45 protein-coding genes (2 of these 45 running past the window's edge) are annotated in these 57,671 nt (G+C 33.5%); 6 read left to right on the forward strand and 39 right to left on the reverse strand.

Translation table 11 applies throughout. From position 1 onward, the window contains the following. From ABNT61_RS00605 to murQ, 9 genes are all read right to left on the reverse strand, one after another. On the reverse strand, window positions 1-1,093 hold the 5' portion of the coding sequence (locus ABNT61_RS00605) for a gliding motility-associated C-terminal domain-containing protein (protein WP_348744423.1). Its footprint begins 86 nt before the window's first position; 1,093 of the gene's 1,179 nt are visible here — the first part of the coding sequence; it begins with the start codon at window positions 1,091-1,093; its stop codon lies off the left edge, out of view. Between the two features lie 226 nt (window positions 1,094-1,319). Then, window positions 1,320-2,048, reverse strand: a complete 729-nt coding sequence (locus tag ABNT61_RS00610; protein WP_348744424.1) for a hypothetical protein — start codon at window positions 2,046-2,048, stop codon at window positions 1,320-1,322. A gap of 18 nt (window positions 2,049-2,066) precedes the next feature. Beyond that, entirely contained in the window at window positions 2,067-3,977 is a 1,911-nt protein-coding gene (locus ABNT61_RS00615; protein WP_348744425.1) for a hypothetical protein, read from the reverse strand. 11 nt (window positions 3,978-3,988) lie between these two features. Continuing rightward, complete coding sequence (locus ABNT61_RS00620) at window positions 3,989-4,393, reverse strand: hypothetical protein (protein WP_348744426.1); 405 nt, start codon at window positions 4,391-4,393, stop codon at window positions 3,989-3,991. A gap of 14 nt (window positions 4,394-4,407) precedes the next feature. Further along, window positions 4,408-5,943 carry a PA14 domain-containing protein gene (locus ABNT61_RS00625; RefSeq protein ID WP_348744427.1) on the reverse strand — a complete coding sequence of 512 codons (1,536 nt, stop codon included), beginning with the start codon at window positions 5,941-5,943 and terminating at the stop codon, window positions 4,408-4,410. 54 nt (window positions 5,944-5,997) lie between these two features. Beyond that, window positions 5,998-6,714 (reverse strand): hypothetical protein, encoded by a 717-nt coding sequence (locus tag ABNT61_RS00630; RefSeq protein WP_348744428.1) that lies wholly within the window; start codon window positions 6,712-6,714, stop codon window positions 5,998-6,000. 11 nt (window positions 6,715-6,725) lie between these two features. Continuing rightward, a complete protein-coding gene (locus tag ABNT61_RS00635) occupies window positions 6,726-13,253 on the reverse strand; it encodes a hypothetical protein (RefSeq protein ID WP_348744429.1) in 6,528 nt (2,175 codons plus the stop codon). A gap of 126 nt (window positions 13,254-13,379) precedes the next feature. Next, a complete protein-coding gene (locus ABNT61_RS00640; RefSeq protein WP_348744430.1) occupies window positions 13,380-14,429 on the reverse strand; it encodes a D-alanine--D-alanine ligase in 1,050 nt (349 codons plus the stop codon). A gap of 232 nt (window positions 14,430-14,661) precedes the next feature. Then, a complete protein-coding gene (murQ, locus tag ABNT61_RS00645) occupies window positions 14,662-15,477 on the reverse strand; it encodes an N-acetylmuramic acid 6-phosphate etherase (RefSeq protein WP_348744431.1) in 816 nt (271 codons plus the stop codon). Between the two features lie 88 nt (window positions 15,478-15,565). Between murQ and ABNT61_RS00650 the strand changes: the two genes are divergently transcribed. Next, entirely contained in the window at window positions 15,566-16,396 is an 831-nt protein-coding gene (locus ABNT61_RS00650) for a mechanosensitive ion channel family protein (protein WP_348744432.1), read from the forward strand. Window positions 16,397-16,451: 55 nt separating this feature from the next. On the opposite strand, the gene ABNT61_RS00655 is transcribed toward ABNT61_RS00650, so the two are convergent. Then, window positions 16,452-18,677 (reverse strand): NADP-dependent isocitrate dehydrogenase, encoded by a 2,226-nt coding sequence (locus ABNT61_RS00655; protein WP_348744433.1) that lies wholly within the window; start codon window positions 18,675-18,677, stop codon window positions 16,452-16,454. Between the two features lie 175 nt (window positions 18,678-18,852). Continuing rightward, entirely contained in the window at window positions 18,853-19,200 is a 348-nt protein-coding gene (rplS, locus tag ABNT61_RS00660) for a 50S ribosomal protein L19 (protein ID WP_348711352.1), read from the reverse strand. A gap of 258 nt (window positions 19,201-19,458) precedes the next feature. Between rplS and ABNT61_RS00665 the strand changes: the two genes are divergently transcribed. Next, a complete protein-coding gene (locus ABNT61_RS00665; RefSeq protein WP_348744434.1) occupies window positions 19,459-20,142 on the forward strand; it encodes a phosphatase PAP2 family protein in 684 nt (227 codons plus the stop codon). Further along, on the forward strand, window positions 20,142-21,641 hold the full coding sequence (locus ABNT61_RS00670) for a glycosyltransferase family 39 protein (RefSeq protein ID WP_348744435.1): 1,500 nt from the start codon (window positions 20,142-20,144) through the stop codon (window positions 21,639-21,641). The genes ABNT61_RS00665 and ABNT61_RS00670 overlap by 1 nt, the downstream gene beginning before the upstream one ends. On the opposite strand, the gene ABNT61_RS00675 is transcribed toward ABNT61_RS00670, so the two are convergent. From ABNT61_RS00675 to ABNT61_RS00715, 9 genes are all read right to left on the reverse strand, one after another. Continuing rightward, window positions 21,631-23,109 carry a glycosyltransferase family 39 protein gene (locus tag ABNT61_RS00675; RefSeq protein WP_348744436.1) on the reverse strand — a complete coding sequence of 493 codons (1,479 nt, stop codon included), beginning with the start codon at window positions 23,107-23,109 and terminating at the stop codon, window positions 21,631-21,633. The two genes, ABNT61_RS00670 and ABNT61_RS00675, sit on opposite strands and share 11 nt — an antisense overlap. Next, window positions 23,102-23,779 (reverse strand): tRNA (guanosine(37)-N1)-methyltransferase TrmD, encoded by a 678-nt coding sequence (trmD, locus tag ABNT61_RS00680; protein WP_348711358.1) that lies wholly within the window; start codon window positions 23,777-23,779, stop codon window positions 23,102-23,104. Before trmD ends, ABNT61_RS00675 begins: the two co-directional genes overlap by 8 nt. Before the next feature lie 32 nt (window positions 23,780-23,811). Then, entirely contained in the window at window positions 23,812-25,086 is a 1,275-nt protein-coding gene (locus tag ABNT61_RS00685; RefSeq protein ID WP_348744437.1) for a hypothetical protein, read from the reverse strand. A 10-nt stretch (window positions 25,087-25,096) separates the two neighbouring features. Next, entirely contained in the window at window positions 25,097-25,999 is a 903-nt protein-coding gene (locus ABNT61_RS00690) for a hypothetical protein (protein ID WP_348744438.1), read from the reverse strand. A gap of 319 nt (window positions 26,000-26,318) precedes the next feature. Next, window positions 26,319-26,978, reverse strand: coding sequence for a pyridoxamine 5'-phosphate oxidase family protein (locus ABNT61_RS00695; RefSeq protein ID WP_348744439.1), 660 nt, complete (start codon window positions 26,976-26,978; stop codon window positions 26,319-26,321). Window positions 26,979-26,983: 5 nt separating this feature from the next. Beyond that, the gene (locus ABNT61_RS00700) at window positions 26,984-27,454 is read right to left on the reverse strand and encodes an OsmC family protein (RefSeq protein WP_348726074.1); all 471 of its coding nucleotides are present in this window, start codon (window positions 27,452-27,454) and stop codon (window positions 26,984-26,986) included. Further along, window positions 27,441-27,977: a GNAT family N-acetyltransferase gene (locus ABNT61_RS00705; RefSeq protein ID WP_348744440.1), complete on the reverse strand. Its 537-nt coding sequence runs from the start codon at window positions 27,975-27,977 to the stop codon at window positions 27,441-27,443. The genes ABNT61_RS00700 and ABNT61_RS00705 overlap by 14 nt, the downstream gene beginning before the upstream one ends. A gap of 9 nt (window positions 27,978-27,986) precedes the next feature. Beyond that, entirely contained in the window at window positions 27,987-28,589 is a 603-nt protein-coding gene (locus tag ABNT61_RS00710; protein WP_348744441.1) for a DJ-1/PfpI family protein, read from the reverse strand. A gap of 9 nt (window positions 28,590-28,598) precedes the next feature. Beyond that, window positions 28,599-29,117, reverse strand: coding sequence for a DinB family protein (locus tag ABNT61_RS00715; protein WP_348744442.1), 519 nt, complete (start codon window positions 29,115-29,117; stop codon window positions 28,599-28,601). 81 nt (window positions 29,118-29,198) lie between these two features. Here ABNT61_RS00715 and ABNT61_RS00720 point away from each other — a divergent pair, with 81 nt between their 5' ends. After that, the gene (locus tag ABNT61_RS00720; protein ID WP_348744443.1) at window positions 29,199-30,680 is read left to right on the forward strand and encodes a PLP-dependent aminotransferase family protein; all 1,482 of its coding nucleotides are present in this window, start codon (window positions 29,199-29,201) and stop codon (window positions 30,678-30,680) included. On the opposite strand, the gene ABNT61_RS00725 is transcribed toward ABNT61_RS00720, so the two are convergent. Beyond that, on the reverse strand, window positions 30,649-31,530 hold the full coding sequence (locus ABNT61_RS00725) for an RluA family pseudouridine synthase (RefSeq protein WP_348744444.1): 882 nt from the start codon (window positions 31,528-31,530) through the stop codon (window positions 30,649-30,651). The genes ABNT61_RS00720 and ABNT61_RS00725 overlap by 32 nt on opposite strands. A 169-nt stretch (window positions 31,531-31,699) precedes the next feature. On the opposite strand from ABNT61_RS00725, the gene ABNT61_RS00730 reads away from it, so the two are divergent. Both ABNT61_RS00730 and ABNT61_RS00735 read left to right on the forward strand, forming a co-directional pair. Further along, entirely contained in the window at window positions 31,700-32,746 is a 1,047-nt protein-coding gene (locus ABNT61_RS00730) for a hypothetical protein (protein ID WP_348744445.1), read from the forward strand. A 168-nt stretch (window positions 32,747-32,914) separates the two neighbouring features. Further along, complete coding sequence (locus ABNT61_RS00735) at window positions 32,915-35,167, forward strand: IPT/TIG domain-containing protein (protein WP_348744446.1); 2,253 nt, start codon at window positions 32,915-32,917, stop codon at window positions 35,165-35,167. A 147-nt stretch (window positions 35,168-35,314) separates the two neighbouring features. On the opposite strand, the gene ABNT61_RS00740 is transcribed toward ABNT61_RS00735, so the two are convergent. The 18 genes from ABNT61_RS00740 to ABNT61_RS00825 all read right to left on the reverse strand — a co-directional run. Beyond that, the gene (locus ABNT61_RS00740) at window positions 35,315-35,659 is read right to left on the reverse strand and encodes a 5-carboxymethyl-2-hydroxymuconate Delta-isomerase (protein WP_348744447.1); all 345 of its coding nucleotides are present in this window, start codon (window positions 35,657-35,659) and stop codon (window positions 35,315-35,317) included. Window positions 35,660-35,676: 17 nt separating this feature from the next. After that, window positions 35,677-38,949 carry a PDZ domain-containing protein gene (locus tag ABNT61_RS00745; protein ID WP_348744448.1) on the reverse strand — a complete coding sequence of 1,091 codons (3,273 nt, stop codon included), beginning with the start codon at window positions 38,947-38,949 and terminating at the stop codon, window positions 35,677-35,679. Window positions 38,950-39,074: 125 nt separating this feature from the next. Then, the gene (locus ABNT61_RS00750) at window positions 39,075-39,494 is read right to left on the reverse strand and encodes a VOC family protein (protein WP_348744449.1); all 420 of its coding nucleotides are present in this window, start codon (window positions 39,492-39,494) and stop codon (window positions 39,075-39,077) included. Between the two features lie 106 nt (window positions 39,495-39,600). Next, a complete protein-coding gene (locus tag ABNT61_RS00755; RefSeq protein WP_348744450.1) occupies window positions 39,601-40,164 on the reverse strand; it encodes a TVP38/TMEM64 family protein in 564 nt (187 codons plus the stop codon). 164 nt (window positions 40,165-40,328) lie between these two features. After that, the gene (locus tag ABNT61_RS00760; RefSeq protein ID WP_348711377.1) at window positions 40,329-40,661 is read right to left on the reverse strand and encodes a heavy metal-binding domain-containing protein; all 333 of its coding nucleotides are present in this window, start codon (window positions 40,659-40,661) and stop codon (window positions 40,329-40,331) included. Window positions 40,662-40,760: 99 nt separating this feature from the next. Continuing rightward, window positions 40,761-41,417, reverse strand: a complete 657-nt coding sequence (locus tag ABNT61_RS00765) for an ATP-binding cassette domain-containing protein (protein WP_348744451.1) — start codon at window positions 41,415-41,417, stop codon at window positions 40,761-40,763. 762 nt (window positions 41,418-42,179) lie between these two features. Next, a complete protein-coding gene (gene ggt / locus ABNT61_RS00770) occupies window positions 42,180-43,862 on the reverse strand; it encodes a gamma-glutamyltransferase (RefSeq protein WP_348744452.1) in 1,683 nt (560 codons plus the stop codon). Further along, window positions 43,859-44,395 (reverse strand): ACP phosphodiesterase, encoded by a 537-nt coding sequence (locus ABNT61_RS00775; protein WP_412766926.1) that lies wholly within the window; start codon window positions 44,393-44,395, stop codon window positions 43,859-43,861. Before ABNT61_RS00775 ends, ggt begins: the two co-directional genes overlap by 4 nt. An 88-nt stretch (window positions 44,396-44,483) precedes the next feature. After that, window positions 44,484-46,145 (reverse strand): hypothetical protein, encoded by a 1,662-nt coding sequence (locus tag ABNT61_RS00780; RefSeq protein WP_348744454.1) that lies wholly within the window; start codon window positions 46,143-46,145, stop codon window positions 44,484-44,486. A gap of 11 nt (window positions 46,146-46,156) precedes the next feature. Then, window positions 46,157-47,368 carry a DUF4249 domain-containing protein gene (locus ABNT61_RS00785; protein ID WP_348744455.1) on the reverse strand — a complete coding sequence of 404 codons (1,212 nt, stop codon included), beginning with the start codon at window positions 47,366-47,368 and terminating at the stop codon, window positions 46,157-46,159. Between the two features lie 30 nt (window positions 47,369-47,398). Next, complete coding sequence (locus ABNT61_RS00790; RefSeq protein WP_348744456.1) at window positions 47,399-48,616, reverse strand: DUF4249 domain-containing protein; 1,218 nt, start codon at window positions 48,614-48,616, stop codon at window positions 47,399-47,401. Between the two features lie 24 nt (window positions 48,617-48,640). Then, window positions 48,641-49,888 (reverse strand): DUF4249 domain-containing protein, encoded by a 1,248-nt coding sequence (locus tag ABNT61_RS00795; RefSeq protein ID WP_348744457.1) that lies wholly within the window; start codon window positions 49,886-49,888, stop codon window positions 48,641-48,643. Beyond that, the gene (locus ABNT61_RS00800; protein ID WP_348744458.1) at window positions 49,881-51,098 is read right to left on the reverse strand and encodes a DUF4249 domain-containing protein; all 1,218 of its coding nucleotides are present in this window, start codon (window positions 51,096-51,098) and stop codon (window positions 49,881-49,883) included. Before ABNT61_RS00800 ends, ABNT61_RS00795 begins: the two co-directional genes overlap by 8 nt. 30 nt (window positions 51,099-51,128) lie before the next feature. Then, on the reverse strand, window positions 51,129-52,346 hold the full coding sequence (locus tag ABNT61_RS00805; RefSeq protein WP_348744459.1) for a DUF4249 domain-containing protein: 1,218 nt from the start codon (window positions 52,344-52,346) through the stop codon (window positions 51,129-51,131). A gap of 19 nt (window positions 52,347-52,365) precedes the next feature. Next, window positions 52,366-53,589 carry a DUF4249 domain-containing protein gene (locus ABNT61_RS00810; protein WP_348744460.1) on the reverse strand — a complete coding sequence of 408 codons (1,224 nt, stop codon included), beginning with the start codon at window positions 53,587-53,589 and terminating at the stop codon, window positions 52,366-52,368. Between the two features lie 6 nt (window positions 53,590-53,595). Continuing rightward, window positions 53,596-56,331 carry a TonB-dependent receptor gene (locus ABNT61_RS00815; protein WP_348744461.1) on the reverse strand — a complete coding sequence of 912 codons (2,736 nt, stop codon included), beginning with the start codon at window positions 56,329-56,331 and terminating at the stop codon, window positions 53,596-53,598. A gap of 4 nt (window positions 56,332-56,335) precedes the next feature. Further along, complete coding sequence (locus ABNT61_RS00820; protein WP_348744462.1) at window positions 56,336-57,010, reverse strand: hypothetical protein; 675 nt, start codon at window positions 57,008-57,010, stop codon at window positions 56,336-56,338. 194 nt (window positions 57,011-57,204) lie between these two features. Further along, on the reverse strand, window positions 57,205-57,671 hold the final stretch of the coding sequence (locus ABNT61_RS00825) for an aminoacyl-histidine dipeptidase (protein WP_348744463.1). It continues 997 nt past the right edge of the window; only the last 467 of its 1,464 coding nucleotides appear in the window; the start codon falls outside the window, past its right edge — the gene reads right to left on this strand; the stop codon is at window positions 57,205-57,207.

Here is a 57,671-nt window from a genome sequence, read left to right on the forward strand (position 1 = left end):
GTAATTTATTTTCAGCTTTTATTGTAGCTCTACCATTTGAAAGAGCGGCCCAATTATTATCATAGTTGTCCTTTTTGTAAACTATATTACCCCATCTGTTGAATACGATAAGTTCGTTCTTTTCAAATAATTCTAGTCCTTCAAAAACTAAAGTATCGTTTGAACCATCGTCATTTGGAGAGATTAAATAATTATCGCTACCATCTAATTCAACATCAGAGAATACTGAACCAATAGTGATTACTTCATAATTATCTGGGGTAAATGTTAAAGAAGTAATTCTTCCTTCTGTTAAATCACCTTGAATATCAACACCTCCTAAATTAATCCATTTGTTTTCAGCTTTACTCCATCCTACAACTCTTAAAAATTGTAATAGAGGTGAGATAGTTTCAACATCACTAAAAGAATCCCATGTAAGAGTAACTGTCGTCTCAGCAGAACCATCTAAGTCCCAGAACTCGTAACTACTAATATTTTTAAGTATTACCTCTTTTTCCGTTGTTGTAAAAGGATTTGAGAATGTAGAAGGAGTATTAGGGTTTTGAAAGAAATATGCTCCATTAAAATAAGTCTCACTGTTTTGAGTAGGAGTAATCATAGGTCTTAATCTATCATCATCACCAATTGGGAAAGTAAATTCATTCGTGCTTAAAACTGAAGCATAACCATCAGTGTGTCGATCATCATCTTCTCCAACAAAAAAGTCATGTCTAATAAAATCTAAAGAGACAGCTACATCGTTTCTTGGAGTGATAACTTTACCATTTATAAATTGAAGTTCATTTGTAATTCCTAAAGAAGTGTTTAATTGTAAGTCATTAACAACATCGATTTCTACATTATTAAAGACAGGTCTATTTAATCCAGATACTACTCTAACGTCATTATCACTGTAAAATCCTGTGAAACCTTGGTTATCTTCGAATTGACCGTCGTTAATTAAATCAGTATGAAATCCAACTTGAGCGTTGTCATGTAACTGAACTGAACCAAAATTCTTAAAAGCTGTCTGAGCACTTGTTGAAGAAGATACAAGGATAACTATTAGGTATGCTGAGAAACGCACCAATATTTTAGGGATATGGATCATTTTGTACTTATTATGTTTGAAACTTACAACTTCACTGTTGCTGTAACAAAGCTAAGATTAATTCTAGATTATCAAACTATTAATTCGATGAATAACAATATTTATCGGATTAGTTGTATTTTGTTAATAATAACAGAACTGATAAACCGTTAATCTAAGTTTAATAATAAGACACATAATGTTTTAGAAAGTCACATTGTGTAAGAAAAAAAAAGGTTAAAGGAGGTTATCTATATGCAGTGTAAAAAACAACAAGGCTTTCATTTAATATATCATCATTTCTTCCTGCATTTCCTGTTGTACCCAAGGCGTAGGAAACTCTTATGGTAAAACCACCAGTTTGAGTTCCAGTATTGAAGTCAAATGAATTTAATACTCCTGATAGAATACCTAAATTATTTGCATTTTGATCGTTATATCTTAATCCAAAGCATTGTGCATTTGAAGAATATCTGGAAATAGAGTTAATAGAACTACCACTTCCTCCTACATAAATCGTACCCTGTTCAATTGTTGCACCGTCATTTCTTGCGTATCCTTGAGCTGTACCAAAGGCGTTTTGTAACGTTGCCGTGTTTAAACCTCCAGAACCCGCTGAATTAACTCCAAATCCTTCAACATTTGCATGAGCGACAAAAGTAACTTGGCTTGGTTGAAAAGGTAATCCTGAAATAACTTGATCAAAAGAAGTAGCAGAGCTTCCACCAGGAGCGTTAATAATAAATGAACCTACATAAACACTTGGAGCAGTTCTTAATGCAACCCAATTTGTTCCATCGTAATAATAAAATATTTTTTCATCTGTACTGTAAGCAATAGTTGCCTCAACAGGACCAGTAACAGCAGTAATTTGAGCTGTAGTACCGCTAGGAAATCCAGAGACAGGAGTTCCTGGGAATACTTGAGCATTTATTGATACGCTAATGAATAAAAACAGTAAAATTAAATATTTCATTTTGTGATTTTCTTTTAATTAAATTCCTTTTTTAATAGCAGTAGTTTTGGTTAAAATACGTTTTAATAGATTTAAAATCTCTATTTGTCGTTCTTCTGTAGCTTCTATAGTCGAATTTTGGGTCATATTTGTAATATTTAAAGTAGGATTAGTACCATTTAAGGTTTTTAAAATACCCACATTTTTTTGAAGAATCTTCTTTGCTAGGAAAATAATCTCTTCTTGGTTGATAGAAGTAGAAGGATCTTCTATTGGAGCTTGATAAGCAACAAATTGATATATCCCTTGTGGACCGGAAAAATCTTGAATTGTTGCCCAAGTTGTATACCCATCTCTTGTAACTTCTAATCTAACTTGATTACTAGCAAATGTAGTTACACTATTACTTGTTCCTGTAAAGTTAGTTTCAGTTAAAAAATCGGTATTTGTATTCAAATCTGTAATTGATAGGTTAGCACTTATAATATTAGATATAGAAATGAACTTTAAAAATTGTGTAGCATCTTCTAAACCAACATCTAAATTATTTATATCAGCAATTGAAGATGTCACGTCCGATTCAACTTTAACAAATTTATCACAAGGAGAAAGAACTGCACTTCCTGATAATATCAATTGATAATCATTTATATCGATTATGTTTTCACTTGGAGTTGCAAAGAAGGTACTAATATCTGGTTGTGTAAGGTTATTAATTTTATTGAGTTTCAAAAAATCATAGACTTCACATAAAGTTCTATTAGTCGAAATTGTTAACGTTTTTGCCGCATGATTTATAGTAATTCCAGAATATCCAGCAACCGTTGTGGTATTAGTTTCAGAAATAAATTCATCATCTGTTATAAGAACATTATCGGTTATTGGTTGTGTAAAATCTCTAGTTAAAGAATAGTAATTTTTTAAATAATCAGCAACGACTAGGGTAGAAGTACCTCGATCAAAATTTAGACTAACAGAATTATCAATTTTAAGAATTTCTTGTGTTGGTATTTCACCATTAGCATCAGTATTTAAGTTATAATCAAAAGAATTTGAATCATTGTTATATAATAATACATTGAGGTTATTTAGAGGAGATAAGTTTTCATCAGTTACTAAAACATCATGAGTATAATATTCTTTAACTCTACTCGCAGAACCTGTGTAACCAGTCCAGCCTGCCGGTTTGATCGGATTAACCAAGAAAAAATCCACACTTCTTTGACTGAACCTCCAGTTAGTCGCAGACCAGTCCATATCGAAGGCTTTAAAATCTCCATTAGCACCAGAACCACCTACAATTTGAGTTACACCTCTAAGTTTTAAGTTTCTAATTATTTCGGTATCTCCCGCAGATCTTGCTCCTGGTTCAAAGTTTAAAGCACTGTTCGCATTAATTGTAATATTTTCTAATGTTGTATTTGTTTGAAAGTGTAAAAAATCCGAACCCCCATAACCCGAAAAGGTAACATCTTCAAAATTGAAAGTATAGTTTCCATTATTGAAAAAATCACTACGACCACTGGTGACACCTAAAAGATAAAAGACACGTGTAAAATTTGCGGTGTAAGCAAAGTTATAAGAATGTCCTTTCGCATTACCAGTATAGTGAATGGTTACATCTGTAAAGGTAACAGTAACTCCTGATTGCGGAGCATATCTAAAAATTCCAGGGAAGTGATAAACAGCATTATTATCGGTTAAAGTTCCACCTCCTTGTATTTTTAATTCGGCTGAAAAAGTTATATCTCTATTAACAACGCTACCTGCGGCAGGATTAGCTTGTATAAAAGTTCTTAGTTGATCTCCAGTAGTTGGACCCGTTATAAAGATTGTAGCTCGATTACCACCTGGACTTCCTGTTGATGGGGCAGAGGCGTTAAAGGTAATTTGGCCATAAGCATTAGACATTAATATGATTGAACTAAAGAGAAAAAGTAATCGTTTCATCATATTAATTATTAAGAAAAGGTTAGACCAGTGATTGTTGTTAAATCTGTAGGCTGAGTTCCAGTTCCCATTGAGAAAGTTTCGTCATTAAGATCTGATTTTGAAAAACGAGAGACCATCCAACTTGTTGTATTAATTCTAACAGAGATGTAATAGTAATTTGTGTTTTCAAAGAATAGTTCATTATCAACTACAACTTTGGTGTTATCGCTAAAAAGTTTTACCCAATTTGTTCCATCATAATAATAAAATATTTTTTCATCGGTACTATATGCTATGATACTTTCAACTGTAGTAAGTGCAGTTATTTGTGCAGTTGTGCCTTTGGGATAACCACCAACGGGTTCTCCTGGTAATACTTGACTTGTAACAGAAAAGGAAATGAAAACAACGATAAAGAATATTTGGAATTTCATGAGTAAAGGTGAGTTTATTCTATTGTAAATTGATTAGCGTTTATTGTACTTCCAACGGTATATCCATCAGGATTTGCTCCCCAAGTAAATTCCATGAAATCACCACCTCCGTTTTCATAATACCAAAATTCAATTTTATGTTTACCAGCTCCTAAATTAACAGTTCCAGATCGAGTTGTAGCACCTTGATCAAACCAGTTTTCTAAAACTAAAACTCCGTCAATATAAACTCTTGTACCATCATCGGATCTACCGTTTATAGTAAAATTACCACTGTTTTGAACATTTAGAGTTCCAGTGTACTTTAAAATGTATCCATCGGTATCTGGAGCAATTGAACTTCTAGATGAGTCATTAAGATTTGCACTCACAATTCCCTGTGTTGAAGAAACTCCTAATGTACGAGGGTTGTCTATATTTGGTTGTGAAGTATTACTAATATCCCATGTATAATATTGCAAACCATTATTAGTTGTGGTAGTAGAAGATGTGGTACTATTAATTTGTTGCCAATTTGTACCATCACTTTGAATCCAAATATTAAACTGTCCTATTGAAGTACTAGATGAATTATTCTGATCTTGATAACTAGAAACAGTAATATTACCACCGGAAATATTCTTAATAACATAAATCCTACCGGAACATGTATTTGCAGCAGGTAATGTAATGGTTGCATTTGCTGTTACGAGAATTGTATGATGATCTTCTGTTAAAGTAAGATTACTATTTGTTGAAAGAATAGACTTAGAAACAGATCCTTCTACTTGAAAAGTTGAATTAGCAATATTAAATCCAGATTGAGGATCATCGTAATCAGCATCTACTGGTACTTCACCAGTATTTAAGTTTATACCAAATCTAGTTTTAGCGTCTGCAGTATTATTGCTTCCTTGAACTCGAAATAATTCTTTATGAAACTGTCCTCTTCTATAATCATATCTTTTAAAGATGATTGGTTCAGCTCCGTCATCTCCAATTATAAACTCTAATCTACCATCATTTGAAGGACCACCAGAACCAATTTCAAATAAATCAGTAACACCAGAACTTCCTTTTAACCTAAAACTACCATTAGTGGTAGTGAAGAACATTGGTTTATAAAACGAAGCTCCAGATGCGGCGAATTGTAAAGCTGCTATACTTCCGTTTCCATTTAAATGTAAAAGTGGTTGATCATTATCTGTATAATCAGGAAATCCTTGCACCAAACCTAAAGTTTGTCGTCTTCCAAACTCTAATATAGGTGTGTTGTTCGATCTAATTTGCATTCTTACATCATCAATAGTACCAAGAAAGTTTGTGTTAGTAGTTGATGCATTTCCATTGAGTAACCAATTATTACCACTAGTTGAGACCCAGTTCGTACCATCATAATAATATATGATTTTCTGATCCGTACTGTAAGCCATTGTTCCTTCCGGAGGAGATAGTGCGTTTATTTGCGCGGTGGTTCCACTTGGGAGTCCACTAACAGGTGTCCCAGGAAATACTTGAGCAGAAATATATATAGGTAAAATGAAAATAACTAATAATATAAAACTTCTCATATTGATGTTGTTTATAGGTTGAATTTAATTCATAGTTGTATTAACTACGATATTTTAAAGACCAAGATAAATAAATGTATTTACTACAAGGTATGGTTGGTATCTTTCGAACGATTGATTTGATCCACCACTATTCACAGATACTGTATGATTATGATTTCCTGCCGTACTAGTATTAGTAGTCCCATTATTAGCGAAAAAAGTAACATTGGAATCCACATTATTAAAAACTCTAAAAGTTCGAGTTCGTCTGGGAATAGTATGTCTGTGGTTACCTGCATTATTAGTGTTACCTGTAAAATTAACGTTAGGTAAATTAGCTTGAGTTAGTGTAGTATTAACTTGTCCACCAGTATCACCAATATTTTGTCCTGTATTAGGATGTTTTAAAACTCTGTTAGTTGCATTAGGTAGTGTTCCAGTAAACCCAAGACTATTTGCAGCTGTTTGCGCATTGGCTGGAAGAGAAGTGATGCTTCGCCCATTTAGAATATACCATCCAGAATGATCTCCTGTTTGAGCACCATATTTCACATCTCCAATTGTATTGGAAGAAGTATTAAAAGGTACCCAATTACTTCCGTTATAATAGTAAAATATTTGTTCGTTTGTGCTATAAGCAATTGTAGCTTCAACTGGATTTGCTATAGCATTTATTTGGGCAGTAGTACCACTTGGGTATCCTGAAACCGGTGTTCCAGGAAATACCTGTGATAATAAAACATTACAGAATAATATACAGAGTATAAAAATTATTTTTTTTCCAATCATATTATTGTGTATTATAAATCTTCCACTGTAAAGAACCAATTTCTATCTACTAAATACAGGAATACATTACTTCCATATAGTTGAACTGTAAAAGTAGTATTTGTTTGTGCCGTTACTTGACCAGTCACCATCAATCCTGTACCACTAAATGCTGTAACATGTACAATATAATTTGCATTTCCTCTATCTGGGATTGTTACCGTGTAATTACCTGTACTATTTCTAACTACAGAAGTAACTCCTTGAGATGTAATTAAAGCACCTGTTGTACCATTGACTTTAGCAAATGCTTTTATAAAAGTATCACCATCTGCACCTGCTGGTCCTGTAGGTCCAGTTGCTCCATTAATACCATTTGCCCCTGCTGGTCCTTGTGGTCCAGTTACACCGTCAGTTCCGTCTGCACCAGTTGGTCCTTGTATACCTTGAGGTCCTTGCGGTCCCGTTACACCATCAGTTCCGTCTGCACCAGTTGGTCCTTGAATACCTTGTGGTCCCGTAACACCGTCTGTACCATCTGCACCAGTTGGTCCTTGAATACCTTGTGGTCCCGTAACACCGTCTGTACCATCTGCACCAGTTGGCCCTTGAATACCTTGCGGTCCCGTTACACCGTCAGTTCCGTCTGCACCAGTTGGTCCTTGTATACCTTGAGGTCCTTGTGGTCCAGTCACACCATCAGTTCCGTCTGCACCAGTTGGTCCTTGTATACCTTGAGGTCCTTGCGGTCCCGTAACACCATCCGTTCCGTCTGCACCAGTTGGTCCTTGAGGTCCTTGTGGTCCAGTCACACCATCAGTTCCGTCTGCACCAGTTGGTCCTTGAATACCTTGTGGTCCAGTTACACCGTCAGTTCCGTCTGCACCAGTTGGCCCTTGAATACCTTGCGGTCCAGTTACACCGTCAGTTCCGTCTGCACCAGTTGGTCCTTGTATACCTTGAGGTCCTTGCGGTCCCGTAACACCATCCGTTCCGTCTGCACCAGTTGGTCCTTGAATACCTTGTGGTCCAGTCACACCATCAGTTCCGTCTGCACCAGTTGGTCCTTGAATACCTTGTGGTCCCGTAACACCGTCTGTACCATCTGCACCAGTTGGTCCTTGAATACCTTGCGGTCCAGTTACACCATCAGTTCCGTCTGCACCGGTTGGCCCTTGAATACCTTGTGGTCCAGTCACACCATCCGTTCCGTCTGCACCAGTTGGTCCTTGTATACCTTGTGGTCCTTGCGGTCCCGTAACACCATCCGTTCCGTCTGCACCAGTTGGTCCTTGAATACCTTGCGGTCCCGTTACACCATCAGTTCCGTCTGCACCAGTTGGTCCTTGAATACCTTGTGGTCCAGTCACACCATCAGTTCCGTCTGCACCAGTTGGTCCTTGAATACCTTGTGGTCCAGTTACACCGTCAGTTCCGTCTGCACCAGTTGGTCCTTGAATACCTTGCGGTCCCGTAACACCATCCGTTCCATCTGCACCCGTTGGTCCTTGAATACCTTGAGGTCCTTGCGGTCCCGTAACACCATCAGTTCCGTCTGCACCAGTTGGTCCTTGAATACCTTGTGGTCCAGTCACACCATCAGTTCCGTCTGCACCAGTTGGTCCTTGAATACCTTGTGGTCCAGTTACACCGTCAGTTCCGTCTGCACCAGTTGGTCCTTGAATACCTTGCGGTCCCGTAACACCATCCGTTCCATCTGCACCCGTTGGTCCTTGAATACCTTGAGGTCCTTGCGGTCCCGTAACACCATCAGTTCCGTCTGCACCAGTTGGTCCTTGAATACCTTGTGGTCCAGTTACACCGTCAGTTCCGTCTGCACCAGTTGGTCCTTGTATACCTTGAGGTCCTTGCGGTCCCGTTACACCATCAGTTCCGTCTGCACCAGTTGGTCCTTGAATACCTTGCGGTCCAGTCACACCATCAGTTCCATCTGCACCAGTTGGTCCTTGAATACCTTGCGGTCCCGTAACACCATCAGTTCCGTCTGCACCAGTTGGTCCTTGAATACCTTGCGGTCCCGTAACACCATCAGTTCCGTCTGCACCAGTTGGTCCTTGAATACCTTGTGGTCCAGTCACACCATCAGTTCCGTCTGCACCAGTTGGTCCTTGAATACCTTGTGGTCCAGTCACACCATCAGTTCCGTCTGCACCAGTTGGTCCTTGAATACCTTGAGGTCCTTGTGGTCCAGTTACACCGTCAGTTCCGTCTGCACCAGTTGGTCCTTGAATACCTTGCGGTCCCGTAACACCATCCGTTCCATCTGCACCCGTTGGTCCTTGAATACCTTGAGGTCCTTGCGGTCCCGTAACACCATCAGTTCCGTCTGCACCAGTTGGTCCTTGTATACCTTGGGGTCCTTGCGGTCCAGTCACACCATCAGTTCCATCTGCACCAGTTGGTCCTTGTATACCTTGGGGTCCTTGCGGTCCCGTTACACCATCAGTTCCGTCTGCACCAGTTGGTCCTTGTATACCTTGGGGTCCTTGCGGTCCAGTCACACCATCAGTTCCATCTGCACCAGTTGGTCCTTGAATACCTTGCGGTCCCGTAACACCATCAGTTCCGTCTGCACCAGTTGGTCCTTGAATACCTTGCGGTCCCGTAACACCATCAGTTCCGTCTGCACCAGTTGGTCCTTGAATACCTTGTGGTCCAGTCACACCATCAGTTCCGTCTGCACCAGTTGGTCCTTGAATACCTTGTGGTCCAGTCACACCATCAGTTCCGTCTGCACCAGTTGGTCCTTGAATACCTTGTGGTCCAGTTACACCGTCAGTTCCGTCTGCACCAGTTGGTCCTTGAATACCTTGCGGTCCCGTAACACCATCCGTTCCATCTGCACCCGTTGGTCCTTGAATACCTTGAGGTCCTTGCGGTCCCGTAACACCATCAGTTCCGTCTGCACCAGTTGGTCCTTGTATACCTTGGGGTCCTTGCGGTCCCGTTACACCATCAGTTCCATCTGCACCAGTTGGTCCTTGAATACCTTGCGGTCCCGTAACACCATCCGTTCCATCTGCACCCGTTGGTCCTTGAATACCTTGAGGTCCTTGCGGTCCCGTTACACCATCAGTTCCGTCTGCACCAGTTGGTCCTTGAATACCTTGTGGTCCAGTCACACCATCAGTTCCGTCTGCACCAGTTGGTCCTTGAATACCTTGTGGTCCAGTTACACCGTCAGTTCCGTCTGCACCAGTTGGTCCTTGTATACCTTGAGGTCCTTGCGGTCCCGTTACACCATCAGTTCCGTCTGCACCAGTTGGTCCTTGAATACCTTGCGGTCCCGTAACACCATCAGTTCCATCTGCACCAGTTGGTCCTTGAATACCTTGCGGTCCCGTAACACCATCAGTTCCGTCTGCACCAGTTGGTCCTTGAATACCTTGCGGTCCCGTTACACCATCAGTTCCGTCTGCACCAGTTGGTCCTTGAATACCTTGTGGTCCAGTCACACCATCAGTTCCGTCTGCACCAGTTGGTCCTTGAATACCTTGTGGTCCAGTTACACCGTCAGTTCCGTCTGCACCAGTTGGTCCTTGAATACCTTGCGGTCCCGTAACACCATCCGTTCCATCTGCACCCGTTGGTCCTTGAATACCTTGAGGTCCTTGTGGTCCAGTTACACCGTCAGTTCCGTCTGCACCAGTTGGTCCTTGTATACCTTGAGGTCCTTGCGGTCCCGTTACACCATCAGTTCCGTCTGCACCAGTTGGTCCTTGAATACCTTGCGGTCCCGTAACACCATCAGTTCCATCTGCACCAGTTGGTCCTTGAATACCTTGCGGTCCCGTAACACCATCAGTTCCGTCTGCACCAGTTGGTCCTTGAATACCTTGCGGTCCCGTAACACCATCAGTTCCGTCTGCACCAGTTGGTCCTTGAATACCTTGTGGTCCAGTCACACCATCAGTTCCGTCTGCACCAGTTGGTCCTTGAATACCTTGTGGTCCAGTTACACCGTCAGTTCCGTCTGCACCAGTTGGTCCTTGAATACCTTGCGGTCCCGTAACACCATCCGTTCCATCTGCACCCGTTGGTCCTTGAATACCTTGAGGTCCTTGCGGTCCCGTAACACCATCAGTTCCGTCTGCACCAGTTGGTCCTTGTATACCTTGGGGTCCTTGCGGTCCCGTTACACCATCAGTTCCATCTGCACCAGTTGGTCCTTGAATACCTTGCGGTCCCGTAACACCATCAGTTCCGTCTGCACCAGTTGGTCCTTGTATACCTTGTGGTCCTTGCGGTCCCGTAACACCATCAGTTCCGTCTGCACCAGTTGGTCCTTGAATACCTTGTGGTCCAGTTACACCGTCAGTTCCGTCTGCACCAGTTGGTCCTTGTATACCTTGAGGTCCTTGCGGTCCCGTTACACCATCAGTTCCGTCTGCACCAGTTGGTCCTTGTATACCTTGGGGTCCTTGCGGTCCCGTAACACCATCAGTTCCATCTGCACCAGTTGGTCCTTGAATACCTTGCGGTCCCGTAACACCATCAGTTCCGTCTGCACCAGTTGGTCCTTGAATACCTTGCGGTCCCGTAACACCATCAGTTCCGTCTGCACCAGTTGGTCCTTGAATACCTTGTGGTCCAGTCACACCATCAGTTCCGTCTGCACCAGTTGGTCCTTGAATACCTTGTGGTCCAGTCACACCATCAGTTCCGTCTGCACCAGTTGGTCCTTGAATACCTTGTGGTCCAGTTACACCGTCAGTTCCGTCTGCACCAGTTGGTCCTTGAATACCTTGCGGTCCCGTAACACCATCCGTTCCATCTGCACCCGTTGGTCCTTGAATACCTTGAGGTCCTTGCGGTCCCGTTACACCATCAGTTCCGTCTGCACCAGTTGGTCCTTGAATACCTTGCGGTCCCGTAACACCATCCGTTCCATCTGCACCAGTTGGTCCTTGAATACCTTGCGGTCCCGTAACACCATCAGTTCCGTCTGCACCAGTTGGTCCTTGAATACCTTGCGGTCCCGTAACACCATCCGTTCCGTCTGCACCAGTTGGTCCTTGAATACCTTGCGGTCCCGTAACACCATCAGTTCCGTCTGCACCAGTTGGTCCTTGAATACCTTGTGGTCCCGTAACACCATCAGTTCCGTCTGTACCGGTTGGCCCTTGAATACCTTGTGGTCCAGTCACACCATCAGTTCCATCTGCACCAGTTGGTCCTTGAATACCTTGCGGTCCAGTTACACCATCCGTTCCATCTGCACCAGTTGGTCCTTGAATACCTTGAGGTCCAGTTACACCATCCGTTCCATCTGCACCAGTTGGTCCTTGAATACCTTGCGGTCCAGTTACACCATCAGTTCCGTCTGCACCAGTTGGTCCTTGTATACCTTGTGGTCCTTGCGGTCCAGTTACACCATCAGTTCCGTCTGCACCGGTTGGCCCTTGAATACCTTGTGGTCCAGTCACACCATCAGTTCCGTCTGCACCAGTTGGTCCTTGAATACCTTGAGGTCCCGTAACACCGTCTGTACCATCTGCACCAGTTGGTCCTTGAATACCTTGTGGTCCCGTAACACCGTCTGTACCATCTGCACCAGTTGGTCCTTGAATACCTTGCGGTCCAGTTACACCGTCAGTTCCGTCTGCACCAGTTGGTCCTTGAATACCTTGCGGTCCAGTTACACCATCCGTTCCATCTGCACCAGTTGGTCCTTGAATACCTTGTGGTCCAGTCACACCATCAGTTCCGTCTGCACCAGTTGGTCCTTGAATACCTTGCGGTCCTTGCGGTCCCGTAACACCATCAGTTCCGTCTGCACCGGTTGGCCCTTGAATACCTTGTGGTCCAGTCACACCATCAGTTCCGTCTGCACCAGTTGGTCCTTGTATACCTTGTGGTCCTTGCGGTCCCGTAACACCATCAGTTCCGTCTGCACCAGTTGGTCCTTGAATACCTTGTGGTCCAGTTACACCATCCGTTCCGTCTGCACCAGTTGGTCCTTGAATACCTTGCGGTCCCGTTACACCATCAGTTCCGTCTGCACCGGTAGGTCCTTGTATACCTTGCGGTCCGGTTGCACCAGCAGATCCCGTTGGTCCAGTTGCACCTTGAGCAGCTATATCTGTAAGAGGGACAGATAAAGTTCCATTACTATCTGTTATTTCTAAATTTCCTCCATTTACCCTAAAGGAAAGGTTTACTTCGTTTGTTGGATCAGCATCAGCATCGTTAATTAAAGGGGAAAGATCCACATTATTACCATCAGTTATGGTTAAAATATTTGTAACAGGATCGAAAGAAAGCTCTCTTGCAGGTGAAGTATCACATAGACTGACCCAATTTGTACCATCGTATTGATAGATACATTTTATATCAGTGTTGTAAACAAGCGCACCCTCCAATGGAGTTATTGCGTTCATTTGAACGCTGGTTACTCTTGTTAAAATAAAAACTTTATCAGAACTCTCTAATTCAAGTATAGAGTTAATGTCTATTGTATTAGGATTATCACCCACTTTTACCTGGGAGTAACCGATAAGTCCAATAAAAATTATGAATAGGGTAATTATTTTTCTCATAATCGGGGAAATTTCGCTGATTAAATGTAATAAAAACGTTTTATAGTTGTGACACACGGGCGAAAAAATAGTCACAAAAATTCGATTTAATATTAGTAGTTTAGATTAATTGTCTTTTTTTTTCTTTCATTGTAGCTTTTTAATCGATGAAATGTAATTACGTAATTCAAACATTTCATTTATAAATTTTCTTGCGCTTTTATAGGGTACTTTTTTGAAGTTATGATTTGCTACCGAGATTTGAAATAATGACTGCCAATGTTGTCTAATTTCTTTTAATGCATTAAAATAAGTATAATTTTCTGAATCATAGATATGAGTAGGCTCCGCAATGATTCCGTTAATTTCTAAAACCTTATAATCTAATCCAGTTTCTAACTCGTTAAAGTTATTATATTTAATATCGACTCTACCATAATACCAACCCTCTATCGAATGACTTAGTTGGTCGAATGTCTCTGTTAATTTTTTTGATATTAAATGATTACCATTTATAAACTGGGTGCCTTTTGAATGATTGCCAATTACTGTGAGTTTTATCATTTCGTTGATCTTAGGGATGTCATTTAATTTGTTTTTATGAATAGCCTTAAATAGGTCAATGTAAAGTTTAGCTCTTTTATCATTCAAAATCAATTGTTCCAAAGTTGATTCTCCATCTCCTGTAACTGAAATGAAGTTTTTAAGTGTTACTGAGCTAATTCGTCCTTTTTCCTCATTAGGCTTTCTATGATAGAAAACACCACATTCGTTTTCATAATCTAGAAATTCCTGAATGATTATATTAATCGGATAATTATTTAAATATTCTTCAAGTTCATATTCAGAATCAATTTTTTTTACCAACAAACCTCTAAATCCTATATCTGGTTTAGCAATTAAAGGAAATTCAATTTTAGCAATTTTTAATTCTTTAAGTACATTAGAAAAGTTCGATTTTGGAAGAACGAGAATTGACTTAGGTCTATATTTTTCTGGAACCAATTGAATAGTTTCATACTTGCTCTCTGTTCCGTTGCCTGAACTTTTAATTGCTGGGTTAGCCGCACTAAAAAATGCAGCATGCTTAGCTCTAAAAGCTAAATAAAAAGCATAGGGTAAATTTGGAACATAAAACATTGATGTTGGCCAATATTCCCAGTTTAAATATTTTTCTAATGTAGTTTTATTAATCAAAATTTAGTTGTCAAATAAATAGTTTAGAACAGTTTGAAACGCCTTAAATCCGAAGTAAACTGTGTATAATATCAGAATAAGAGCAACGACTAATAGTCCATATGCTATTAAAACTTTAGGCATATCCTTAAATGTTTTTAATGATCTGAATGCCAGGCTTAACATTAAAGGAGAAGCAGTTAATAAAAATAACAAGATTAGAAATTTTTTAACCGGTTTGTCGTAAGATTTTTCAGACATTATTAAATTCTTTAATTACCGTTCTAACATTACCATACTTCTTTAATAATTCTTTTGCAGTTTCTTTGTCTATGTTTAGTTCAGAAACTAACATTTTCTCTCCACGATCTACTAATTTATTATTAGAAAGTTGCATATCAACCATTTTATTCCCCTTGACTTTTCCCAATTTAATCATAGTAGATGTTGATATCATGTTTAGGACTAATTTTTGAGCGGTACCTGCCTTCATTCGTGAACTTCCAGTTACAAATTCAGGACCTACAACAACAGTTATGGGTAATTTAGCTGTTAATTGTAAAGGACTATTTTCATTACATGTTATACAACCCGTTGAGATATTATTTTCATTACATTTTTGCAAAGCATGAATGACATATGGAGTTGTTCCTGATGCAGCAATACCAATTACTACGTCATTTTCTGAAATATTATAATCCTGTAAATCTTTCCATCCTTGTTCTTCAGAATCTTCTGCAAATTCAACTGCTTTACGAATTGCAGAATCACCTCCTGCAATTAAACCAATTACTAATTCATGAGAAACTCCAAAGGTAGGGGGACATTCAGAAGCATCAACAATACCGAGTCTACCACTTGTACCAGCACCCATATAGAAAAGTCTTCCACCTTGTTTCAGTTTTTCAACGGTAACATTCACCAATTTCTCAATTTGAGGAATTGCTTTCTCAATTGCTAAAGGAACTGTCTTATCTTCGTTATTTATGTTATTCAATAATTCCGAAGTAGACATTTGTTCAAGATTATTGTAATTCGAATCTTGTTCTGTGGTTTTTATAAAATCCATAACCCAAATTTACAATTAATTATTAGTAACCCAGTGACAAAATGAGATTTAAGGTGTCTTATTAATGAATTCAATTAAATAAAAAGAAATGGAAACATTAACACAATCACTATCAAATTTTTACAACACAGTTGCATCTGGTTTTGGAGACTGGGGACTGAAATTATTAGGAGCTTTAGCTGTTTTAATTTTAGGTTTATGGATAATTAGAATGATAATGAAGGCGGTTTCTAAGATGTTTGAAAGTAAACATGTCGATGAAACATTACGTCCTTTTTTAATTACACTTATCGGGTTTGCTTTAAAAGCTTTATTATTAATTTCAATTGCTGGAATTGTTGGAGTTCCAACAGCTTCTTTTGCTGCCGTTATTGCTGCTGCTGCCTTTGCGATAGGAAGTGCATTTAACGGTTCATTAGGTCATTTAGCATCTGGAGTTATGTTGTTGATATTTAGACCTTTTAAGGTTGGAGATTTAATTAAAACCAATGGAGCTTTTGGTTTTGTTAAGGAAATATCAGTTTTTGTAACTATTATTGAAACTTTTCAAAATGAAACTGAAATCATTCCAAACTCGGCAATTACCTCCAATAAAATCACCAATTTAACAGCTATTGGGAATTTGAGAGTTGATATGCCATTTGCTATTCGCTATGGTTCTGATATTGAAAAAGCAAAGAGTATTGTTTTAGACGTTCTTAAGAATGATAAAAATGTTTTAAATGGAGAAGGAAAGGAGCCAAGAGTTGCAGTAAATAATTTGGGTGTAAATAGTGTCGAACTATTAGCGTTACCATATGTAGATTGTAATAACTATTGGGATGTATATTGGGATACAAAACAGAAAATTGTTGAAGCTTTAGGGGATGCTGGATATGAAGCTCCGTTGCCTCAAAGAGTTGTAACAATGACAAAGTAAAACATAAAAAAAAGCCGGTTTATTACAACCGGCTTTTTATTACAAAATATTCTAATTATACTTCTGCTAAAATTTTATTTAACGTAGTATTTGGTCTCATGAAATCATCAGCTAATTCATCGTTTGGTACATAATATCCTCCGATTTCAATAGCTTTACCTTGTACTTCATTTAACTCATTTACAATTGCATTTTCATTTGCCTGCATTGCTTCAGCAACTGAAGTAAATTGACTCTTTAACTCATCATTCTTAGATTGATTTGCTAATTCTTGAGCCCAATACATAGCTAAATAGAAATGACTACCTCTATTGTCTAATTCACCCGCTTTTCTAGAAGGTGATTTCTTATTGTCTAATAATTTTTCAATAGCATCATCTAAAGTTTCTGCTAAAACTAATGCTTTTGCATTATCGTTATTTTGACCTAAATGTTCTAAAGAAACTGCTAACGCTAAGAACTCTCCTAAAGAATCCCAACGTAAATGGTTTTCTTCAACAAATTGTTGAACATGTTTTGGAGCAGAACCACCTGCACCAGTTTCGAATAATCCACCACCATTCATTAAAGGAACGATAGATAACATTTTTGCAGATGTTCCTAATTCTAAAATTGGGAATAAATCTGTTAAGTAGTCACGTAATACATTTCCTGTTACAGAAATTGTATCTTTTCCTTCTTTTACTCTTTCTAATGTATATTCAGTAGCTTCAGAAACTGATTTAATTAAAATTTCTAATCCGTTTGTATCGTGATTAGGTAAATATGCATTTACTTTTTTAATTAATTCTGCATCATGCGCTCTATTCTTGTCTAACCAGAATACTGCAGGAGCTCCCATTGCTTTTGCTCTTGTTACGGCTAACTTCACCCAATCTTGAACTGGTGCATCTTTTGTTTGACACATTCTCCAAATATCTCCTTCTTCAACTGTGTGTTCAATTAAAGTAATTCCTTCGCTATCAATTACAGAAACTTTACCAGCAGAAGCAATTTCGAAAGTTTTATCATGAGATCCATATTCCTCAGCTTTCTTAGCCATTAATCCAACATTGGGAACAGTTCCCATAGTTGTAGGATCAAAAGCTCCATTCTTTTTACAGAAATCAATTGTTGATTGGTATAAAGCAGCATAAGAACTATCTGGAATAGTTACTTTAGCATCTTGTTGTTTTCCTTCTTTATTCCACATTTGTCCAGATGTACGAATCATTGCTGGAACAGATGCATCAATAATAATATCTGAAGGTACATGTAAATTCGTAATTCCTTTGTCAGAATTTACCATTGCAACATCAGGGTTGTTTGCGTAAACTTTATCAATATCAGCTAAAATTTCAGCTTTTTTGTCAGCAGTAAGTTCTTCTAAATTACTTAATAAGTTTCCAAATCCGTTGTTTACATCAACCCCAATTTCTTCAAAAGTAGCTCCATGCTTTTCAAATAAGTCTTTAAAGAAAACTCTAACGGCATGTCCAAAAATAATTGGATCCGATACTTTCATCATTGTAGCTTTCATGTGAAGAGAGAATAAGATACCTTTATCTTTTGCATCTTTTACTTGCTCGTCTAAAAAGGCTAATAATGATTTTTTATTCATTACAGAAGCATCAATAATTTCTCCTGCAATTAATTTAGTACTAGCTTTTAAAACTGTTTCAGTTCCACTAGCATCTGTATGAACGATTTTAACATCAGTAGCGTTAGGAACAGTTACTGATTTTTCGTTGTGCGCAAAATCACCTTCATTCATAGTAGCAACGTGAGTTTTAGAATCAGAACTCCAAGCTCCCATTGAATGCGGATTCTTTTTTGCGTAATTTTTTACGGCTTTAGGTGCTCGACGGTCTGAATTACCTTCACGTAAAACAGGATTTACCGCAGAACCTTTTACCTTATTATATAGAGCTAAAACTGCTTTATCTTCATCTGTTTCTGGTTCTTCTGGATAATCAGGAAGATTATATCCTAAAGCTTGTAATTCTTTTACAGCAGCTTTTAATTGAGGAACAGAAGCACTAATATTTGGTAATTTGATAATGTTAGCTTCTGGTTTAGTAGCTAATTCACCTAAAAATGCTAATGCATCTTCTACCTTTTGATCTTCGGTTAAATAATCAGAAAAGTTAGCTAATATTCTACCAGCTAGTGAAATATCTTTTGTTACAATTTCTATATTAGAAGATTTAGTATATGCTTTTACGATCGGCAAAAACGAACGAGTAGCTAATGCTGGAGCCTCATCGGTTTTTGTGTACATAATTTTTGCAGTTGTACTCATATAATTAACTAGTTATTTTGTTTGAAGTGGTGCAAATTTACGTATTACAAATGGTTTTTCGAATATTAAATATTTATTAAAATTCAAGTTTTCTTGAATTATCTTTAATTTTTAGTTTAGAGCAAAAAAAAACGATGTTAAATTAACATCGTTTTTAAATATTTTGTGCAAAGAATTAATTTCTTCTTTCTTTAATTCTTGCTTTCTTACCTGTAAGTCCTCTAAAGTAGAAAATTCTAGCTCTACGTACTTTACCTCTTTTATTAACTTCAATCTTTTGGATTGATGGTAAGTTAATTGGGAAAATACGTTCAACACCTACAGTACCTGACATTTTTCTAATTGTGAAAGTTTCAGAAGATCCGATACCTCTTCTTTGAATAACTACTCCTCTAAAGAACTGAGTACGAGTTTTGTTACCTTCCTTAATTTCGTAGTATACAGTAATTGTATCTCCTGCTGCGAATTCTGGTAAATCGTTTTTTGTTACGAATTCGTCTTGAACAAATTTAATTAAATCCATTTTTAAAAATCTTTGAGATTTACAAAGCAACATTCACGATTCTCGTCAGAGGTTGATTTTGCGTGTGCAAATATAGTATGTTTTTCTTATATGGAAAATAAAATTTGCGATTAAATTTATGTAAATAAAATTTGAAATAGGATTACTAAACTATTGACTAATAGTTAATAAGTGTTTTTTTAATGATGATTACTTAAAATCCAATTAAGAAATAGGCAAAGTATTGAAAATATATTTCGGTGCTAAATAAAACTATTGATGGATAATACAATTAAAACTACAGGAAAACCTCTTCAAATTGGTCAAAATAAAACTTTCAGAACGATAAGTTCACATGTAAATGTGATTCGTAAAGAGATCTTCATTGCTTATATAATCTTTACCGTCCTTTCCATAATATTACTTTCGGTGTATACCAAAGGTGATTTGCACTTGATATTAAATCAATATAATTCCACTTTTTTTGATTGGTTTTTTAAGTATACTACTCATTTGGGAGATGGAGTAATGTTTGGAGTACTTGTGGTAATCTTCTTTTTTATCAATAAAAGAATGTCACTTGTCTTTGGTATTGGAGGTGTATTAACTTTATTAGTGACTCATTTTTTTAAAAAAGTAATATTTAGAGGTATTCCTAGACCAGCAGAATTTTTGGGTATAGAAAACCTACATATTATTGATGGTGTAAAAATGGCTTTTTGGAACTCTTTTCCTTCTGGCCACACCATGACAGCATTTGTGATTTTCGGGATTTTATGTATTTATTTTAGAAAATGTATTTCTCAATATCTATGGATGTTATTAGCAATAATTGCAGGAATTTCTCGAGTATATTTATCTCAACATTTTTGGGCCGATATTTTTGTTGGATCAGTTTTAGGAATCATAATTGCATTTGTTAGTATGAGTCTTTTTTTTCCAGAACGTAAGAAGATTCATTAATGGAGCTAACTTACAAAAGACGTGTTTACATTCTTATTCTGTTCAGTGCTTTCCTAAAACTTTTTCTTGGAAGTAATTTAGAATTTGGAAACGATGAAGTGTATTACTGGTTATATGCTAAATATCCAGATATAAGTCATTTTGATCATCCTCCAATGGTTGGTTTTTTTATTCAGCTTTTTACACTAAACTTAACTTTGGATTCTGAGGTATTCATTCGGTTAGCGACTATTATTCCATCTGCAATAAGTGTATATATTATATTTTTAATAGGTAATTTTTTAAAAAGTGAAAAAGCAGGATTTATTGCAAGTTTACTATACAGTATTAGTATTTATGGTTTTATTATAGCTGGTACATTTATACTTCCTGATGCTCCATTAGTATTATTTTGGTTATTAAGTTTCTATTTTTTTATCCAAACAATACCTTTTGATCCGAATCCAAAATTTACTACTAAAATACTGTTAGCTTTTTTATTTGCTGGATTAGCTATTTACTCAAAATATCAAGCTGTTTATTTGTTGTTAGGTATTGTATTATTTGTTTTAATAAAGAATAGAAGATGGTTAAGAAGTTCGGTTTTTTATATCGGATTTATATTTCCTTTATTAGCAATAGGATTGATTTTTTATTGGAATTATTCTAACGATTTTATTAGTTATAAGTTCCATGGAGGTAGAGTTTCATTTTTTAGTTTTATGTTCAATAAAAATTCTTTTACCAGAGAAGTTTTAGGGCAAATTCTTTATAATAATCCTTACATTGTAATTATGTTGATTGTAATGTTTGTTGAAATTAAAAGAAAGCAATTTAAAATTAATACTAATATTACAACACTCTTTCTTTTTTGTGCTTTACCATTAATATTTACAATTATTTATTTATCAATTTCAAGAAACACTTTACCGCATTGGTCTGGAATTGCTTATCTAACACTAATTCCTCTATTAGGAGTTTATCTGTCTGAAAACAAAAAGAGAATTGTTCGTAAACTAGAAATTGGAGTATTAGCCTTTTCTTTTCTTTTAGTTACAGCTGTTTTCATTATAAATAAAGGATGGTTTTTACCAGTAGATACTGAAGAGCAAAAAGAGAGATTAGGTAGAAAGAATGCTATTTTAGATATGTATGGATGGAAACAAGCCTCACAAAAAATATCGGATATATTGAAAGAAGAAAAACTAACTCACTTAGGGATAATTTCAAATCGTTGGTATCCAGCAGCTCATGTAGATTATTACATAGCAAGACCAAATAATATGAATGTTTACGGAGTTGGTAGTTTAAATGATATTCACAAGTATTATTGGATTAACTCAACTCATCCTGAAGTTACTAGTGAAGTTTTATATATAACAGATAGTAGAAATTTTAAAGCTCCAAACGATTTGTTTGCTAAAAAGTATCATACATTTAATTTAATAAAGACAATTCCTATTGAAAGGAATAGAGAAGTAGTGAAGTACGTTTTTCTTTATAAACTAACTAAGGGGTAGCTTTATAGCTTTCGCAATAGTATATCCAGAATTTTCTAACTTTTTTTCCATTTATTGAAATAATAATAGGATCTAATTCTGTACATTTTTCGAAATAAGGATTCACTTGATTAAAGATATGTCCTTTTTTGTCTTCGTTTTTAAAACGTTTATCTGAGTCAATAAAAAATGCATTTTGTCCATTTAAGATGGTTAAATCATCACCTAAAAAATCAAAATGAAGCGCTCGTAAACCGATAACGTTCTGGGCATAAACTTTGTCTTCCATAAAGAAATTTAACGCAGCTGTAGTTTTATAGCCATCATCAGAAAAAACAAACGAGTTTGGATGTTCTTTTTGTAATTCTTCAATTTCTGTTGCTAATTCTTTCCAACCTACCCAAGTATCATCACTTTTAATTGGCACTAAATAAAATAGAATTTGAAGACTTACCAATACATGAATTACTGCAGAAACAATAACTTGATAACGAACCCATTTTTTGGTAATAAAGATACTCGCTAATATAATTCCAGTGATGTAAGATGGCATCATCCAATTCAACTTTACCCAATATATTGGAGTTAAGGAGAAAAATCCTAAAAATGTTGGTACGAAGAAGGCGAGTAAGAATAAGATTTTACTACTTGGTAATTTAAATTTGGTAACGAATCTTTTGATGTATTTAAAAGTAAATACTAGAAAAGTTCCGAAAAGTATTGGTAGCAATAATAAAGATTGATGCCCAATTGCACCGAAAAAATATTTTGGAGAAAATTTAAATTTTGAAATATTATCTGTTCTACCTGAAGATTGAAATAGAAATGAAGCGAATTCATTTTCATAATTCCAAAGCCAAACAGGAACAGTAAATATAACAGCTACAATTAGCGAAATATACAACCATGGAGATAGTAATAATTTTCTGTGCTTAGAACAGAATAAAGTAAAAGCTAACAATCCTATGGGTAATAAAATAGCCGTGTATTTGCTGTCAAAAGCTAAACCCATAGCTATTCCAGCATAGATCCAAGAGGCTTTTTTATTTTCAAAAATTGCTCGGTATAAGAATAGTACACTCAATGTCCAGAATAATAATAAAGGAACATCTGGAGTAGAGTTAAAAGATAAAATCGAAATAAAGAATGTTGAAGCTATTAAAACTATAGCAGATTTCAATCTTTCTTTAGATAAAAAGCATTCGGCTAATTTGTAAAAACTAAGTAATGTTAATGAGGTAATTACGAAATCAGTAAGCTTTACAACAAAAATGGTTTTACCAAATACAATGGTAAATATTCGTAATAAATAACCTATCATTCCGGGATGATCAAAATAACACCAAGAAAAATTCTCACCATAAAAGTGATAATAGGCATCTTGGGGCATTAATCCCATGAAAGGTAAAAGTATAAAGCGAAAACATTGAAAACCTAGAACAATACTTAAAGCTGGATACTTTTGAATAAGCTTTTTAATACTATTCATCTAGTAGGTCAGGCCTAATTTCTCTGGTACGTTCATAGGCCTTTTCTGAACGCCATTCTTCTATCTTAGGAAAATTTCCTGATAATAAAACATCAGGAACTTTCATGCCTTCATATTCCGAAGGTCTAGTATATACTGGTGGAGATAGTAAATTATCTTGAAAAGAATCGGTTAAGGCAGAAGTTTCATCTCCCAACACTCCAGGAATTAAGCGAATTACAGCATCACATAAAACGGCTGCTGCTAATTCTCCTCCTGTTAATACATAATCTCCAATTGATATTTCTTTGGTAATATATTTATCTCTTACTCGTTGGTCAACACCTTTGTAATGACCAGTAAGTATCATAATATTTTCCTTCAAAGATAGGGTATTTGCGGTAGCTTGATTTAAAGTAGGAGCATCAGGTGTCATGTAAATAATTTCGTCATAGTTCCTTTCAGCTAATAATCCTTCAATACACTTTGCAATTGGTTCTATCATTAGAACCATTCCAGCACCACCACCAAATTGGTAATCATCAATTTGACGATAGTTTCCTTGTCCAAATTCTCTTAAGTTATGAAAGTGTACTTCAGCTAAACCTTTATCGATAGCTCTTTTCATCATTGAGTTTTGAAAAGGGCTTTTAATTAAATCAGGTTCAACAGTAATTATATCTACGCGCATTTTGCAAAAGTAGTGTTTTTAACTAAAAAATGTTAAAATCCTTTAACATCTCCCATACTTAATTCTCCGTTGTTGCCAAATCTGTGCATTTTTGGTAATAATGTTCCACTTTCTGTAGTGATCCAATCTTCCCAAGTTGCAGGAACTCCTTCCATTTTCATACTGGGAACATACATTTTGTAGCTTTTTGGAACATAATTTTCATCCAACAACCATAAGTACGAATCTCCAGGGGTTGTTCCACCCGTAGTATATTTAACTAAAAGAGCTTCTTTTCCATCTTCAATTTTTATTGCTCTTAAAATTCCAGATTCAAAAAGTTTATGCGGAGCTACTAACCAAAAACTGTCATTATTAAAATAGTCTTCTGCTTTTTTAATGATCGTTTTATCTTTACTGTCAGAAAGTTTATCATTAAAATAGATGGTACTTTTTTCTAAGTTATTCGGATGAAGTATCACTTTAGTGGTATCCCATTTTACTTCTGCAATATGTTCTTTCTTATTCCATTTGAAAAAGCGTCTTCCTCCAAAACTCCATTCGATAGTATTAGTTGTTTTATAAGATTCGTGTTTAATTGCTTTTAAAATTTTAGAAGCTAAAGCATCAGCAAAAGGAGTAGAAGCTTTAGGATCTCCCATATCAATTGATAAATCGAATAAGTTGGTATTGTGTTTTGTCGGTAATTTAAATCCAGCTTTGGTTTCTTTCCAATCACTCCATGAAGCTTCAATTCCACCAATAGGAATTATGCTTGTCCACATTTTATAGGCAGTTGGGAAATTGTTTTCATCTAAAATCCATAAATAAGAATCTCCTGGAGTTGAACCACCAGTAGTATAGGTAACTAATAAAGCGTCTTTATCTTCGTGCTTTACAATACTTCTTTCCACGCCACTATCCATTACTTTGTATGGAGCGATCAACCAAAAACTATCGTTGTTAAAAAACGATTGTGCTTTTTGGATTAATTCTGAGTTTTCTACTTTTTCGCCATTTACAAAAACTTCACTTTGTTCAGGCGCATTTGTATTTAGTATAACTTTATTTTCTTTCCAATTAACTTCAACTTTTCCTTGTTGCTTATACCATTTGTAAAAATTAGTTCCTCTGAACGACCATTCAATCACTTCGGCATTTTCAAAAGCCTCATGATTTAAAGCAGCTAACATTTTTTGAGCTAGTTGTTCTGCTTTTTCTCCTTTTTCACCAGTTGGTAAAGATTCATTTTTGCTGAAAATTGTAACTAGGAATACAACGATAAGGAGTACTAACGCAACTCCAATTATTTTAAAAAACTTCTTCATTTTGATTCGTTTAGTTGAGGATTAAATTTTTAATACCAGTTGAAAGTTTAGCGGCAGCTTCTGGATAATTTCTAAACCATAATTCAGGTTCAATTAATTCCAGCTCAGCAATTGCTAATTTATTGTTATTATCGGTAAAAACATCTACTCGAGCATACATTGGTTTTTCAGAACAAGCATTTACAGCTTTTTCAGCAAAAGCAATTTCTTCAGGAGTAGGTGAGTAGTCTTGAACAGAACCTCCAAAATCATCCTGAACTCTAAAATCTCCAGGTTTTGCAATTTTTAGAACAGCATGTGTGAATTCTCCGTTCATAATCATTAAAGAGATTTCTCCTTTTTCTACAATATTGTGTTGAAAAGGTTGAATGATATATGCTTCGTCAGAAACTAAATCTTTAAAAAGAGATTCATGTGCTGCAATAGTTTCAGGGTTTATTTTATAGGTATGTCTTCCACCGCCAGAAACACATGGTTTAAGTACGAAACTATTAAGGTTGTATTGATTTGCTAATTCTTGTAAAGTTGATGATTCTCCTTTTTCTATGAAATAAGATTCACATACATGGACACCATTTTGTTGTAAATCTAATAAGTAGTGTTTATCTAAATTCCAGCGAATAATAGCTTCAGAGTTTATGAGTTTAGTTTGTTTACTGACTTTTTCTAACCAATCAGAAAACTCATCGAAACGATCGAAATAATCCCAAGTAGTTCTGAATAAAATATAGTTCGTATTCGACCAATCGAAGTTTGGATCATCCCAAGACAAACGAGCCACTTTTAAGCCATCCTTTTCTAATGCTTTTTTCACCAAGTCATCTTCTAACAATACATTGGCGATATATTTATCTACATCAGAAGGATTTACATATCTTCTTTCAGTAAGAATTACAACATCAAATTTTTCCATGTTGTAAATCTACTGTTTTAATTTCATTATTTTCAATTAGAGGAAAAGGAAAATTAGGGTAAAAAAGAAGGTTTCAAATTCTAATTGAAATTGCATAAAATACTTTAAAATTAGTACTGCTCAAATTGTTAATCTCCCTAATGTTTATCGAAGGTTGTTAAAGTTATTGATTTTAACATTTAATAACTTTTTTTTCACATTTAATAAAACAAATTGATGTAATTTTGCTTCGTATTATTTGAGTTAGTACCTCCCATACAAACAGCTCTAGTTTCTAGAGCTGTTTTGATTTTTAAAACTCAAGTATGTCTTGAATGAATTACTTAAATTTATTGTAGTGATGTTGAATATGTTTTGGAATATCTATAGTTAATGGATATCCATTATCCGGAATAGGTTTTTCTAGTTTTTGTTTTACAGGAATTACACCAGCCCAATATGGTAATTCATAATCTTCGGGTTCATCATTTACACCTTCAGCTCGAATCTTAGCAGAAGCAGAAGTTATTGTAAATTCAACTACTATAGTTCTATCCAGTTCTTTTTGATGCATCGGGCGTAAAGTATCCCAGTGATCTTCGATCATATGATCCACAATATCTTTTAATAGTTCAGTTTTACTATGATCATCAGTAATTTCTTTAAGTTCACCAAACAATGTAGCTGAACGATAATTCACCGAATGATGTAAACCAGAACGCGCTATAACTAAACCATCTAAATGCATAACATTTATTGAAGTTTTGCCACTTTCTAAAACTGCTCTTAACATTCGATTTGCAGTTGATCCATGTAAATATATTTTATCTCCTTTTCTGGCATATGCCATCGGAATACTAATGGGATAACCATCATAAATATATCCTACTTGAGCAATAAAACCTGCATCTAAAATTTCATTTATCGTTTCTTTGTCATATACAGCTCTATTTGCTCCGCGCTTTAAGCGATTCAGTTTTGTTTTTTCGAATTCTGCCATTTTTTTTAAATTGAAATTGTTGTTGGATTGTGATCTATTTTAAAATTGCACGAGTTTGCGATAAAGCACATTTTATTCGCTTCTTCATGCAGTTCATTCGCAAGGTTTATTTTAGTTTGATCAGTTATTGTTACCTTAGGATGAAGGGTAACATTGGTGAATTTCCCACTACCATCTTTCGACTCTTCCATAATTCCAGTTACATTATCAATATATTCAGTAACAATAATATTATTCACAGAACATAGGTGTAAATACCAGAGCATATGACAAGAAGATAATGACGAAATAAAGAGGTCTTCAGGATTGTATCTTGTTTTATCACCTAAGAATGAAGGATCACTAGAACCTTTAATTATATCCTGCTTTTCAAGAATTTTTATTTCATGATTCCTGTTGTATTCATTGTACTTTGAGGTTCCAGAACCTTCGTTCCCTGTCCAAGTAATCTGTGCTTTATAATTATGCTTTTTCATCGAATAGTTTTTTAGCTAGAATTGGGTTTTCGTATCCTTGTTTGCTTATTTTAAAAGATATACTTCCTACTTCTTCAAAATCGTTTTTCAGGTAGAAGTTAATTGCTTTTGTATTTTTAATATATACTGATAACCACATTACTTCAAAATTCAACTCTTTAGCCTTTTCAACGGTTTGGTTCAACAAATCAATTCCGAATTTTTGAGATATGAACTCATCTAATACATAAATACGTTCTAATCGGCAACTACGTTCATTAGGAATAAAAGGAGAGGTTGCATTTAAAATTAACTTTGCGTAACCCACAGGAAAATGGTTCTTGTAAATAATAAAATAAACATTGTTCGAATCATTTACTTCTTTTTGAGTTGTTTCAAATGAAAATGCTTTATCTAAATACTCGTTTAAATTGGTTTTATCTTCTATATAGTCTCCATGAGATTCTCTAAACGTTACACGTCCTAATAATGCTAATAATTCTGTATCAGCTGGTGTAGCAAGTTTTATGTTATGTTGGGTCATTTTAAATACTTATAAATCGTAAACTTCCTTGTGAATTGGATATTCCATATACTTAGCAGTCTTTTCTATAATTTCCTTACCGTGTAATTTGTTGATGATATGAAAAGATAAATCGATACCAGCAGAAATTCCTCCAGATGTATATGTTTTCTCGTTAGATTGAGTAAATCTTTTTTCTTTAATTGGAATACCAGAAGGGACAAGTTTATTTAAATCGTCATAAACTAAATGATGGGTGCAATAAGGTCGGTTTTCTAAGACTCCAATTTTTGCTAAAAATCGGGTTCCAGAACAAATACTCATGGTAATTTCAGTTTCTAAGTGTTTGTTTGCAATCCATTGAATAATTTCAGAATCAGTTATAGCTTGATTAGTTCCATTTCCGCCAGCTAAAATTAAAATATCGACCTTAGGACAATCGGTAAAATCATATGTTGGATTAACGGATAAACCATTAACAGCTCGAACAGGTTGTTTTGTTTTAGCAACCGTAAATAAATCAAATAATTCAAAGTTGTTTAGTTCTGAAGTAACCGAAAAAACTTCGAAAGGTCCTGCAAAGTCTAAAACTTCTGCGTCATCGAAAATAAAAATACCTACGTTTTTTTTCATCTCTGTTTATTATAAATATCTCTCTTTAATAATTTCTTTATGCCAAATATCATGTCCTGGAATTACAAAGGCTGCTGCTCGCGCAGATATTGCGTTGCCATTTGCATTTCCGATATAACATAAATCTTCTGTCGAAATTGAATTCAGAAAATTAATGGAATGTTCTCTATTAATAGTAAATTCATTAATTAAATTTTCAATAGATTTTTGATTTGCACCGGATGGATTTATGTATATATTTTGATCAAATCCACTCAAAGGTGTTATATCTCTTCTTGCAATTCTGAAACAACGGTTCATAAAAATACGTTCCGTATCAATAAGATGTTGAAAAATCTCTTTAACAGACCATTTTTCATTTTGATATCGGTATTCTAATTTGTTTTCAGGAATTGATGAAAAGAAACGAATTGTATTTTTCTTTCCCTCTAAGAAGCTTTGCAACAAACTCATGTCTTGTGGTAGTTTGTCGATATATCTCTTATAATAAATGTCAAATTCGTTTTGATCTAAGTTTGTTGTATTCATTATCAGCTCAATTTATGATCTAAAATTACTACATTTATGGACTATTGCGTTAGTCCAGAATTTATAAAACAGATAGTCCAGATGTTTCCTTTTAAAACTTCTCTTTTTTTAGATAGATCATGCGCTCAGCCATTGTATGTTCAGTTATCAAATCAAATCATACAATTGATAAAAGATCAAAAATTACCATCCAAAACTAAGTTGCCTGGAACTAGAGCTTTATCGGAAGATTTAGGAGTACATCGAAAAACGGTAGTTGCTTGCTATGAGGAATTATTATTACAAGGTTGGGTGGAAAGTATTCCTAAAAAAGGAACGTTTGTTAATAGTAGTTTACCTGATTTTGTACCTCTTGATTTTGTTAAAGAAGATAGGAGTTTTAAAAATGAAAGAGGTTTTAGCTTTTATTCGAATGAATTTTTAAATCGTAAAATAAATAAGCAGAATGAAAATGTAATGTACGTTAATGATGGAATTTCTGATACTCGTCTGACTCCAGTAAATGAAATTGCAAGAACCTACAGAAGAATAGCAAATAGAGCGTCCATTTTTCAACATTTATCCTATGGATCAACGTTTGGAAATGAGAAATTAAGAGAAGTATTAGCAGAATATTTAAACACAACTAGGGGTTTACATATTACAAAAGAGAATATTCTAATAACCAGAGGAAGCCAAAATGGAATTTATTTAAGTTCTCAATTACTTTTAAAAAAAGGAGATGTAATTGTTGTGGGTAAAACCAATTATATCTCTGCAGATTTAACGTTTTTACATGCGAATGCAGTTATTGAAAGAGTTGCGGTAGATGAATGCGGTTTGGTTATGGAAGAGTTGGAGAGATTGTGTAAAAAGAAATCTATTAAAGCAGTGTATGTTACTTCTCATCATCATCATCCTTCTACAGTTACAATGTCTGCTGAACGGAGAATTCATTTGTTGAATTTGGCAAAGAAGTATGGTTTTGCAATTTTAGAAGACGATTACGATTATGATTTTAATTATAATCACGCTCCAATTTTACCGTTAGCAAGTCATGATACTAATGGAAATGTGGTTTACATTGGATCAGTTTGTAAAACAGTTGCTCCAGTGTTTAGAGTTGGGTATTTAATTGCGAATCCTGAATTCATAAATGAAGCTGCTAATTTAAGGAGAATTGTGGATAGGCAAGGAGATGCCTTATTAGAGTTAACTTTTGCTGATTTTATTCAGTCAGGAGAATTGGATAGTCATATTCGAAAAGTTATAAAAGTTTACAAGGCTAGGAGAGACTTGTTTTGTGAATTATTATCAAATGAATTAAGTAATTTTTTCGAGTTTGAAATCCCTAAAGGAGGAATGGCAGTTTGGTTGCATTTAAAAGAACCATATCAATGGAAAGCTGTTGCAAAAACAGGAAGAAAACATAAACTTGAAATCGGCGATTATGAACGTTATGATTCTGCTAATACTAACCATAATTGTATACGTGTAGGATTCGCAAGTTTCAATGAAATTGAAATAAAAGAGTTTATTGTAAGATTAAAACTTACAATGAGAAATTTGGAAAAAGACGTCTAAATTTTTTAGGTAATTCTTTAGTGAATTTCATTTCTTCCTTAGTTGAAGGATGCACAAAATTTAATGATGTTGCATGTAAATACAAGCCGTTTCCATAAGAAATGAGATTCTCAATATAATATTCTTTGTCACCTAAAATTGGGTTTCCTATTCCATGTAAATGTTTTCTTAATTGGTGACGTCTTCCAGTTTTAGGATTGAGCTCTACTAAATTTAGGAATTTATATTTCTTCGATGGAATACGTTGTAAAACTTTAAATTCAGATTTAGATTCTTTTTCATCTACTGGAATATCTATGAGACCAGAATTATTCATTTGACCAATAGTTATGGCATGATAGGTTTTTGAAATATTTTTTTCCTCAAATAACTTAGATAAATAATGAGTTGTTTCGTTTGTTTTACTAATGAGGAGTAACCCACTTGTTGGATAATCTAATCGATGTACAGCTCTTGGTATTACGGCGTCTTTTAAAGAACTAATTTTAAGGTTTTGTTCTAAAGCGTTATTAATAGTAGCAAAAGAATTTCCACTTACCACAATACCCGAAGGTTTAAAAATCACAGCTAAAAAATCATCTTCATAAACTACTTCTAAAGGAAAAATAAATTGCTTATCAGTAGCTTTAATTTCTTCTTGATACAATTCAATAGTTTCTCCACCAACTATATATAATGCGGTTGAAGCTACTTTTCCATTTACTAGTACTAACCCTTTTTTAATTGCTTTTTTTATTCCTGATTTTGTTGGGTTTGTACTGAAAATACCAACGGCGTATTCTTGTAATCTAATAGGAGTTTCTTGAAGAGGTGATATGTGTTTTTCCTTTAGTTTCACTGTTGATTTCATTATGAAGCAAAACTACTTAAAAGTAATTTAGTAGTAGAAAAATTTAATTGAGACAATTCTGTACTAAAAATGTAAGCTTTTATACTTGTTAATATTACGGTTATAGATTTTTTATAAACTCATATTGTACTTGTTGTTAACTTACCATTACTAACTAAATAAACGAAATATGGAAGTTAACGAAACAGTTAAAAGTATTCCAGCAGGATGGATAGGAGGCTTTGCAACATCAAACCCAGCATTTGCATATCCAAATCCAGATTTAACATCATTACCAATGCCAGATAATATGTTAAACATAGATAAATTGGACCGTCAACAAGCGGTAAAATGGCCAGAATTTAGCTGGGAAACACAAAAAGGAGAACCAGATCCGAAACGATGTTATCAGATGTTTGCACCTGATATTTCCAGAATTGGGTATACAAATACAGGAAGAGTGTATTCTATCATCTGTCCGCAACAAGGAATTACTTCTCCATTATTAGGAACACTAAATGTTGAGGTTACTGTAACTGGAACTCGAGGATGGGTAAATGAAAGTAATAAAGAATTAGCTGCTGAAATGGGTGTTGTTGGTAAAATTTGGTTTAGTCCACCAAAAGGAAATGAAGGAGTTATTCTTAAAGGAATCCAAGAGTTGATATGGAATAAATTACAGAATAGTGATTTCCCTTTTCCATTCAATAAATCTCAGGCAATTATGGTTACAACTCACAAAAAGGGAGATCCAAGTCAACCTGTTTTTCCAGTTAGAAAAGGGCAGAGTACGGGATTCCCAATACCAGATTTTGCTAAGCATGAAGATGTTGCTTGGACTGTTGGAAATCTTGAAGTGGAGATAGGACCAATTGTTAAAACAGGATATCCGTTAGTTGATACATTTAATCAATTAGTTATGGATGTTTTTAATTTAGGTTCAGGAAATATGCTACAAAAATCAAATGTGCTTACATGGAATGTTTGGTTTACAGAACCAGAACTTGTAGATAAAAATGAATGGGCAAGTCATGCATGGAGATGGAGGAAATCTATTGATGCAGATCATGGTTCTCCCGATGGTCCAGGTACCGCTGCGAGATATTATGATGGAACACCTTTTAAACCAGATTTTAATGCTATTAAAAAAGAAGAAGAATCAAAGCTTTTTGAATTTTTGAAGCAATTGGAAGGAGACGAAAAAGACAAAATTGTATCGTTATTAAAAGAGATTTGATTCTGTGTTTTTGATCCATATGTTTTTATGCTAAAAAAATCATCTTTTATGCCAATTAAAGTAGCACTCATAGAAATTAAAATATAAAAGAAGGTATTTGAGAGTAATTTAGATTTAGAAATAATGAATTCAGATTCATTTAATTATCAAACTTTATAATCATCTATCATGAAAATTATTACACATACAATTTTTACTCTCATAACTTTTATTAGTGTTATTTGTATTGGGAAAATGCATGCACAATCTGTAAAAAGTATATATCCAACTTCTGGTTCCTTGAATGGTCAAACTAAAGTAGTTATAAAAGGAAGCGGCTTTACATCTAAAAAATTAGAGAGTGTGATTTTCGGAGCAGTGGGTATTCCTGTTACAACAAATAATGTCAAGTCTGATTCAATAATAGAAGTTTTAACCCCAGCAGTGAATAAGGCACAGTCAGTTAATGTTGAAGTTGTATTTAATGGATTGACATGTGAAAACAAACCATTTTTTAATTATGAAAAGCCAGTAATCACATCATTTTTTCCAATTTCAACTTCTACTAAGGGAAAAGAGGTCATTACTATTAAAGGGAAATATTTTTCAGGAGCAAGTTATGTCAAATTTGGTAAAGCGGGTAACACTCCATTAAAAGTGACGGATACTTTAATAACAGTAAAAAATCCTCCTCATATAGAAGGTGAAGTTGAAGTTGCAGTTGAAGTTCAAACAAATTTGGGCGTAGCTCCTTCTATGTTTGGATATTGGAATAAACCACCATTAAACACATATAATTTAAAACTTGAAAGTTTAATAGGTTTAGGTTCTGATTATAAGGTATATGTTTTAGGATATAGTACAGGTTCACAGAAAATTCTTACTCCGAATAAAAAGAAACAAGGAGTATTTACTAAAGTTACAGAAAAAACAGGATACGTTAAATCTTATGAACTAGGTACAGATATTACCAGTATTGAATTAAGTAATTTGAACCCAATTGTTGGAGCTAGAATTTATTTTTTTGTCGCGAATACTACGAAAACATATAAAGATAATTCAGGAAAAACTGGTAATGGTAACTTAGGGTTTTCTTACAGCGGTTATGGTTCAGCTGTTCAACAGGTAGGGAATCCACCACAATCTGATTTTCCTCAGTATAGTTATATTGAACCTACCTTTGAATCTGGTCAGGGTTTATTTATAGATGTTTCTTTGGTAGACGGATTTTTCTTCCCTCTTTCATTATTAGCAGAAGATAAAAAAGGTAATGAATTGGGTAGAGTAGGTCAAACCGAGGGAATTAGTGCAGAAGAAGTTTCTAATGCTTATAAACCATTTATGAAAAAATATAAAAATTCAAGTGGATATGATGATTTATCTTATAAAGCAGATAAGAACTTGACAGTATTATTAAATCCAGGATTATATCTAGCTAAAAATACCAGTTCTTTAGAAACAGTGTTTGATGATGCACTAAAATCATTATTTATGGATAAGACTTTAAATATGAATATTTGGCAAAAAGATAAAGACGGAACTCCGTATTATTTTAATGTAAAGCCAAAATTAGGAGTTACTTTTCCTGGAACTACAAATACACACGATGCTTTAGAGTTTACGGCACCGGGATTATCTGAAAGCTTATATGTTTTCAATCCTAAAGGGTTTTCAGTCGTTTCTTATGAAGATACTCAAACCAAAAAAAGATTACCAATTAAAGGTACTATTGCGAATAGTATACTAACATTCAATACTCCATTACCGAGTTCAGTTGGTATTCTTAAAGGAATGTATGTAAGTAATGCTAGTTGTAAACCCAATACCTCAGTTACGATTTCTAAAGTCAATACAAATACATCTGGAGAAATTGTTTCTGTAAATATTGACACGGGATCAAAATGTGCTTCAACAAGTAAACAATTTAAGTTTTCAAAAGCACCAAAAAACTATTATCAATCATCTGGTCAAATGACTTTTGCAGGAAGTGGTTTATTTGCTGATGGAGGAATTAGATATCCTAATAATGCGAATCTACAAGTCATTTTAAATGGTTTAGAAAATCAATTAAGTACTGCTTTGAATAGAGGAGTAGCTATTACAAAAGCTGTTGGAACTGAAAAAGGGAGAACAACTACTTTATGGGGAAAAGAAACGAGTTGGTATCCATCAGGAACAACGCAAAACTTATTCTCCTATTTTATGCATACAGCAACGGTAAAAGGGAAAAATATCTTTTCATTACCAGCTAACGCAGCTAAATCAGCAAGAGGAGCTAAAATGGCGCAAGCATATGGATTCTCTTATGATGAAAACCCTATTGAGTTCAAAAGAACAAATCAACCTCCTGTACCTTCAGAATTTACAGGAACGTATCCAAACGGTACAACACAATTAAAATTGGTGCTAGGTCCTTGGAAAACTAAAAAGACAAATAAGTAAGGCGAAAACCACTATAAATAAAGAACCAGCTACTTATAAATGCAAAAAAGTAGATTCGGTTCTTTATTGTTTTTTAATGTGGGATTCAATCATAAAAAAAACGAGGTTAAAATTATTTTAACCTCGTTTTATATTTACAATATAAGTTTAAACCATTGATTTATTACAATATGTTGCCTTTTCAAAATCTCTAATGTTAATTGAAATAATTGGAACATCAGGAAACATCTTTTTTAGCGCAGAAACAATACTCTCTGAAAGTGCTTTTTTCTGTTCAATTGTTCTTCCTTCCATAATGTTAGCAAAAACGTGCATAAAATCCTCCTGAGTATTTCCTACAGTATAATATTCAAAAGGATTGATTCTTACTTTGATATCTCCTTTAGCAAATAAGTTACTAGAATCTGCTGTATCATAAACTTTTTGAATGATTTCTTCAGGTTTTTTAAGGTTTATGATATTCTTTGAACAATCAATTACAAAGTGTGGCATATGGTTTTATTAAATAATTATTTTTCGTTTTGATATCCTTTCGGTCTCTTCGAACGAATAGGAGCTTTCGGTTCTGGTTTTAATTGGAATTCATTACCTTTTAATAAGCGTAAAGCTTCTTGAACAGCTCTTTCTAATTGTGGATCATTTCCATTTGAAACCTGTTTAGGATGTTGGATAACTTCTATATCTGGAGCAACACCTTCACCTTCAACAGCCCATTCTCCGTTCACATCGAAAAATCCACCACGAGGAGCTACCATTCTTCCACCATCAATGAATCTTGGAGTATCCCAAGTTCCAACTAATCCACCCCAAGTACGAGTTCCTACTAAAGGACCAATTTTTTTGAATTTGAACATATATGGAAGTAAATCTCCTCCAGATCCTGCACGCTCATTAATAATCATAACTTTAGGCCCCCAAATTCCCGCCATTGGAGTAGTCCATGGTCTACGATCATTTGCTTTACTATTAAAATATCCCATTAAATCACGTGACATAATATCAATCATATAATCAGCAGCAGAACCACCACCGTTATTTCTTTCATCGATAACAGCACCTTTTTTCTCTTGTTGAGAGAAATAATAGCGATTAAAAGAAGTAAAACCAGCTCCTGAAGTATTTGGCACATACACATAAGCTAATTTTCCGCTAGATAATTCATCTACTTTTCTTCTATTTCCTTCAACCCAATCAACAGTTCTTAAAAAACGTTCACTGAATGTTGGTTTTACTAAAATAGATTTAGCTCCATCTTCGCTAGGTTTAGAATTTACTTTGATATAAATTTCACGTCCAGCAGTTTGCTCTAACAATTGATAAGGATTCATATCACTTGTTAGTTTAATTCCATTTATTTCTATTAAATAATCACCCTTATTTACATTGATTCCTGGTAATCCTAGAGGAGCAGAAAGATTTGGGTTCCAACGTTCTCCTTTGTAGATTTTGGAAAAGCGATATAATCCTTTATGCTGTTCTAAATCACAACCTAATAATCCTACAGGAACTCTATCTAGTCTAGGAGTATCTCCACCAGAAACATAAGAATGTCCGATAGCAACTTCACCACTCATAATATCAACTACATAGTTTAAGTCTGTACGATGTCTTACATGATCAATCCATGGAGCATACCATTTGTACACGTCATCCCAAGGCGCGCCATGAACGTTATCTACGTATAAAAAGTCGCGCATATATCTCCATCCTTCTTTGAAAATCTGATGAGCTTCAGCTTTAGGATCGACTTTAATTTTAAGATTGGTTTTTAATTTTCCTTTAGGTCCTTTTACTGGAGCTTTTGTACTTACGATACTCCAGCTTCCACTTTTATAAATTAAAACAGAATTTCGATCTTCCGTAGTAACCATTCCTCCAATTCCTTTTGCAAATTCTGTAGCTTTCTCTTTAGTGACGTCATAGGTATGAACCGTAATACCTCTTGTGTTTGGTACAGACTCACCGATAAAAACTTTATTTTTTGGACCTTTTACCAACGAAACGTAATTTCTAGCAGGTAATTTTAAGGCAACAGCTCTGTCAAAAATCCCGTTTTCTTCAATAGTTACCGTAACTTTTTTACTATCCTTTTTAGCAGATTTCTTTCCGTCTTTTTTATCCTTTGCATCTTTTTTAGATGAAGATTTTTCTTTTTTTACTTCTTCTTCATCTGTTTTTGGAAGGTTAGGAGCATTATCTTTAGAGTTTAGTACAACAGCATATAAACTTCTAGAAACGCTAGGATCATATGAACTCATATCTAACCATCCAGATTGTAAACCGTAATCGGTACTAGCTAAAGTATAAATATATTTACCAGAAGCATCCCAAACTGGAGTTATCGCATCGGCGATAGGATCTGTAATTTGAATTTTTTTCTTCGTACTTAATTGATATGCAAAAATCGATTTAAAATGACTGTCGTTCTGTTTTGCGTATGCAATCCAATCACTATCAGGAGACCATTGCGGATTCATTGATCGATTCGGGTGTGCGTAACGATCTGTATCAACTTTAGTTGTTTTTTTAGTTTCAATATTAATAATCCAAATATTAAAGTCAGTATCAGTATACGCAATATGCTTTCCATCAGGAGACCAATCTGGTCTGAAATAGAAGGTAGGATTTGGTAATGAAATGTATTCTTGGTTATTACCATTTTGGTCTGCTAAAACCATTTCGTATTCTCCATTTTTATCCGAGAACCAAGCAACTTTATCACCTTTTGGAGACCAAATAGGAGAACGATCAGCAACTCCAGGAGAATTTGTTAAGTTTCTCCATGTACCATTCTCCTTCGGAATTGTGAAAATCTCTCCTCTGTATTCGAAAATTGCTCGCTTTCCTTTAGGGGAAACATTCGGATTTGTTAAGTTTCTAGCAGAAACATTCATCCAACGAGTTCTAGAGTAATTTAAATCTCCTTTTACATTAATTGGAATTTGTCGTGTTGCTTTAGTTTCTGGATTTAAAAAGTGAATATATCCACCTTGTTCATACACAATACCGTTTGAATTCGCATCTAAACTTTTCACATCAAATTTCTTATGAAAAGTAATTTGACGTTCTTGTTTCGTATTCATATCGTAAGACCAAATATTACTTGTGTAATCTCTTTCCGATAAATAATATACAATTCCTTTATGCCAAACAGGATCTAAGTGTCTTTCTTTGTCCTTTTGTGGAGTAGTTTGTAATTCTTTAGTCTTTAAATTCACTATCCAAATTGGCATTGCTTGTCCACCACGATAATTTCTCCATTCCGCGTCCCAACTTGTAATTGGTGTATAGGCAACATATTTTCCATTAGCTGAAATTTCACCATAAGCTGCTCTAGGAATTCCAAGAGCTTTTGGCATTCCACCATTAGGAGAAATAGTGAAAAATTTATTCGTTTGAGTAGGTCTTGCTTCTCTACCAGAACGGAAAATGATTTTATTATCGGGAGTCCAGCCTTGTACAAAATCTCCAGAAGGATGATAAGTTAGTCTTTTTGGTTCACCACCCTCAGAAGGAATAACAAATACATCTGTGTTTCCGTCATATTGAGCAGTAAAAGCAATCATTTTACCATCATTAGAAAAATGAGGGTTTGATTCATATCCATCATCACTTGTTAAGCGAATGGCATCTCCTCCGTTTAGTGATGCTTTCCATAAGTCATTAGCATAAACAAAAACAACTTCGTTTTGAGATAATGTGGGTTGTCTTAATAGTCGTGTTCCTTGTGCAATTGTAGTAAATGTAATACACAATGCGAACACGAAAGATATTTTTTTCATGATCTATTATTTGGTTAATTATCTAGAAAATAAAGTTAACCAAAAAGAAAAATCTAAAACCTAAAGGATATGTTAAAGCAATGAGCTAATTGTTAAAAATGCAACTAGGTTGTTTTAATAAATAATTACTTAGCAAAAAGTTGACTCATATCTTTGAAGGCTTTAAACTCTAATGCATTATTTTCAGGATCATTAAAAAACATAGTAGCCTGTTCTCCGACTTTTCCTTTAAAACGAATTGTTGGCTCAATTATAAATTTAGTTTCAACATTTTTGAGTTTTTCAGCAAGTTTAGTCCAATCTTCCCAAGTTAAAACAACTCCAAAATGTGGAACAGGAACATCATGTCCGTCTACAGGGTTAGTTATAGCATCGGTAGGAGAGAAGTTATCTTTTTGATGAATAACCAATTGATGTCCGAAGAAATTAAAATCTACCCAATGGTCGGAACTTCTTCCTTCTTCACATTCAAGGATATCTCTATAAAATGTTCTACATTTTTCTAAGTCTTGAACAGGAATTGCTAGATGAAAAGGCTGTACCATAATGAGCTATTTAAAATTGATTAGTACTCAAAAATAGGAAACTTATGGTGAATTGAATTTTATTATTAAATATTAAACAAGTTCTGTTAATCGGTAAAATTTGTGCCTATAGATTTAGGAAAGATCCAGAGAAAATATAAAAGGAAACAAGTACTAATTCACCAATGAATACGCCCATAAACATGTATTTGAAAGGCATTTTTATAATTCCAGCGACATAGCATATGATATCAGTTGGTACTAATGGAAAGAAAGACCATCCTAATACTAAATATGTAGCTTTAGAACTTTGTAGTTTGCTCTCCCATTTTTTTACTTTTTCCGGATATTTTTTTTCTAAGTATTCACTAAAACCTAGGAGGTCTGAAAAATAATATAATGAAGTTGCGGATAGCATGATTCCTAGCATTGAGATGACTAAGACTAGAAATAAATTATCAGGAAACAATAAAGCTCCAACAATAACAAAAGGAGTACTAGGAATTAGGAAAAATCCTCTTACTAAGGAGATTAATATGTAAACAATTAAAATATGTCCTTTATATGAGCTGATCCAGTTTTTAATGTAATCAACTGACAATATTTCAGGGTTTTTAATGTAGGAGTATAAAAAATAGATCAATAATACTCCCCAAAGTATATAAAAGATCTTTTTTCCTGTCTTTAACATAGGTTTTCAACTAAAGGTTAATTATGCAATTTTAATTTCGATTTCTTCGATTTACAAGATAGACGATTAGCAGAAAAAAATGTTACGTATATGTTATTTATTTTTAGCGATTAAATATGAAATACACTTGTAACTAGTTTTATATAAGTGGATTAAAACATGATTTATTGATTCGTAGCTACGTTCACGGCAGTTCCAGTAACTGAAACAACTAATACTGTTGAGCTAGAAACAGTTTCCACATCTACTTTAATTCCAACTATTGCATTGGCACCTAAAGCTTTGGCGTTTTCCTTTAATTTTTGAAAAGCTTCTTCTTTAATTGTAGCCAAACCCAATGAATATGCTTCATAATATTTTTTCATGCTAAACATATCCTTAAATGCCATTTTTTTACCATTATGATTAAAGGAAGAACCATAAGAAATTCCTGTAACGATTCCTTGATATTCTAAAATTCTAAACCCTTCTATTGAGTTTGTTGTAGTTAAAACCATTGTCTATTTTATTTATAAGTAGTAATTTTTATTAGGTTGTTACATGTTGAGCAACAAATCTAATTAATTTCGAATTAAAAAAAATGACATAGTAGTTCGTTAAGATCTTAAATAACCAAGTTCAGTTAACTGTTCAGGAGATTGTATTTCTTGTAAATATCCATCTTTGAGAAATAGAATATTGTCTGAAATCTTTATGACATTTCTATAATCATGATCTGTAAGCACTATACCTTTTTTCTTTTTCATTTCTCTGAGTAAATCCATTATTTGATTTCTAACAATTGGGCTAACGCCATTGAAAGGTTCATCTAATAGAATAAATTGAGCTTTAGAGTATAAAATCAGTGCGATTTCAACAATTCTTTTTTCACCTCCAGATAAAACTTCATTAGTTTTATCCAGTAAAGGTTGGATGTGCTCATTTTTTAGAATCTCTTTTTGCTGAGATTTTTCCAAAAATAATCGGATTAGTTTTTTGATTTTAATATGATTAGGAAGAAAATTTTCTTGAGGTAAATAGTTAATAAGGTTTTTAGCATCCGTAACTGTTTTAACTACTTTAGTACCAACTTTTACAAAACTATATTCAGCCTTTTCTACACCAAAAATTATTTTTAAAAGAGTTGATTTCCCACTACCATTTCTTCCAACTAATCCTTTAATTTCTCCTTTAGTGCATGAAAGAAATACATCGCTGAGAATTAGATTATTTCCATAAAATTTTCGAACACTATCTACATGGAGTTTACTCATGAAAAAATAAAAATTAGAAAATTAGTACAAGAGATGAGAGCCGTTACCATCCATAACTTTTTTCGAGAAATTCCTAAATTAAAATAGTAATAATATTCGTTTTTATGTTGAAGATGATAATAGTAAAAATGATTAAAAGGAAGAATCAAAAACAGGATTAAGGCAATTATTTTTATTGGATTGGGAGTGAATATTCCTCCTAAAAAGGCAATTGAAAAAGAAGTGATAAAGAACTTGCTTTGAAATAATATGATGTTTTTTAATACTCTCACACGGCAATATAGAGAAACTCTAAAGTTGATTCTTCTTTTTAAGAAACTATAACGTGTAGTTGGGAAAGTTTTAGGAAACTAGTCTTAACTATTTCCTACAAATTTTAAAGAGAAATACTCAATGAACTTAACAATTACGTATGAAATGATATTAGAGCAAATAGATAGTATAAAAAACACGGAATAAGGTTCTTCAAATATGGGGAATATATTTCTAGGGTCTTTATATATGTATTTGAATAGAAATAAATTTGGTAGGAATAATAGAGATGACAAAACTACATAAAGTAAAGAATTAACTTTTCTACGTTTGGTGAAGAAGTATTTAAAAAATACAATTATTAAAAGTGTAGGTAAATTAATATATGAAATTAATGCCCAGAACAATAAAATCGCTGTTGTGTCATAGAAAATGATTGTATACAATAAGGCAAATGTGATAGTTAAAGTTAAACTGTATAATGTTATTTTAAAACTCTCATCTTTCATCTTAAAACCCGGCTGCTGTATCATCACCCCTGTGATCTGCTCCACCTTCTAATTTTCCATTTGGTAAAACTAAAATAGCATCAACTTTTCCAATTACAGGAGAATTAGTCTCATCGATAATATAACCCAAATCTTTTAATTGTTGTTTTACAGATTCATCAAAACTATTTGGTTCCATTCTAATTACATCTGGTAGCCATTGATGGTGAAAGCGTGGTTGATTAACAGCTTCTTGCATTCCCATATTATATTCATGTACATTCAGAATTGTTTGTAAAACAGAAGTGATTATCGTTGAACCACCTGGAGTTCCAACTACCATGAAAAGCTTACCTTCTTTTTCAACAATAGTTGGGGTCATTGAACTTAACATACGCTTTCCAGGTTCAATTTTATTAGCTTCTGCACCTACTAAACCAAACATATTTGGTTCTCCTGGTTTACTACTAAAGTCATCCATTTCATTGTTTAAAAAGAATCCTAATTCTGGAGCATATAACTTTGAACCATAGGCTCCATTTATGGTAGTAGTAACGGAAACAGCGTTACCAAAGTGATCTACGATAGAGTAGTGAGTAGTTTCGTCGCTTTCAACAAATTCCACCTTACCATGAGATACATCATCTGAAGAGGTAGGTTTTTCAAATGAAAAATCCTTCATTCTTTCTTTTGAATATTCTTTACTGATCAATTTTGCCTGTGGAATTTCAACAAAATCAGGATCTCCAAGAAAATGACTTCTATCAGCATAAGCTCTTCGCTCAGCTTCTGTTAACACTTGAATATATTCTGTTGAATTATGTTTGTATTGTTCAATTTTATAAGGTTCGATACCATTCATGATTTGCGCTAAACAAACACCACCACTTGATGGAGGAGCCATTGAAATAACTTTTAAATCATCATAAGTAAATACAACAGGAGTTCTCCATTTTGCTTCGTAATTTGCTAAATCTTCCTCTGTTATAATTCCTCCATTATCTTGAAGAAACTGAGCCAATTTTTTAGCGGTTTCTCCTTTATAGAATTCATCTCTACCATTTTTCTGAATTCTTGTTAATGTTTCAGCTAAAGCAGAATATCTTATGGTATCACCTTCTTTCCAGTTGTTATCTAATAAAATTGTATTCCTATTTGCTTTTCTAAAATTAGGCGTATGTTTTTCTAAGCGTTTTTGTTGTTTTTTGGTAACAATTACACCTTGCTTTGCTAAATCAATTACTGGTTGTATAATTTCTTCTATAGGTAGTGTTCCAAACTTTTTGTGAGCTTCAAAAACTCCTGCTACAGTTCCAGGAACACCAACAGCCATAGCTCCTAATGTGCTTTTACCTTTAATTACATTACCCAGAGAATCAAGATACATGTCTTTTGTTGCGTTCATTGGAGCTTTCTCTCTGTAATCTAATGCTCCAATTTCTCCGTTATTCATACGATATATCATGAAACCACCACCACCAATATTTCCTGCATATGGATAAGCAACGGCCAGCGCTAATTCTGTAGCAGCCATTGCATCGATAGCATTTCCACCTTTTTTTAAAATGTCGGATCCTATTTTTGAAGCCTCTTTTCTGGCAGAAACTACCATTGCTTTTTCAGTAATTAAACCTATTTCAGGTTGTTTTTTACAATTGGTTAATAAGAAAAGTGTAATTAAGATTAGTAGTTGGTAATGCTTCATAGTTTATCTATTTCTATAGAAACGAAGTTTATGAGTTCAAACATAAATGCTTGAAAATCGTTTTCAAATTCTTTGTAGTATAATTCTAAATCTTCACTGGCTAGGTTCATTTTAGATTTCCCTTGAGTTCTTCTATTCATTCCATTTAAAACATCTTGAATTCCTTCAGTGAATTTATAATTGTATAACCAATTATATTTAATCATATAAGGCAATAACTCTTTGGTTTTATCAGGAAGAATTTCAATTTGACTTTGAAGATATCGGTAAATACTATTGGTATAAATATCTAATGGAATTTGAGAATATTGATCCCAGTTTTTTGCCAAAAAATGATCATAAAAAATGTCGATAATAACACCGTCATAATGACCATAGCGTTCGTGCAATCGACGTTTACTAATTCGAACTATTTCATTCGCATCAGTAAAGGTGTCAATATTTCTATGCAAATAAATTCCTTTCTGAATATCTTCAGGAAGATGTTTAAATTTATTTCCTCTTACATGATCGGCAATAAAATTACCAAGCATTATATGGGGATTATTAGGAGATAAATATAAATGAGCCAGAAAATTCATCGTATAAATGTAACGAAAAAACTAGAAACAATTTACGATGTTATTCTACAGTGAAATCTGTTTTTACCGTTACTAATTTTCCTTCTTTATTAAATCCTTGAGCTACAATTTCAAATGTTCCTTTAACATCAGAAGTAAAGAATGAAATTTGAGTTTGATCTGCTTGTATTTCTGGATTCCAGTACAATTGAGATCTAAAATCAGGTATTCTTTTATTGTTTTTATGGTGTTCTTGGAAAAAGTAAATCTTTTCTGGTTGTATTGGCTTAACTGTAAATTTTTGATATGTATTACTCTCTAAGAAATAATCTTTCTTAAAGCTATCTACCAAGATAATTCCCTGGTACATCGCATTACCATAAAAGTATTTATCTCTGATTAAAGAGATGGTTTTGATTTTACGAGAATTATATCTCATAAACGTATCGTGATCATTAACAATTCTCCCGTCAATGATTAGTAATGTAGGTAAATAACTTAAGGTTTCTGAAGCATCAGTATCTGTTACATTAAGTTTAAAAGTCTCGCCTTTTTTGAAGAATCCAGCACCTTCTACTACTTCAATAAATGTTTCTTTAATAGTGTTAAAACGTTTATATTCATCTAATTCATAAACAATTTTATCCGTGTTTAGTAAAGAACTTTCAGTAGCTGTTTTTAAAATTGAATCTTTCTTAACCGTTAAATAAGCATTTTCGATTTGAGAATATAAACTTCGTTTTTTTATGGCATCTACAACTTTTTGATTCAATGTAATTCCAGGAAAGTTTTGAATTCCTGTTATGGTCTCAGAGTCATTATTAAATTCTAAGACATATCCTTCAGGATCTTCTTCTAAAATAGATAGATAGACTGTATCATTATTAAGGTTCTCTATATTGAAGTAAAATTCACCTAAGCTATTGGTAATAGCTGTTAAAGGCAATCTGTTGCTTCCTGATATAGATAGGGATAATTTTATATCGGATATTTTTTTAGAAGTAGACGAAAGCTTTCCTTTGATTAAAGAACCTCGTAGTTCAGGAATATAGAACTGTGTGCTTTTATTTGGAATTGCTAACACTTTATTTTCTTGTGGTGTATTCAAATCGTTTTTTTGAGAAACTGAAATAGAAAAACTACCGTCAATTGTTTCAAATGCTTTAGGATTTATATTCAAGGTAATTTGTTCTCTTTTTCCAAAAGTTGATTGATTCACACTAAACAATGAATTACTTCTAGAAGTTAAAGGTTTTGATGTTGTTGTTGCATCCAAAGCTTTAGCCGCGTCAATTGCAATTTTATCAGCAAAAGGATTAATCACATAAATATTTTTAATGAAATAGTTTCCTTTATTCTGCATCCATTTGGTATAAGCTAACAACTTGTACGTACCAGTTTTTACTTGAGTATTGATAAATATATCTCCATACCCATTACCATTGGTTAAGCTTATTTTTTGCTTTAATAAACTTTTGTTCTCTTTGTCTAAGAGTTCTACATAGGCTATTTTACTGAAAGGTGTAAATTGATTGTTTGCTGTTTGGCAGTATAATTTATAATACAAACGCTCTCCAGAAAGTAAAAAGTCACTATTGTAGTGCAGATGAATTTTTTCATCTTTAAATTGCTCTAAATTACTATTGAATTTTGAGTTTGTACTTGACTGAGAAAACACGTTTGTCGCAACTAATGCTAGAATAATTAATAAGGTTCTTTTCATAATAAATATTTTTATTCGATCCAAAAATCTGGTTCTTTTACTGATCCTAAATGTGAACAATCTCCACATTGTTTTAAAATTAACTCATAAGGTCCGCCTGGAGGAGAACCAATACCAACTGGTGGGGCGTCATAAAAAATATGAGTTTCTAATAGCTCTAAAAAAGGAGAATTACCAAAACCGTCATTAAACAAAGGTCGAGGGAATTCATCACAAAGACTAGAGTCTGTATAGTTATCGTAATAGGCATCGGTTATATCTGTTCTGTTAAAGAAAAATCGTTTTGTAGTTATAGACGAAACTTCAAAGAATCCAATGACTAAATCAGTAGTTGGATTAGTTTCTGAGGTAATATTACTTGGGATATTTCCAACTTGAGTTTGTGTAAATATATCACTTGGGTCAGAAAACTTATCTAAAAGTGTATAGTAATCATAGGTGTTTTGATTTAAGACATATTGTTTAAGTAAAATACTATAACGTTGTCCTACGATATAACTTTGTAATGGAACTTTTCTAACGGTGAAACCAATTACTTTATCTTGAGATAATGTTTTAGTTTCAGTAATTAAAATACTATTGGAGGTATCACTTGTATAACAAAATCCTTCTCCATATATGTCAGGATCTTTCGGTATGTAGTCAAAATTATAAGGAGATATGTTAGAAAGTACTCTTATTCTAAAAGGACTCCAAACAAAAGATTTTATTTTATACGTTTCGTCATATTCATACCTGTAATAATTACCGTCTGTACTATTTCCAGTAGCATTTACTTTAAAAGCAATGAAAGGTCCTTCAATATCATCATTTTCAACGCTTGCTCTGATATCATCTATATTGGAGTTTTCTGGCAATTTTTCAGTAGTTGAATTATATCGTTGCCCATTACTGGTTTGTATTGAGAGGGAATAACTTCTTGCAGGATCAGCACCGAAGGTGTTAACAGAAGTATAAATACCATCTTCAGTTTCTGTAAAATTATAAGTAGTCCCCGTATTATCAACTAAAGTAACAAAAGCGCTCTTTTCCGGACTCAATTCTGTTGAGTCAATAGGAATCGTTCTCGAAAGTTTAATAGTATGTTGTTTGATTTCATTTGTTATTATCGCTTTAACTACAAGATTTGTATCAAACGAAACATTATCGAATTCAACTTGCTCGATACAACCACCAATTAAGGTCAGTATAGTTAGATATAATAGTAATTTAATTTTTTTCACAGTAAACTGTTTTTATGTTTTTAGTTTAATTTATTCAATCCAAAAATCAGGAGGATTTACGTCTCCAAGATGTGAACAATCTCCACATATTCTTGGAGCTAATACATATAATTTATTTGGAAGTGGAATAGGAGGATCATCAGGTGGGCTTTGATAAATCCAATCACCTTGTAATAATTCTAATAGAGGAGATCTTCCAAAAATATCAATAATTTCAGGGTTTTCTCTTTTTCCACATAATCCAATGGTAGCATAGTTCTGATATATACTTTCAGTAATGGCCTCCCTATTAAAGAATATTCTTTTTGTACTTACAGTTGAGATTTCGAAAAACCCTATGACAAAATCATCATTGGGATTTGTATCTGAAGTTATATTACTCGGAATATTTCCTACTTGAGTTTGGGAAAAAATATCATCCGGATTTGAGAATTTATCAAGAAGCGTATAAAAATCAAAGGTATTTTGATTTAAAACGTATTGCTTCACTAAAATGCTATATCTCCTTCCAATAATATAACTATTTAAAGGAATTTTCCTTACAGGAAAACCAAGCACCTGATCTTGACCTAAAGTTAATGTTTCAGTTAATAAAACCTCATTAGATTTCTTATTAGGATAACAAAATCCAATTCCTTCTTCTTCTTCAGTTTTATCTACCAACTCAAATTCATAAGGAGGTTGATCAGAAATAATCAATAATTTCTTTCTGCTCCAAATAGGAGTTCGTATTTGGTAAGTTTCGTCATATTCATAGCGGTAATATTTACCAGAGTCTGATGATAAGTTACTATTAACCTTAATAACCAATTCTTGAATATCATCAATTTCATTTTCTTCTATAGAAGTAGTAATATCTCCAATTGTTGATGTTAAAGGAAGTTCTTCTTCTGTTGAAGAATATTTTTCACCTGAACTAGTTTCAATAATTAATTTATATTTTTTGTTCGCTTCAGCAGAAAAAGGATTGATCGAGTTATATATTCCTTTAGATGTTTCCTGAAAATTATAAATTACTCCAGTATCATCTATAATGTAAACAGTTGCATTTTCTTCATAATCTATTTCTGAGGAGTTAATAGGGATAGTTTTCGATAATTCAACAGTATGAATTTTAAATTCATTCGTTACTTGTGCTCTGACAACCAAGTTTGAATTTGTTGTAATAGCGGTAAATTCAACAGGTTCAATACAGCTGAAGAATAAAGTTAAGAATGATATGTATACTGTTAATTTAAATAGTTTCACTTTAATTCATTTCTAATTAATAGTTTATTCAATCCAGAAATCTGGTGGGTTTACTGGTCCTAAATGAGAACAATCTCCACAAGGTTTTCGAATTAGTCTATATGGGCCACCAGGAACGTCTGATGGACCTTCAGATAAACTTTGGTAAATCCATCCAGTATTCAATCTTGTGAGAAGAGGAGAAAGACCAGAAGCATCTACAATTTCAGGTTTGACAAATTCATCGCAAAAAACAAGCGCTCTATAATTCATGAATGGTTCACTTGTAAACTCATTCCTATTGATAAATATTCTTTTTGTTGACACAGAAGAAACTTCAAAAAATCCAACGACCTTATCTTCCGTAGGATTTATTTCAGCAGAAATATTACTTGGAATATTTCCTACTTGTGTTTGAGAAAAAATATCATCCGGGCTAGAGAACTTATTTAGTAATGTGTAAAAGTCAAATGTATTTTGATTAATGACATATTGTTTAATTAAAATACTATATCTTCTTCCTATAAAATAACTTCTTATAGGGATTTTCCGTACAGGAAATCCGATAACTTGATCTTGCGCTAAGGATACAGTTTCGGTTAACATCAAACTATTTGATTGATTATTCGGATAGCATAAACCAATACCATCTTCCTCTTCAGTTTTATCTACTAATTCAAATTCATAAGGAGTACTATCAGATATAATCAGAAGCTTCTTACTACTCCAAAGCGGAGTTTTTATTTCGAAAGTTTCATCATATTCATATCGGTAATATTTGCCATTATCAGTTGTAACATTACTATTGACTTTAATTACAAGTTCATCAATAGGATCAAATTGATTCGGTTCTACACTTAAATTAACATCACCAATTGTCGATAAACCAGGTAACGATTCTTGTGTCGAGATATATTTTAAACCATTGCTGGTTTCAATATGTAACTCATATTTTTTATTTTCTTCTGCCGCAAATGGATTAACTGAGTTATATATACCATCAGAAACTTCCTGGAAATTATAGATATTTCCCGTATCATCTGTTAAAAATACAGTTGCGTTTTTCTCATAATCAATTAAGCTAGAATTGATAGGTATCGTTCTAGATAATTCAATAGTATGAGTTTTTACTTCATTCGTTATCCTTGCTCTAACAACTAAATTGGAAGTCGTAGCTATTGGAGCAAACTCTACTTGTTCAATACAACCGAAGAGCATGATAAAGAATGATATGTATACTGTTAATTTGAATGGTTTCACTTTAAATTCATTTCTAATAATTAGTTTATTCAATCCAAAAATCTGGTTGGCTTACAGGACCTAAATGCGTACAATCTCCACAAACTCGAGGAGCAAGTTCATATAATTTATTTGGAGGAGGTATTGCTACATCAGGTGGACTTTGATAAATCCATCCTCCTCCTAATAATAAATTTAAAAGAGGAGAACGACCAAAAGCATCTACAATTTCTGGATTTTCTCTTTCTCCACATAAAGCAAGTGGAGCATAATTTTGAAAAATAGTTTCAGTTACTGATGATCTGTTAAAAAATATTCTTTTCGTGCTAACAGAAGAGACTTCGAAAAATCCAATCACATAGTCTTCATTAGGATTTATATCGGAAGTAATATTACTTGGAATATTACCTACTTGAGTTTGAGAGAAGATATCATCTGGATTAGAAAATTTGTTTAATAATGTATAAAAATCAAAAGTGTTTTGATTTAAAACATATTGTCTTACTAAAATGCTATATCGTCTTCCAATAATGTAACTACTCAAAGGAATTTTTCTGATAGGAAATCCTAATACTTGATCTTGACCTAAAGTTAATGTTTCGGTTAATAAAATTTCATTTGAGCTATTAGTTGGATAGCAAAATCCAATACCATCTTCTTCTTCTGTCTTATCCACTAATTCAAATTCATAGGGTGGACTAGCAGAAATAATCAGTAATTTTTTTCTACTCCAAATAGCAGTTTTAACTTCATATGTCTCATCATATTCATAGCTGTAATATTTTCCGTTATCTGAAGACAAATTACTATTAACTTTTATAACTAACTCTTGAATATCATCTATTTCGTTCTGTTCTATAACTGTGGTAATTTCAGCAATTGTTGAAGTTTGAGGTAACTTTTCTTCAATTGAAGAGTATTTTTGACCATTACTAGTTTCTATATTTAGTTTATAGCTTTTATCAGCTTCTGCAGAAAAAGCAATAGTAGAGGTGTAAATTCCATCACTGGTTTCTTGAAAATTATAGGTAATACCAGAGTTGTCGGTTATAAAAACAGTTGCATTTTTTTCAGGACTTAAATTCACTGAATCTATCGGTATTGTTCTTGACAATTCTATAGTGTGATTCTTTAGCTCATTCGTAATCCTTGCTTGTACAACCAAATTTGCGTCAAAAGATACCGTTGAAAAATCAACAGGTTCTATGCAACTTTTGAAGCAAAGGAAAACTAATATGTATGTTATAATTTTAAATGGTTTCACTATAAATTCATTTAATTAAACTTGTAAGAATCAATCAATCCAATACTCTGGTGGATTTACAACTCCTAAATGTGAACATTCACCACATGACCTCCTAATTAACCTGTAAGGTCCACCGCCAGGAGGAGAACCTTCATCATCTGGGAAATATATCCATCCATTATTCAATCTATCTGCTAAAGGTGAATTACCTGCAGGACCTTGTATCAGAGGATAAATTGCGTCTACACAAAAAGTAAGTTCCCAATAATTGGTGAAAGGCGTTGAAAAATCGAAATAATCTGTTCTGTTAAAAAAGATTCTTTTAGATGATACTGAAGAAACTTCAAAAAATCCAATAACATTATCTTCTGTTGGATTACTTACAGATGCAATATTACTTGGGATATTTCCAACTTGTGTTTGAGAAAAAATATCATCAGGATCAGAAAACTTATTTAATAAAGTGTAAAAATCATACGTATTACGATTAAGAATATATTGCTTTACAAGTATACTATAACGTAATCCTATGATATAGCTATCTACTGGAATTTGTCTTATTGGAAAACCAACAACTTGGTCTTGTGATAATGTAAATGTTTCCGTTAATAATAATTCTTTGGATTTTTTTTCTGGATAACAAAATCCAATTCCATATTCTTCTTCTGTTTTGTCAATTAATTCAAACTCGTAAGGAGGAGTGTCAGACACTATAATAAGGTCCTCTTTATGCCATACGGGAGTTCTTATTCTATATGTCTCTTCATATTCATATCGATAATAATTTCCTTCAGCACCTGATGTATTGCTATCAACCTTAATTGTTAATTCTTGAATATTTTCTATGTTATTAGTTTCAATTCCCACATTCAGATTAGAAATGCTTGATACTTCTGGTAAAGCTTCTTCTGTTGATGAGTATTTCTGACCATTACTAGTTTCAATATTCAACGTATATTGTTTATTTTGCTCAGCAGCAAACGGATTTACCGAAGTATATATTCCACTGTTAGTTTCTTGAAAAATATAAGTCATTCCTGAATTATCTGTTATGGAAACTCTAGCGTTTCTCTCAGGATTTAATCTGGTGGAATCTATAGGTATTGTTCGAGATAACTCAATAACATGTTTTTTGACCTCATTGGTCAGCTGTCCTTGTACAACTAAATTCGAGTCAAACGATAGGGTAGAAAGCTCTACAGGTTCAATACAACCTAATAAAACTAAAAAGGATAATATGTATGTTATAAACTTGTACTGTTTCAACTTAACTCATTTAAATTATTTATTCAACCCAAAAACTTGGTGGAAAAACAGGGCCAAATTGCGAACAATCTGTACATTCTTTTCTGAATAAGCTATAAGGGCCCGAATTAGGCGGAACATCTTCAGATTCTACTGGAAAATACCTCCATTCATCTCTTAAGGCTGTTATTAACGGTGACTGACCAAGGGCATTTTCAATCAATGGGTAAATTGGCTCTACGCAAAAAATTAACTCCCAATAATTGATAAATGGAGTATCCAACCCAAAGTAATCACTTCTATTGAAGAAGATTCTTTTTTCTGTTACCGAAGAGACCTCAAAAAAGCCAATAACCCTGTCTTCTATGGGAAATCTATTATTTGATATATTACTTGGTATATTTCCTACTTGTGTTTGAGAAAAGATATTATCTGGTTCTGCAAACTTGTTCAATAATGTGTAAAAATCAAATGTATTCTGATTAATTACATATTGTTTAACTAATATGGAATATCGAAGTCCAACACGGTAATTATCAATTGGGATTTGTCTTATTGGAAAACCAATAACTTGATCTTGCCCTAGATTAATGGTTTCTGTGAGAAAAATTTTATTCGATTTTTCAGTTGGATAGCAAAAACCTTCACCTGCTACAGCTGGGTCTTTTTGAACCAATATTATCTCATATGGTCTTGTGTCTGAAATAATTTTAAGTTCATCATAAGTCCATAATGGAGTTTTTATTTTATACGTTTCTTCATATTCATATCTGTAATACTTTCCTTCGTCTGATGTTAAATCACTATCCACTCGAATAACCATCTCTTGAATATTTTCAATTTCATTATCTTCAACAGCAACCTTCAAGTTAGAAATAGAGGCAGTTTTAGGTAATGTTTCTTGAATAGAAGAGTAGGTTTGTCCATCACTGGTTTCTATATTTAACGTGTATAGCTTATTCGTTTGAGCAGCAAAACTAGTTACTGATTCATATGTTCCGTCTTTAATTTCAACGAAATCAAAGTTCATTCCGTTGTTATCCACTATAAAAACTCGAGCATTTTTTTCTGGATTCAACTTTGTAGAATCAATTGGAATTGTTCTAGAAAGTTCAATAGTATGCTTTTTAGTTTCATTGGTAATTAATGCTTTAACTACTAAATTACCATCAAATGTTATATTTTCGAATTCAATGGCTTCAATACAACTATGAACTATTACAAAAGAGATTAGAATGGACGCTATTTTTATTAGCCTTTTCAAACTGATCTAAAATTTAAAGTTATACGTTATGGTAGGAATAGGCACAGAGAAAATAGAACTCTGATATGCCTCAACATTTCCATCAGCATTTGTTTGGAAGAAAACAGAATAAGGATTGTTTCTACCAAGAACATTATATACAGATATATTCCAGAAACTATGTGCGAATTTTTTAATTTTATGGTTTCCTTCTATATTAATCCCAATATCTAACCTGTAATAGTCAGGAATTCTAAATTGATTTCTATTACTATATGTTAAGAATTCTGCTCCTTGGAAAATAAACTTTCCAGTAGGGTAGGTGATTGGCCTTCCTGTTTGATAAGTAAAGTTTGTTGAAAAACTATACCTTTCTGTAAACTTATAATTTAAAACCGCAGTTAAGTCATGTGGTTTGTCATAGTTAGTCGGAAAGAACAATCCATTGTTTACAGTTTCTTCTTGAAATTTACTATTCAATTGAATTAAAGATCTTGAATAACTATAACCTAACCAACCATTTAATCTACCTCTGTTCTTTTTAACTAAGAATTCTACACCATATGATTTTCCATTTCCTTGTAGTACTTCAGTTTCAATATTTTCATTCAACAATAAATTCGCTCCAATTTTATAGTCTAGTAAGTTTTCATACTCCTTGTAATATCCTTCTAAGCTAATTTCATAATCGTTACCATTAATGTTTTTAAACGCACCCAGAGATATTTGTGATCCTTCCTGTGGTTTAATGTTTGAATCTGAAAGTCTCCATGTATCAATTGGAGTAGCAGTAGTGTTATTATTAAGACGGTGTATATATTGAAATGACTTATTATAACTTGCTTTTAAAGAAAGTGAATTGGTTAATGAATATCTACCTGCCAAACGATAACTTAAGTTATGATAGGTTTGAAAAACATCATTATTCCCATGTTCAATTGTGTTAACTAAAGTGGTTTCGTTTTTCGGAGCATCGTCTTGATAAACTCTTTCTGTAGACGGACCTAAGGCTAAATATTGATTTAAGCGCAGACCGACATTAAAGTTCAGTTTTTTGTTTACAGTTATTTCATCCGCTATGAATAAACTACTTTCAAGTGCTTTTTCTTCTTGAATGGTAAGTGGCACAACCGTTGAAGTTGCTCCGTTTGGTACTATAGATCCTGGATTAATACTATATAATTTTGATTCTAATCCGTAATCAAAACTATGAGTATCCGAATGATCGTATTTCATTTTTATTTTTAACCCAGTTTCGTTAATTCGATATTGTAAATTGAATCCTTTGTTTGTGTTTTCACTTTCAAAATCAATATCAAAAGAATAACGGCTGTTAGATAAAGTTAAACTTCCTCTATTTTTATCATTAAACTCATGATCCCAGTTGATAGTAGCCATCATGTTTCCATATTTATTAATGGTATCAGATGCGATTTGGTATTGATCCTGACTGAAATAACCTGTAGCTTTTATTGCATTTTTATCGTTGATTTGATGCTTATATTTAGCAATAACATCATAAAATGAAACACTACTGTTTTCAATTTGTTTGTTATTTACCAATCCTAAAATCCAGTCAGAATAAGTACTACGAGCCCCAAGTACTAATCCAGATTTATCTTTTACAATTGGTATGTCAACATTTACATTACCTGTTACCGGTCCAATAGACGCTTCACCCTCAAATTTCTTTGTGTTAGGATCTTTTGTTCTAATGTCAAATACGGAAGATAATCTTCCCCCATATTCAGCAGGAATATTTCCAGTATATATTTTTAAGTCATTTGTAGTGAATGGATTTATAGCAGAGAATAACCCAAGGAAGTGAGTAGGATTATAAATCACACCATTATCAAGTAAAAATAAATTCTGATCTACTTTTCCACCACGTACATTTACACCTTCTGATCCTTCACCTGTAGATTTAATAGAAGGTAATGTAATGGCAACTTTTAAGATATCTCGTTCACCTAGGACTAACGGAATCTTTTTAATTTCTTTAGCTTTAATTTGACTAATTCCTGAAATTGTTTGTCTAATGTTTCTGGTTCTACTAGCACTAATTACAACTTCTTCTAATTGTTCTGATTTTTCACTTATAGAGAAGTTTAATTTTCCATTATTATAAACTATAAGGTCTTTATAATCGCTATCAAAGCCAACGAAAGAAGTTTCTAAACTATTTTTACCAAAAGGAAGTTCAATTTTAAAGTACCCTTTACTATTGGTAGTTGCATAAATGTTTTTCTCTCTCTCGAAAATAGTAGCACCTTCTATTGGTTCTCCATTTTTATCATTTAAAACCCTACCTGAAATGGTGTAAGAGTTTTTCTTATTTACTTCTTCTCGACCAATTTTTATAAGATTTCCATCTTCCGTATTTACCAGTACAGGAGTACTAGTATCGTTCGGATTTGTATTATCAGTCTCATAAATACTCTTCTTAATTAAGTTCCCATTGGTAAGAACGATCCTTTCATTATCTAGAACGAAATAATTGATTCTACTTCCGCCAAATAATGTGTCTAAAACATATTTTAATTTAGCATTAGTAAAATTGAAACTTATTTTTTCATTATCAAGCCATTTCTCTAAATAGTAAAAATTATAGTTTGTTTTACTTTCAATTAGTTTTATGACTTGGGCTTTGGTTAATTCATTAGCAGTTATGGTAATTGTTTCATTATTTTCTTGCGCAATTAAAGAAGTAGAAAACAATAAAACCATTAAAGCTAAAACACTTTTCTTAATAGCTGATTTCATTTGGTTATTCTTGAAGTAGAGATATTAGTTTTGCTACAAAGGTTTTGTAGTCGTTTTTTAGTAAATACGTATTCGATTTATAGAACTTCGAAATTTGTTTTTTCTTTTCTGGAAAAAGCCTCGTAAACCCTCTTTTAGAATCAATAGGATAATAGGAGTTATTATAGAATAGAATATGTTGTTCTCGCTTTTTGAATGTGTGGTAGCGATAATCAGCGTCTCTATTTTCTTTGCTAACCTTTCGATGTTTTTTTAAAACTGCAAAGTTATCTTTAACTAGAAGTTCTTCTAAAAAACCATCGGTATCAGAATTTCTAAATTTTATATTCCCGATACTGAATTTTGTAATAAGGTTTTTTTGCGGAATAATAGAAATTTGTTGTTGCTGATTGTTTAATTTGATAATAATAAAATCATCAACTAAATCATACTTTATGTCAACATTATCAAATTGTTCACCTCTGTAATTAACACTTCCTTTTTTGAAAGAATCAGTTAAATAAAAGTTGTGATTATCTTTGATTTTCTTTCGGTACTTTTCTTTGTAGACAGATCCATAACTTAATTTCGTGTTATTCTGACCTACAATTTCATCAAATCGGGAGTACAGCGATTGGTCTTGTCCGGATACAATGAAACAACAAAACACAAACACCAAGGTTGATAGCAATTTTTTCATCAACATTTTGTTTTTAAATTAAACTTGGTAAGGGTTTTTAAAGATAGAATTATTTTTTTAAGAAAATGTTAAAATTATAAATAATCATAAAGTTTTGTGGTTTTATTATTTATTAAGGTGAGCTATTATAAATTTAATAAATAAAAAAGCCATTCAATGAAGAATGGCTTTTACAAGTAGTAGTTGAAATACAACTAGTTTGCACTAGGTATGTTTTTAAGGATTTCCAATAAGAATTTCCAGAACTTTTGCATTGATGATATTTGAGCCCTTTCATCTGGTGAATGTGCTCCGCGAATATTAGGACCAAATGATATCATATCCATTTTTGGGTAATTCTGACCTAATATTCCACATTCTAAACCTGCATGACAAGCCGCCACATGTGGTTCAGAATCGTTCATGTCAATATATAAATTTTTTAATACTTTCAAAATATCTGAGTTCATATTTGGTAACCAACCTGGATAAGAACCTGAGAATTCAACCTCAAATCCTGCTAATTCAAATACAGAACGTAAAGAGTTAGCCAAATCCCATTTATTGGTTTCTGAAGACGAACGAGTAAGACATCCGATTTTAATTGCTCCATCTTTTACAATTACTCGAGCTACATTATTTGATGTTTCAACTAAATCTTCAATATCAGGACTCATTCTAT

Source organism: Tenacibaculum sp. 190524A05c, assembly GCF_964036595.1.
GTDB classification, from domain to species: Bacteria; Bacteroidota; Bacteroidia; order Flavobacteriales; family Flavobacteriaceae; genus Polaribacter; species Polaribacter platacis.

Bases quoted from the DNA above. Each gene is read 5' to 3' on its own strand.
- ABNT61_RS00610 (WP_348744424.1), bottom strand. From the start codon at position 2,048: ATGAAATATTTAATTTTACTGTTTTTATTCATTAGCGTATCAATAAAT.
- ABNT61_RS00615 (WP_348744425.1), bottom strand. From the start codon at position 3,977: ATGAAACGATTACTTTTTCTCTTTAGTTCAATCATATTAATGTCTAAT.
- ABNT61_RS00620 (WP_348744426.1), bottom strand. From the start codon at position 4,393: ATGAAATTCCAAATATTCTTTATCGTTGTTTTCATTTCCTTTTCTGTT.
- ABNT61_RS00625 (WP_348744427.1), bottom strand. From the start codon at position 5,943: ATGAGAAGTTTTATATTATTAGTTATTTTCATTTTACCTATATATATT.
- ABNT61_RS00630 (WP_348744428.1), bottom strand. From the start codon at position 6,714: ATGATTGGAAAAAAAATAATTTTTATACTCTGTATATTATTCTGTAAT.
- ABNT61_RS00635 (WP_348744429.1), bottom strand. From the start codon at position 13,253: ATGAGAAAAATAATTACCCTATTCATAATTTTTATTGGACTTATCGGT.
- murQ (WP_348744431.1), bottom strand. From the start codon at position 15,477: ATGGATTTTATAAAAACCACAGAACAAGATTCGAATTACAATAATCTT.
- ABNT61_RS00650 (WP_348744432.1), top strand. From the start codon at position 15,566: ATGGAAACATTAACACAATCACTATCAAATTTTTACAACACAGTTGCA.
- ABNT61_RS00655 (WP_348744433.1), bottom strand. From the start codon at position 18,677: ATGAGTACAACTGCAAAAATTATGTACACAAAAACCGATGAGGCTCCA.
- rplS (WP_348711352.1), bottom strand. From the start codon at position 19,200: ATGGATTTAATTAAATTTGTTCAAGACGAATTCGTAACAAAAAACGAT.
- ABNT61_RS00665 (WP_348744434.1), top strand. From the start codon at position 19,459: ATGGATAATACAATTAAAACTACAGGAAAACCTCTTCAAATTGGTCAA.
- ABNT61_RS00670 (WP_348744435.1), top strand. From the start codon at position 20,142: ATGGAGCTAACTTACAAAAGACGTGTTTACATTCTTATTCTGTTCAGT.
- ABNT61_RS00675 (WP_348744436.1), bottom strand. From the start codon at position 23,109: ATGAATAGTATTAAAAAGCTTATTCAAAAGTATCCAGCTTTAAGTATT.
- trmD (WP_348711358.1), bottom strand. From the start codon at position 23,779: ATGCGCGTAGATATAATTACTGTTGAACCTGATTTAATTAAAAGCCCT.
- ABNT61_RS00685 (WP_348744437.1), bottom strand. From the start codon at position 25,086: ATGAAGAAGTTTTTTAAAATAATTGGAGTTGCGTTAGTACTCCTTATC.
- ABNT61_RS00690 (WP_348744438.1), bottom strand. From the start codon at position 25,999: ATGGAAAAATTTGATGTTGTAATTCTTACTGAAAGAAGATATGTAAAT.
- ABNT61_RS00695 (WP_348744439.1), bottom strand. From the start codon at position 26,978: ATGGCAGAATTCGAAAAAACAAAACTGAATCGCTTAAAGCGCGGAGCA.
- ABNT61_RS00700 (WP_348726074.1), bottom strand. From the start codon at position 27,454: ATGAAAAAGCATAATTATAAAGCACAGATTACTTGGACAGGGAACGAA.
- ABNT61_RS00705 (WP_348744440.1), bottom strand. From the start codon at position 27,977: ATGACCCAACATAACATAAAACTTGCTACACCAGCTGATACAGAATTA.
- ABNT61_RS00710 (WP_348744441.1), bottom strand. From the start codon at position 28,589: ATGAAAAAAAACGTAGGTATTTTTATTTTCGATGACGCAGAAGTTTTA.
- ABNT61_RS00715 (WP_348744442.1), bottom strand. From the start codon at position 29,117: ATGAATACAACAAACTTAGATCAAAACGAATTTGACATTTATTATAAG.
- ABNT61_RS00720 (WP_348744443.1), top strand. From the start codon at position 29,199: ATGTTTCCTTTTAAAACTTCTCTTTTTTTAGATAGATCATGCGCTCAG.
- ABNT61_RS00725 (WP_348744444.1), bottom strand. From the start codon at position 31,530: ATGAAATCAACAGTGAAACTAAAGGAAAAACACATATCACCTCTTCAA.
- ABNT61_RS00730 (WP_348744445.1), top strand. From the start codon at position 31,700: ATGGAAGTTAACGAAACAGTTAAAAGTATTCCAGCAGGATGGATAGGA.
- ABNT61_RS00735 (WP_348744446.1), top strand. From the start codon at position 32,915: ATGAAAATTATTACACATACAATTTTTACTCTCATAACTTTTATTAGT.
- ABNT61_RS00740 (WP_348744447.1), bottom strand. From the start codon at position 35,659: ATGCCACACTTTGTAATTGATTGTTCAAAGAATATCATAAACCTTAAA.
- ABNT61_RS00745 (WP_348744448.1), bottom strand. From the start codon at position 38,949: ATGAAAAAAATATCTTTCGTGTTCGCATTGTGTATTACATTTACTACA.
- ABNT61_RS00750 (WP_348744449.1), bottom strand. From the start codon at position 39,494: ATGGTACAGCCTTTTCATCTAGCAATTCCTGTTCAAGACTTAGAAAAA.
- ABNT61_RS00755 (WP_348744450.1), bottom strand. From the start codon at position 40,164: ATGTTAAAGACAGGAAAAAAGATCTTTTATATACTTTGGGGAGTATTA.
- ABNT61_RS00760 (WP_348711377.1), bottom strand. From the start codon at position 40,661: ATGGTTTTAACTACAACAAACTCAATAGAAGGGTTTAGAATTTTAGAA.
- ABNT61_RS00765 (WP_348744451.1), bottom strand. From the start codon at position 41,417: ATGAGTAAACTCCATGTAGATAGTGTTCGAAAATTTTATGGAAATAAT.
- ggt (WP_348744452.1), bottom strand. From the start codon at position 43,862: ATGAAGCATTACCAACTACTAATCTTAATTACACTTTTCTTATTAACC.
- ABNT61_RS00775 (WP_412766926.1), bottom strand. From the start codon at position 44,395: ATGCTTGGTAATTTTATTGCCGATCATGTAAGAGGAAATAAATTTAAA.
- ABNT61_RS00780 (WP_348744454.1), bottom strand. From the start codon at position 46,145: ATGAAAAGAACCTTATTAATTATTCTAGCATTAGTTGCGACAAACGTG.
- ABNT61_RS00815 (WP_348744461.1), bottom strand. From the start codon at position 56,331: ATGAAATCAGCTATTAAGAAAAGTGTTTTAGCTTTAATGGTTTTATTG.
- ABNT61_RS00820 (WP_348744462.1), bottom strand. From the start codon at position 57,010: ATGAAAAAATTGCTATCAACCTTGGTGTTTGTGTTTTGTTGTTTCATT.